The sequence below is a fragment of the Winogradskyella psychrotolerans genome, from assembly GCF_018860565.1.
In the GTDB taxonomy this organism is placed as follows: Bacteria; Bacteroidota; Bacteroidia; order Flavobacteriales; family Flavobacteriaceae; genus Winogradskyella; species Winogradskyella damuponensis.
Window position 1 is genome coordinate 1 of record NZ_JAHKPS010000028.1, and the last position, 57,671, is coordinate 57,671.

Annotated in this window: 48 protein-coding genes (1 of these 48 running past the window's edge); 6 read left to right on the forward strand and 42 right to left on the reverse strand. The window is 33.0% G+C overall.

The window, feature by feature from the left end:
• The coding region (locus tag KO504_RS13845) for a choice-of-anchor L domain-containing protein (RefSeq protein ID WP_252723701.1) at positions 1 to 1,987 on the reverse strand (1,987 nt) is incomplete at its 3' end.
• Between the two features lie 183 nt (positions 1,988 to 2,170).
• Between KO504_RS13845 and KO504_RS13850 the strand changes: the two genes are divergently transcribed.
• The 5 genes from KO504_RS13850 to KO504_RS13870 all read left to right on the forward strand — a co-directional run bounded on the left by KO504_RS13850 (position 2,171) and on the right by KO504_RS13870 (position 6,384).
• Positions 2,171 to 3,073 (forward strand): NifU family protein, encoded by a 903-nt coding sequence (locus tag KO504_RS13850; RefSeq protein ID WP_215927815.1) that lies wholly within the window; start codon positions 2,171 to 2,173, stop codon positions 3,071 to 3,073.
• A 5-nt stretch (positions 3,074 to 3,078) separates the two neighbouring features.
• Positions 3,079 to 3,432, forward strand: coding sequence for a hypothetical protein (locus tag KO504_RS13855; protein WP_215927816.1), 354 nt, complete (start codon positions 3,079 to 3,081; stop codon positions 3,430 to 3,432).
• Positions 3,433 to 4,070: 638 nt separating this feature from the next.
• Complete coding sequence (locus KO504_RS13860; protein WP_215927818.1) at positions 4,071 to 4,772, forward strand: hypothetical protein; 702 nt, start codon at positions 4,071 to 4,073, stop codon at positions 4,770 to 4,772.
• 539 nt (positions 4,773 to 5,311) lie between these two features.
• Positions 5,312 to 5,512, forward strand: coding sequence for a dodecin family protein (locus KO504_RS13865; protein ID WP_215927820.1), 201 nt, complete (start codon positions 5,312 to 5,314; stop codon positions 5,510 to 5,512).
• Between the two features lie 59 nt (positions 5,513 to 5,571).
• A complete protein-coding gene (locus KO504_RS13870; RefSeq protein ID WP_215927821.1) occupies positions 5,572 to 6,384 on the forward strand; it encodes a mechanosensitive ion channel family protein in 813 nt (270 codons plus the stop codon).
• Here KO504_RS13870 and tsaB read toward each other — a convergent pair.
• The 39 genes from tsaB to KO504_RS14060 form a co-directional block, all read right to left on the reverse strand.
• Positions 6,381 to 7,052 (reverse strand): tRNA (adenosine(37)-N6)-threonylcarbamoyltransferase complex dimerization subunit type 1 TsaB, encoded by a 672-nt coding sequence (gene tsaB, locus KO504_RS13875; RefSeq protein WP_215927823.1) that lies wholly within the window; start codon positions 7,050 to 7,052, stop codon positions 6,381 to 6,383. The two genes, KO504_RS13870 and tsaB, sit on opposite strands and share 4 nt — an antisense overlap.
• 18 nt (positions 7,053 to 7,070) lie before the next feature.
• Positions 7,071 to 8,372, reverse strand: coding sequence for an efflux RND transporter periplasmic adaptor subunit (locus KO504_RS13880; protein WP_215927825.1), 1,302 nt, complete (start codon positions 8,370 to 8,372; stop codon positions 7,071 to 7,073).
• A 6-nt stretch (positions 8,373 to 8,378) separates the two neighbouring features.
• Positions 8,379 to 9,719, reverse strand: coding sequence for a TolC family protein (locus KO504_RS13885; protein WP_215927827.1), 1,341 nt, complete (start codon positions 9,717 to 9,719; stop codon positions 8,379 to 8,381).
• Between the two features lie 55 nt (positions 9,720 to 9,774).
• The gene (locus tag KO504_RS13890) at positions 9,775 to 10,932 is read right to left on the reverse strand and encodes an efflux RND transporter periplasmic adaptor subunit (RefSeq protein WP_215927829.1); all 1,158 of its coding nucleotides are present in this window, start codon (positions 10,930 to 10,932) and stop codon (positions 9,775 to 9,777) included.
• Positions 10,933 to 10,951: 19 nt separating this feature from the next.
• The gene (locus KO504_RS13895) at positions 10,952 to 12,211 is read right to left on the reverse strand and encodes an ABC transporter permease (RefSeq protein WP_215927831.1); all 1,260 of its coding nucleotides are present in this window, start codon (positions 12,209 to 12,211) and stop codon (positions 10,952 to 10,954) included.
• A 1-nt stretch (position 12,212) separates the two neighbouring features.
• Positions 12,213 to 13,457, reverse strand: coding sequence for an ABC transporter permease (locus tag KO504_RS13900; protein WP_215927833.1), 1,245 nt, complete (start codon positions 13,455 to 13,457; stop codon positions 12,213 to 12,215).
• The gene (locus KO504_RS13905; protein ID WP_215927834.1) at positions 13,450 to 14,151 is read right to left on the reverse strand and encodes an ABC transporter ATP-binding protein; all 702 of its coding nucleotides are present in this window, start codon (positions 14,149 to 14,151) and stop codon (positions 13,450 to 13,452) included. The genes KO504_RS13900 and KO504_RS13905 overlap by 8 nt, the downstream gene beginning before the upstream one ends.
• Positions 14,152 to 14,265: 114 nt before the next feature.
• Entirely contained in the window at positions 14,266 to 14,508 is a 243-nt protein-coding gene (locus tag KO504_RS13910) for a hypothetical protein (RefSeq protein WP_215927836.1), read from the reverse strand.
• Between the two features lie 2 nt (positions 14,509 to 14,510).
• Entirely contained in the window at positions 14,511 to 15,056 is a 546-nt protein-coding gene (locus KO504_RS13915; RefSeq protein WP_215927837.1) for a DUF420 domain-containing protein, read from the reverse strand.
• A gap of 2 nt (positions 15,057 to 15,058) precedes the next feature.
• Positions 15,059 to 15,826: an SCO family protein gene (locus KO504_RS13920; protein WP_215927838.1), complete on the reverse strand. Its 768-nt coding sequence runs from the start codon at positions 15,824 to 15,826 to the stop codon at positions 15,059 to 15,061.
• The gene (locus tag KO504_RS13925) at positions 15,819 to 16,538 is read right to left on the reverse strand and encodes a hypothetical protein (protein ID WP_215927839.1); all 720 of its coding nucleotides are present in this window, start codon (positions 16,536 to 16,538) and stop codon (positions 15,819 to 15,821) included. Before KO504_RS13925 ends, KO504_RS13920 begins: the two co-directional genes overlap by 8 nt.
• A 169-nt stretch (positions 16,539 to 16,707) precedes the next feature.
• Positions 16,708 to 17,154 carry a cytochrome C oxidase subunit IV family protein gene (locus KO504_RS13930; protein ID WP_215927840.1) on the reverse strand — a complete coding sequence of 149 codons (447 nt, stop codon included), beginning with the start codon at positions 17,152 to 17,154 and terminating at the stop codon, positions 16,708 to 16,710.
• A 20-nt stretch (positions 17,155 to 17,174) separates the two neighbouring features.
• Positions 17,175 to 18,173, reverse strand: a complete 999-nt coding sequence (locus KO504_RS13935; protein WP_215927841.1) for a cytochrome c oxidase subunit 3 — start codon at positions 18,171 to 18,173, stop codon at positions 17,175 to 17,177.
• 36 nt (positions 18,174 to 18,209) lie between these two features.
• Positions 18,210 to 18,809 (reverse strand): cytochrome c oxidase subunit 3, encoded by a 600-nt coding sequence (locus KO504_RS13940; RefSeq protein ID WP_215927842.1) that lies wholly within the window; start codon positions 18,807 to 18,809, stop codon positions 18,210 to 18,212.
• Entirely contained in the window at positions 18,809 to 19,702 is an 894-nt protein-coding gene (gene cyoE, locus KO504_RS13945; protein ID WP_215927843.1) for a heme o synthase, read from the reverse strand. Before cyoE ends, KO504_RS13940 begins: the two co-directional genes overlap by 1 nt.
• 151 nt (positions 19,703 to 19,853) lie before the next feature.
• Positions 19,854 to 21,962, reverse strand: a complete 2,109-nt coding sequence (locus KO504_RS13950) for a gliding motility protein RemB (protein ID WP_215927844.1) — start codon at positions 21,960 to 21,962, stop codon at positions 19,854 to 19,856.
• A 125-nt stretch (positions 21,963 to 22,087) separates the two neighbouring features.
• Positions 22,088 to 22,885 carry an energy transducer TonB gene (locus KO504_RS13955; RefSeq protein WP_215927845.1) on the reverse strand — a complete coding sequence of 266 codons (798 nt, stop codon included), beginning with the start codon at positions 22,883 to 22,885 and terminating at the stop codon, positions 22,088 to 22,090.
• 119 nt (positions 22,886 to 23,004) lie between these two features.
• The gene (locus KO504_RS13960; RefSeq protein ID WP_215927846.1) at positions 23,005 to 23,733 is read right to left on the reverse strand and encodes an energy transducer TonB; all 729 of its coding nucleotides are present in this window, start codon (positions 23,731 to 23,733) and stop codon (positions 23,005 to 23,007) included.
• A 65-nt stretch (positions 23,734 to 23,798) separates the two neighbouring features.
• Positions 23,799 to 24,104, reverse strand: coding sequence for a VanZ family protein (locus tag KO504_RS13965; RefSeq protein WP_215927847.1), 306 nt, complete (start codon positions 24,102 to 24,104; stop codon positions 23,799 to 23,801).
• Positions 24,105 to 24,153: 49 nt separating this feature from the next.
• Positions 24,154 to 24,534 (reverse strand): glycine cleavage system protein GcvH, encoded by a 381-nt coding sequence (gene gcvH / locus KO504_RS13970; protein ID WP_215927849.1) that lies wholly within the window; start codon positions 24,532 to 24,534, stop codon positions 24,154 to 24,156.
• A gap of 58 nt (positions 24,535 to 24,592) precedes the next feature.
• Positions 24,593 to 31,963 (reverse strand): cell surface protein SprA, encoded by a 7,371-nt coding sequence (gene sprA / locus KO504_RS13975; RefSeq protein ID WP_215927851.1) that lies wholly within the window; start codon positions 31,961 to 31,963, stop codon positions 24,593 to 24,595.
• Positions 31,963 to 32,544, reverse strand: coding sequence for a Holliday junction branch migration protein RuvA (gene ruvA, locus KO504_RS13980; RefSeq protein ID WP_215927853.1), 582 nt, complete (start codon positions 32,542 to 32,544; stop codon positions 31,963 to 31,965). The genes sprA and ruvA overlap by 1 nt, the downstream gene beginning before the upstream one ends.
• Before the next feature lie 78 nt (positions 32,545 to 32,622).
• Complete coding sequence (locus tag KO504_RS13985; protein ID WP_215927854.1) at positions 32,623 to 34,905, reverse strand: NADP-dependent malic enzyme; 2,283 nt, start codon at positions 34,903 to 34,905, stop codon at positions 32,623 to 32,625.
• 62 nt (positions 34,906 to 34,967) lie between these two features.
• Positions 34,968 to 35,333 carry an HlyD family secretion protein gene (locus KO504_RS17360; RefSeq protein WP_354667404.1) on the reverse strand — a complete coding sequence of 122 codons (366 nt, stop codon included), beginning with the start codon at positions 35,331 to 35,333 and terminating at the stop codon, positions 34,968 to 34,970.
• Between the two features lie 23 nt (positions 35,334 to 35,356).
• Positions 35,357 to 35,713 (reverse strand): hypothetical protein, encoded by a 357-nt coding sequence (locus KO504_RS17365; protein WP_252723702.1) that lies wholly within the window; start codon positions 35,711 to 35,713, stop codon positions 35,357 to 35,359.
• 82 nt (positions 35,714 to 35,795) lie between these two features.
• Entirely contained in the window at positions 35,796 to 36,665 is an 870-nt protein-coding gene (locus tag KO504_RS13995; RefSeq protein WP_215927856.1) for a hypothetical protein, read from the reverse strand.
• Positions 36,666 to 36,762: 97 nt separating this feature from the next.
• Complete coding sequence (locus tag KO504_RS14000) at positions 36,763 to 37,149, reverse strand: hypothetical protein (protein WP_215927857.1); 387 nt, start codon at positions 37,147 to 37,149, stop codon at positions 36,763 to 36,765.
• A gap of 117 nt (positions 37,150 to 37,266) precedes the next feature.
• Positions 37,267 to 37,446, reverse strand: coding sequence for a hypothetical protein (locus KO504_RS14005; RefSeq protein ID WP_215927859.1), 180 nt, complete (start codon positions 37,444 to 37,446; stop codon positions 37,267 to 37,269).
• Positions 37,447 to 37,884: 438 nt separating this feature from the next.
• Positions 37,885 to 38,811, reverse strand: a complete 927-nt coding sequence (gene queG / locus KO504_RS14010; protein WP_215927861.1) for a tRNA epoxyqueuosine(34) reductase QueG — start codon at positions 38,809 to 38,811, stop codon at positions 37,885 to 37,887.
• A complete protein-coding gene (locus KO504_RS14015) occupies positions 38,811 to 40,145 on the reverse strand; it encodes a cytochrome P450 (protein ID WP_215927863.1) in 1,335 nt (444 codons plus the stop codon). Before KO504_RS14015 ends, queG begins: the two co-directional genes overlap by 1 nt.
• Before the next feature lie 9 nt (positions 40,146 to 40,154).
• Complete coding sequence (gene ruvB / locus KO504_RS14020) at positions 40,155 to 41,177, reverse strand: Holliday junction branch migration DNA helicase RuvB (RefSeq protein ID WP_215927864.1); 1,023 nt, start codon at positions 41,175 to 41,177, stop codon at positions 40,155 to 40,157.
• Between the two features lie 178 nt (positions 41,178 to 41,355).
• Positions 41,356 to 43,149, reverse strand: a complete 1,794-nt coding sequence (locus tag KO504_RS14025) for a cytochrome c oxidase subunit I (protein WP_215927865.1) — start codon at positions 43,147 to 43,149, stop codon at positions 41,356 to 41,358.
• Positions 43,150 to 43,186: 37 nt separating this feature from the next.
• Positions 43,187 to 44,245 (reverse strand): cytochrome c oxidase subunit II, encoded by a 1,059-nt coding sequence (locus KO504_RS14030; protein WP_215927866.1) that lies wholly within the window; start codon positions 44,243 to 44,245, stop codon positions 43,187 to 43,189.
• 24 nt (positions 44,246 to 44,269) lie between these two features.
• Complete coding sequence (locus KO504_RS14035; protein ID WP_215927867.1) at positions 44,270 to 45,628, reverse strand: quinol:cytochrome C oxidoreductase; 1,359 nt, start codon at positions 45,626 to 45,628, stop codon at positions 44,270 to 44,272.
• A 22-nt stretch (positions 45,629 to 45,650) separates the two neighbouring features.
• The gene (locus KO504_RS14040) at positions 45,651 to 46,211 is read right to left on the reverse strand and encodes a c-type cytochrome (protein ID WP_252723703.1); all 561 of its coding nucleotides are present in this window, start codon (positions 46,209 to 46,211) and stop codon (positions 45,651 to 45,653) included.
• Position 46,212: 1 nt separating this feature from the next.
• The gene (locus KO504_RS14045; protein ID WP_215927868.1) at positions 46,213 to 46,752 is read right to left on the reverse strand and encodes a DUF3341 domain-containing protein; all 540 of its coding nucleotides are present in this window, start codon (positions 46,750 to 46,752) and stop codon (positions 46,213 to 46,215) included.
• 8 nt (positions 46,753 to 46,760) lie between these two features.
• Positions 46,761 to 48,500, reverse strand: a complete 1,740-nt coding sequence (gene nrfD, locus KO504_RS14050) for an NrfD/PsrC family molybdoenzyme membrane anchor subunit (RefSeq protein WP_215927869.1) — start codon at positions 48,498 to 48,500, stop codon at positions 46,761 to 46,763.
• Between the two features lie 87 nt (positions 48,501 to 48,587).
• Positions 48,588 to 51,857: a TAT-variant-translocated molybdopterin oxidoreductase gene (locus KO504_RS14055; protein WP_215927870.1), complete on the reverse strand. Its 3,270-nt coding sequence runs from the start codon at positions 51,855 to 51,857 to the stop codon at positions 48,588 to 48,590.
• Positions 51,858 to 51,884: 27 nt separating this feature from the next.
• The gene (locus KO504_RS14060) at positions 51,885 to 53,174 is read right to left on the reverse strand and encodes a c-type cytochrome (protein ID WP_215928288.1); all 1,290 of its coding nucleotides are present in this window, start codon (positions 53,172 to 53,174) and stop codon (positions 51,885 to 51,887) included.
• A gap of 298 nt (positions 53,175 to 53,472) precedes the next feature.
• Between KO504_RS14060 and KO504_RS14065 the strand changes: the two genes are divergently transcribed.
• Positions 53,473 to 53,853: an SPOR domain-containing protein gene (locus tag KO504_RS14065; protein ID WP_215927872.1), complete on the forward strand. Its 381-nt coding sequence runs from the start codon at positions 53,473 to 53,475 to the stop codon at positions 53,851 to 53,853.
• A gap of 111 nt (positions 53,854 to 53,964) precedes the next feature.
• Here KO504_RS14065 and infB read toward each other — a convergent pair whose 3' ends face one another.
• Together infB and nusA are read right to left on the reverse strand one after the other, a co-directional pair.
• Positions 53,965 to 56,748: a translation initiation factor IF-2 gene (gene infB / locus KO504_RS14070; protein ID WP_215927873.1), complete on the reverse strand. Its 2,784-nt coding sequence runs from the start codon at positions 56,746 to 56,748 to the stop codon at positions 53,965 to 53,967.
• An 87-nt stretch (positions 56,749 to 56,835) separates the two neighbouring features.
• Positions 56,836 to 57,671: the 3' portion of a transcription termination factor NusA gene (gene nusA, locus KO504_RS14075; protein WP_215927875.1), read on the reverse strand. 397 nt of this gene lie beyond the right edge of the window; the window shows 836 of its 1,233 coding nt (coding positions 398-1,233); its start codon lies off the right edge, out of view; the stop codon is at positions 56,836 to 56,838.

Here is a 57,671-nt window from a genome sequence, read left to right on the forward strand (position 1 = left end):
TGATGGTAGGTTGGCCGGCAGCAGATAATGAGAATGACACTGTATCAATACATGTTTGGGTACTATCTGCTAAACGTGCCCAAATAATTTGAGGGCTAGAAATATTTGTGTATGGACTTGGTAATGCTCCTACATTATCGATAGCATCTTGTTCTGTAAGATGATAACTTACAGAAAAATTTGTAGAATCCTGTGTTCCTAAAATATCATCATCGTTTTCTAATAAATTAAATTGTTCGATACCTGTAGCACTACATATTGATAAATTTTGAGGTGTACCAGCAACAGGGCTATCTTTAAATTCGACTAGTATTGGATCAGCTGTACCAGTACACACTCCTTCAAAGTCAAAATTAGTATAATAAATTCCTGGCTCAGTAACTGTTAATGTTGAAGAGGTTTCACCTGATATTTCAACATCATCTTTATACCACACATGAGTTGCTAATTCAAGACCTGTATCTAAAACAATTTCTGTACCATCACACTCCGCAGTACCTGCAACAATGGTAATATCATCACCTAAATTTCCACCTAAATTAAAACTACCTGCTTTAATAAAGACTCCTGAATCATAGGTATTATCTCTATCATCTGCAACAACCAATTTTATTGTATAAGTTTCTCCAGGTATAACATCGGCTTGTGCTGTAAAAACGGCAGTTCTACCATCAAAAGAAATTGGTGATCCACCACTAGGGGTATAAGCACCAAAGTACTCTTCATTAATACCACCACATGAAGCACCATTATCGGGATGTATATTTGTTACTAAAATAGGGGTTGTTGTTCCTGGCAAGACCGCCAAATTAGTAGTATTACTCTCAGAATCCGTCAACAAAAACGCAAACGCATCAGAGAAAGTACATTCAAACCCGCCCATATCATACTCTTCTGAAGCCATTAAGAAATCAAAACTGATACTATCTGCAAGAGGCACAAAATCGAATTGAATAAAAGAGGCATTGTTTGACTCAATACCAACAACATCATCTAAATCATCATCTCCAGGCCATGCTCCAGATCCGTCACCCAAAAATGTATTTGGTCCACCAGCTTCACTAGCATCACCACTTGTAAGTAATAATCCATCTTCAAAGGGGAAATCAATTCCATTACTAAAAAAGTAACCAATACCATTTGGTTCTGTTGGGCTAAAATTAATTCCAGTTGATGCTATAATATTTGATACTGACGCACATGGACTGTCAATTAAAACATCTTCTATTAATTCTTCTGGAGTAAAAATATCTTGATCGACAACTACATTAGGGCCTAAAACAAAAACGGTAATTGTAGTTGAATCCGAACAGACTTGCGGATTATTATCAGTAACTGTTAACGTTACAGTATAAGTCCCTGGGGTAGTAAAAACATGAGAAACATCAGCACCTGACCCTGTGTTCGAATCCCCGAAATTCCAACTATACTGAGCATCGGTACCATCAACAGAAAATGTCGCACTACCAGAAAAATCGACAGAATCACCAGGTAATATGCCTATAACTCCTGTGGCATTGGGAGCTGGAGTACTGCTATCTATTGAAGCTACAATATCTTGACATGGGGTGGCACATAAAATCTCGGCCTCCCATCCATTAATATTACCCGATCCATTACTAGAAAAAGCAAACGTTAAACATCCAGACGTATTAGAGTCTGAAGCAGAAACAATTCCGGGTGACACAGCACTAGAATATGTACCAATAACATCTGCAGTTATATCGTCCCCATCATAAATAGTTAACACATCTTGATTAAGTTGTGTTGTAAACTCGGTAAAATTAATTATAATAAATTCATCTTCATTTTGTGGACATATAGTTGTAACTAGATCTTCATCATCATCATAATTACCAAACTCACCACCTGAGTCAAAAAATTTATCAGGAGCACATCGCATAAATGTACCATTTTGCATCAAAATATCTTGGGAAAAGCCAATAGTTGAAAATAGAAAGACGATTAGATATAGGGTATTTTTCATAGCTGGTTTGGTCAATTAATTAACAATAAATCTACACCTTTAAAAGCTTAAGTTATTGTCTTATTATCATTGAATCTCGAAATTTAATAAAATTATATTAATTGACTTCAAAATACAGACATAAAACATCATCTAAAGGATGAACGTTTCATGCTGATATTTCATACTTTTGCAAATAAAAAGATGGCACATACAAAAATATCCATAGTCCCAACCTCTAATGACACTATTTTAAAATTTGAAGCTGATCGATTTTTAACCAATCACAACAGCTTTGAATTCAATAACATAGACGACGCTAAGCACTCACCATTAGCACAACAATTATTCTATCTTCCCTTTGTAAAAAAGGTTTATATCGCTTCAAATTTTATTGCTATTGAACGCTATAATATTGTTGAGTGGAAAGATGTACAAGATGAAGTTGCAGCACAAATTGAAGACTATTTATCTAAAGATGGACTTGTAGTTTCTGAAGAAGCTATAAAACCTAAAGCTGCTGTTACCATTTATGCAGAAAGCACACCAAACCCTGGAGTTTTAAAATTTGTATGTAACAAAGTTTTGGTTCCAAACATATACGAGTTTACATCAATTGAAGAGGCTAAACCATCACCTTTGGCCACAGCATTATTTCAATTTCCATTTGTAAAAAATGTGTTTATGGAAAAAAACTTTATTTCCATTACGAAGTTTGATATTATTGAATGGGAAGACATTACACTTCAACTTAGAGAATTCTTAAAATCTTATGTTGAAGACGGTAAAACAATTCTAAACGATGATGCTCCAAAACAGTTAAAAAAAACAGAAGAAGCCATTGAGCAAAAATTTGAAGCTTTAGACGACACCTCCAAAAACATCGTCAATATTCTTGAAGAATATATAAAACCTGCCGTAGAAAGTGATGGTGGTAATATAGAATTCAAATCTTATGATGCTACGACAAAAAAGGTAGAAGTATTACTACAAGGTGCATGTAGCGGCTGTCCTTCATCTACATTTACTTTAAAAAATGGTATTGAAACGATGTTAAAAGACATGTTAAATGACAATTCTATTACAGTAGATGCTATAAATGGTTAAAATTTTTGATTGCATTTATCTGTTTAGGGTCATCTAATATGGTTGTTTTTCAAAATCAAGGTTTAAATTTAGCCGAAATAGATTTAAACATTAAAAACCGAAGTAAAACCTTTGAAACAGAAGGCTCACCTTATATCACAGAAGAGTTTCTAGCCTTAAGATTAGAAAATTTTAAAAACAAAATATATAGCGGAAGATACAATGCGTATAATGGAGAAATGGAAATAAAACTGGGTGAAGATAAAATCATTGCTTTAGACAATAATACGGATTATACCATAACATTTATTGCAAGTCTTAAAAAATATAAAACGTACACATATAAAGATGAAAACTTGGATCTTCAACGCGGTTTTTAGTTGTCCTAAAAGAAGATTCAAGTCTTACTCTATTAAAAAAAGAACAGATAAAGTGAAGCCAAGATCGTCTTATGAAAAAGAAAAAGCTGCTAAATTCATAAAAGAAAGTGACACCTATTATCTAAATTTTACCTCAAAATAAAAAACAATTTCTAAACTCCTTTCCAGAGTATGAGGTTAAGCTAAAATCTTACATTAAAAAAATAAGTTAAGTCTTAAAAATGAAAATGACTTAATAAGGATTGCCTCCTACTTATCTTCTATTTCTAAAGAATAAAGCTTTTTTTATAAAGATATACTTCTTTACACAAATTCAAATTAACATTCATGTTTTCAATTCTATTTACAACCGTAAATAGCATAAAAGCATTGTGAATGTTAAATCCATTACTGAAATTTTATAAATGGTTAAATTTTATTAGTTTCGCTAACTCGTTATTTTTTCTAAAATTTTAAGCCTATTATTTTTAGTAATAAAAGTTAATTAAAACACAAAAAACAGAGAACATTATAATAAAAGAGTCGATATAACGATAATAATATTATATTGGCCTAAGTGTAAGAAAAACACTATAATCTATATTAAAAATAATATTGAATTTGGTCTAAATAATAAAAATAAAATCTTAAAATAAATCATGATACGTATTAAACATCTACTCCCTATAATTTTAATTAGTCTAATTTCTTCTGAAATAAGTTATGCTCAGTATCAAACTACTAGAGAGAGAACCCCAACAAGTAATTTAGATCAGATGCGATCTGCCGCTCAACAAAATAGCAACAATTCATTTTATGCTATAGGTTCTCCTTTTATAAATGATTCATTTGAAGTTGTAAAACTCGATAAGTTTGGGGATATGCTTTTTTCAGCAAGATATAATGCAAATTTAGGTCAAATGCAGATTAAACGAAAAAATGATACAATTGCTTTGAGTAATTCTGAAGACCTAACAATAACTTTTGCTTTAGACAAGAAAGTTTATAAAACATATAGTTACACCAATAAAGAAGGAGTTTCAAAGCAAGGATTTCTTGTTGTATTAAAAGAGACTGATTCATTAGCTATTTTAAAAGAAGAAATCGTTAAATTCTATAAAAGAAAATCAGCAGTTACTAGTTACGATAAAGAGAAACCTGCTGAATATAAAAGATTGAAGGATGTCTATTATTATAAATTAGACAATAAAGTTTCTCCTTTACCTCAAAAACGAAAAGATTTTTTAAAATTATTCCCTCAACATTCTAGTGAATTAAAAGATTATATCAAGAAAAATAAAATTAGTCTCAAAAAGGATGAAGATTTAATTACTTTATTTGAGTATATCAACACATTATAATCTACATAATTAAAAACAGAATTAAATTCTGCTACAATTAAATAAATTCTAATAAAATAACCTGCTTAGACATCTAAAATATGTTTTTGCAGGTTATTTTTTAGTCGTAATAATACCATTAGAATATTATTTTTTACTGGTTGTTTTCTTCAATTTAAAACAACAGAAGTAAAACAGTTGTAGTAAGTACACATAAAATAGTATTTAGAGCAATTCTACCACTACACATGCTCTAAATGGTTAAAAATTCATTAACTTTAAGATTATTTTATTAAAAGTTGTAAAGAACAAAAGTCTCATATTGTTCTGACATTTGTTTGTTTTACACTCAATTCTACATTTTGAGTATCTAAAAATTCTAGATAATAGAATTTGCTTTATTTATCCTTGATCTACATGTACTATACATTAAAATGGACTAAAACGATGACACTATTAACCGCTAATGCTATTTATAACTAAATTTCATTGATTTTAAAGTGACTATTTAAAAAAAACAGTTTCTAAAAAATATAAACCTTATAAAACAAATATAAATTATGGCAGTATTAAAAGTTATAGAAGTATTATCTAATTCAGATAAAAGTTGGGAAGACGCAACTAAAAAAGCAGTAAAAGAAGCATCAAAAACAGTAAAAAACATTAAATCTGTTTATGTACAAGATCAAAGTGCAATTGTTAAAGACAATAATGTTACAGAATTTAGAGTGAACTTAAAGTTAACTTTTGAAGTAAAATAAACGTATTAATCGGTATAAAGTTAACCGACTTTTTTTTAACATAAATTAATTAAACCAACATGGAAACACAAAAATGGATTGACGCAGGCTACAATTTTATTATTGAGTTTGGCCCTAAAGTTATTGGAGCTATACTTATATGGATTATTGGTAACTGGGTAATTAAAATGCTCTTAAAAGGCGTTTCTAAAGCAATGAACAAAGGCGATTATGACGATAGCTTAAAAAAATTCTTATTAAATCTTACTAATTGGATTTTAAAAATTCTTCTCATTATTGTTGTATTAAGCACAGTGGGTGTTGAAACAACGTCATTTGCTGCTATTATTGCCGCTGCTGGTTTAGCTATTGGTTTAGCCTTACAAGGTTCTTTAGCAAACTTTGCTGGTGGAGTTTTAATTATGATTTTTAAGCCCATTAAAATTGGAGATTTAATAGAAGCTCAAGGAGAAATTGGAGTGGTTAAAGAAATTGAAATCTTTACGACCAAATTGATTGGTCTTTCTAATAAAGAAATCATTATTCCTAATGGATCGCTTTCTAACGGCAACATTGTAAACTACACAACACAAGGTACAAGAAGAGTCGATTTAGTATTTGGTGTAAGTTATGATGCAGACATCAAACAAACAAAAGACGTATTCAGCAAAGTATTAGCGGCACATCCTTTAATATTAAAAGATCCTGCACCAACAATTGCTTTATCTGAATTAGCAGATAGTTCAATTAACTTTGTGGTAAGACCTTGGTGTAAGACTGAAGATTACTGGACAGTTTACTTTGAAGTAACGGAAAATGTAAAAGAAGCATTAGATGCGGCTGGTATTGAAATACCTTATCCACATCAAGTAGAAATACATAAAGAAGCTTAAGCTTTCTTTTTTAAAGCTACAAAATCCTTTAAATAATAAGGTTCAAAATAAGCGACATCTTCGGTGTCGCTTTTTTTGTATTTAATTTCAGCTAAAGATGACATCTCATTAGCAGAAGGCAATTTTCCATCAATAAAAACAGCATTGGGATGCTGAATTAAAGCTTTTGCTTTTGTTACACCACTACCTATAAAATAAACTTTATTCGTCTCAAGAATTGACATATAGCTTTCTTCTGTAAGAATTTCAGCCTTAATTTCTCTCTCTAGTTCTAAATTTGAATTATATATAGCAGCATACACTTCCATACGCCTAGCATCTAACATAGGAACTATAAACCCGTCATCTGTTTTCACTTGACAGGCTAAACTTTCTAATGTTGAAATGGCAATCAAAGGTTTATTAAGCGCAAAACACAAACCTTTTGCCGAGGATACACCTATTCGCAAACCTGTATAAGAACCAGGTCCTTTACTCACAGCCACAGCATCAATTTCTGAAGGTTTAATTTTTGCAGTTTTAAAAACCTCATCAATAAATAGGTGTAATGTTTCTGCATGAGAATAGCCTAAACTATTATCTTCTTTTAAAACTAGAGTCTCTCCATCTTTAGACAGAGAGACCGAACAATTTGTTGTTGCTGTTTCTATATTTAGCACTAATGCCATTATCAAATATCTATTAAACTATTCTTCTGTACTGTCTGAAGACGCTGAGTTTTTATTCTTTTCCTCTATTAAATCACCTGCATTAAGCATTTTAGAAACCATATTATAGGGTCCTGTAATGATTTTGTCATCTTTGTTTAAGCCTGAAATAATTTCGATATTAGTATCATCTTGAATTCCTGTCTTAACAACTCTTAATTTTGCCTTACCATTTTCATTAACAAAGACACACTCAAACTTCTTTTCTTCCTCTTCTGTATTTTCATCTTCAACAACACGCTTACTATAAGGCTTCTTAGTAGAACTGGTATCTGTTTTAATTACAATGGCACTAATAGGCACAGAAATAGCATCTTTACGCATTTTTGTAATTATATCTACTGTTGCTGTCATTCCTGGTCTAAAAGGCGAATAGGACTCTGGTTTTCCTTCTGTTAAATCTCTATAAGACTCTTCAATTATTCTAACTTTTACTTTAAAATTTGTGACTTGGTCTGCCGCTAGAGTTCCTGCTGCTGAGTTAGCGATCTCTGTAACAATACCTTTAAACTTTTTCTTTAAATAAGCATCTACTTCTACAATGGTAGAGTCTCCAATATTAACTTTTACAATATCATTTTCGTTAACATCTACCTCAACTTCCATATTGTTAAGGTTAGCTACACGTAAAATCTCAGTACCAGCCATTTGCTGTGTTCCCACAACACGTTCTCCCAATTCTACACTTAGAAGTGAAATTGTTCCACTCATTGGCGCATAAATTGTTGTTCTATTTAAATTATCCTTAGCTTCATTTACTGTAGCTGCTGCACTTTGCACATTGTAGTATGCCGAGTTTTTTCCAGCAACCGCATTTTCATACGTCGCAATAGATTTATCCCAATCTGCCTTAGAAATAACTCCCTTATCAAAAAGAATTTTACTTCTATCATAATCTGCTTTAGCTTGTTTTAAATTAGCTTCTGCTTGTTCTAAACCTGCTCTAACATTTTGATAAGATGCTTGCGAACGACTCACTGCAGACTGAATTAAATCTGGATTTACTCTAACTAACAAGTCCCCTTTTTTAACTTCTTCTCCTTCTTTAAAAGGTAATTCTAATATTTCTCCAGAAACTTCTGAAGATATTTTTACCTCTATTTCTGGTTGAATTTTTCCAGTAGCAGATACCGTTTCTACAATGTCTTTTAAAGTTACCTCCTTAACAATTACACTTTTGAAATTTCCTTTTTTACCAAACCATCCCATTTTAGATCCTGCTACTAAAAGAACAAGGGCAAGAATGACAATTCCAATGATAATTTTTAATGTTTTACTCATTTTATTCTAATTTAAATCTGTTATTGGTAAACCGAAATAAAATTCTAAAATTTTAAGTCTAAAAATATAATCATATTTTGTACGTACAACATCTGATTGAGAGTTCTCGTAGGTTGCTCTAGATTGATTAAAATCAAAAGCATTTGACAAACCAACATCATAACGTTCTTTTGCGTATTCAAAAGCTAAACGACGCGCTTCTTCGGTTTGTAATGCTGCTTCGTATGACTTTTTAGAGTTTTTCGCATCATTATAGGCTTGATAAACCGTAGATTCTAAATCTATTTCTGTTTGTTCTAATTGGTATTTTAAACGCTCTACATTTACTTTGCTTCGTTTTACATTATTACGCACGGTAAATCTATTAAAAATAGGAACATTTAACTGTAATCCTACAGACGTACCATCAAATATATATAACTGGTCTACAAAAGGAATATCTCCTCCTGTAAGAGGGTCTATTTGTGTACTTGCCCAACGTGTATTGTAACCTAAAAACCCTGAAAGAGTAGGATAATAACTGGTTCTTGCCAATTCTAAATCTTTTTGTGCTAATTCAAAACTGGTTTGAGCAATCTTAATATCATTAACCTCTTCTTTTGCTTTTGCAACAATTTCAGAAGCATCTTTATCTAAAATATCTGCTGGCACCAAACCATAATCATCATCTGCAATGTCAAAACTTTCATAATCTTTTAATTGCAATGTTTGCGCGAGTCCCAACTTAGATAAAAATAGTGCATTCTCAGCTGCTATAATTTGCTGAGCTTGTGTGGCATCTGTAGCTCTTATCTCTAACAAATCACCTTGTGGTAAAACACCTGCATTAACTAATTCTTGTGTGTTTTCAAGATTTTCTTTTGTCAATTTGTTTTGAGATTGTAATACTTTTAGCTGCTCTCTATTAGCTAAAATTTGTAAAAATGAATTCGCTACAATTAATGAAATATCATCTTTCATTTTCTCTAAACGATACTCTGAAGCAATTTTATTAATTTTTGCTCTTTGAAGTGTTTTCCAATTAGATAATCCAGAAAATATATTAATACTTGAATTTAGACCACTAGAAGCTGATTTAAATGTATTGTTTTCAAATTGATTGGTTGCAGGATTAATGTTTGCACCAGTATTTATATTGTAGGAAACATTAGAGTTAAGATTAGGCAAAAAATTGGAAGAAGCCTGTTTCTTGTCAATGTCTGCTAAATCAACATCTAAATCTGATTGCTTAATGGAAATGTTATTTTCTAAAGCATAATTAACACACTCAAGAAGTGTCCATTTCTTATTTTGTGCTTGTGCTATAACTCCTAAAAAGAGGAATATTATTATGATTTGTTTTTTCATGATGCCTATTTGTCTATGTAAATCTTAAAGTGTTACACTAAATGTTAAAAAATTATTATTGTGCATATTTAGGAATTCCTTGTACTTGGTTCCAAATTTTTATTTTGTCGGTTTTTGAAACACCACTTTTAACTTCAACAAAAATACCATCGCTAATCCCTAACTCTATATCTTTTCTTTCAAATTTCTGATCACCAACCTCTACCTCTACGTAAGGTTTTTTGGTTTCGTTATCATATTGCACTAAAGCTTCTTTGATTGCCAAAACTTTTTCTGCTTTTTCTAAAATAATAGAAGCATTGGCACTTAAACCTGCTCTAATAAATGTAGAATCCATTTTTTTAAGTGACCCTTTTATTTCAAATTGAATGGCACCATTTTCTGCCACTCCTTTTGGAGCAATATAATCTAACACTGCATCAAACTTTTTATCCTCAATAGCACCAACAGTAATTTCTAATGGTAAGCCTTCTTTAATTTTGCCAACTTCACTCTCGTCTACTTTGCCTTCAAAAATCATTTGCTTTACATCTGCTAATGATGCAATTGACGTTCCTTCATTAAAATTATTAGCTTCAATAACTTGATTTCCCGCTTTTACAGGAACGTCTAAAACCATACCTGAAACCGTTGCTCTTACTTGTGTTTGTGCAATATTTCCTAAACCAGATGTGGTACCCGTTTTAATAATATCATAGTTTTGAGATGCTGAATTTAAATTAATTTTTGCTTGCTCTACACTTTGCTTTGCTTGCAAATAAGCATTATTGATACCTTCAAAATCATTTGCAGAAATCACTCCTTTTTCGAATAATGCTTTTTGTCTATCGTAATTAGATTGCTGCGTTTGTAAGTTTATTTTTGCTGTTTGAAGTGCTGTTTGATTACTGGCAATACTGTTTTTAGCACTTGTTAAAGACGAAGCATTTGGTATTACCTTTATTTGCGCTATAAGATCACCTTGCTCTACATACTCACCTGCTTCAATAAACACTTCTTCTATAACACCTGATATATTGGGCTTAATTAAAATTTCTTCTTTTGGCACAATACTTCCAGTAGCTACAGTTTTAACAATAATAGTTTCTTCTGTTGGAGATTCTGAAGTATAAGTTATAGGATCTTCTTGATTCTTTTGCCACAAATAAAAGAGAGAGATTCCAAATACAGCTACAATGGCGATTAGTATAATTACGGTTTTAGTTCTTTTCATGATTATGATTGATATAATTTTATTCTTTTCTTAAAGCGTCTACAGGTTTCATTTTTGTGGCACTATTTGCTGGAATTAACCCCGCTAAAACACCTGAAACTATTAGTATGATTAAAGCTGTAAATACGACCTGCATACTTACACTTGGATTTGCAAAATTGTCTACTGGGCCAGCATTATCTAAAATAATATTCATCACCCAAATGACAAACGCTGCAAATGAAATTCCAACCATACCAGACAGTATTGTTAAGATGAGACTTTCTTGCAAAATCTGTGATTTTATACTCCATGGACTTGCCCCTAAAGCACGCCTTACTCCAATTTCTTTAGTACGTTCCTTTACTACAATGAGCATAATATTACTAATACCTATGATACCAGACATTAAGACTAAGGCTCCTACAAAATACCCAACTAAACTTAATATTGAAAACAACCCGTTAATACGCTCAAATTGTTCTGACAAATCAAAATGACCAATAGCTCGTTCGTCTGTTGGATCTACCTTGTGTCTAAATTTCATTAAATCGAAAACTTGTTGTTTTAGCGATGTAATACTTACACCATCAACTGCTGTTATTGCCATCCAACCTACATTTTCGCCTCTATTAAATGCTTGACCAAAAGTTGTAAATGGTATGTATATAGTGCTTGCGTCTTGCTCTCCATCTCCTTGACTATTACTCATTTTAAAAGTGCCAACGACTAAAAAATTAACACCATTGACTTTAATATAAGTTCCTAAAACCTCTTCTTCTTTATCATACAGTCCTTTAACAACACCAGTACCTATAACACATACTTTTCGTTTGGCCTCTATATCTGAATAACTAATAAAACGTCCTTGAAGAATGTCCATAGGCTGTTGTTTAATAAACTCTGGATAATCTCCATAAATTTCAAATGCACCTGTTTTTGTACCTCTAGTGACGTTATTAGCACCATTATATCCTCCTAATTGATTTCTAGGAGACACATATTTTAAATTAGGAATCTCAGATTTTATTGCGGCAACATCTCCTATTTTGTAACTAAAATAACGTCCTTTTGGCAATCCTTTATAAGGTTTAGATGTGCCTTGTGTCCACATAAACATAGAATTGGTTGCAAAATCACCAAAATCTGCAGTTACACCATTTTTAAGCCCATTGGTTAAAGCCAACAACAGCACTAAGATTGTGATGCCCCAGAACACGCCAAACGCCGTTAGAAACGTTCTAAATTTATTAGCGTTTAAAGCTTCAAGTATTTCATCCCAACGGTCTCTACTAAACATATTATTCGTCTCTAAGTGCTACAATGGGTTTAATTTTTGCCGCTCTATAGGCAGGAATAAATCCGGCTAAAGCACCAGCAAATACTAGCAAAAACACTGTGGTTATTGCAATATTAAAATCTACTTGTGGGTATTTAATAAAGTCACTTTCTATTAATGGTCCTACAAGTTCTAGCAATCCGAGTCCAAAAATTAACCCAAACAAACCAGCAAACATTGTTACAAAAACAGCCTCTTGTAATATCATTCCAACAATAGACATTGGCAAAGCCCCTAAAGCTTTTCGGATTCCGATTTCTTTAGTTCGTTCTTTTACGATAATAAGCATAATATTACCAACCCCAACAATACCAGCGATGATTGTACCAATACCTACAAACCAAAATACAGCTTGTATAGTTGCTACTAAAGAATAGATTTTTTCGGCCTGTTCTAAAGTGTTATTTACTCTAACAGCACTTACGTCATCTGGAGCAACTGTATGAATTTCTTTAATTTTTCTTTCTATACCCAAAGCAATAGCATTAGACATGGCTACAGCTTCATCAAAATCATCTGCCATCTTCACAGTAAAGGCCATATTTCTAATGTTATCTCCGGCATTAAAAACTTTTTGAGCCGTACTAACAGGAATGTAAACCTGACCTTCTTCTCGATCTCCACCTGGATCAAAAAAAACACCTACGACTTTAAAGTTCATTCCAAAAATTTGAACATTTTGATTTATTGGATCTTCACCTTTAAAAAGGTCTTGTTTTATTTTGTTCCCAATAACAGCCACTTTTTTGCTTTCATTGATGTCTGATTGATTAATAAATCTCCCCGATCCAATATCTGCATTTTCAATAAATTGATTGTCGGGTAAGGTACCTCGAACTCTGTAGTTGCCTGTTTCGTTATTATAAGATATGGTTCCTCCCCAAATCATATAATCTTTTGTTCGGTAATGTAAATAATCATCATATTCATTTACAACGGCATCAAAACTTGAGTTTTTAAGTTGAATATAGCGTCCAGGGTTTAAGCCCTTGTATCCTTTTGTTGTAACACCTGTCCAAACAGAAACTCTGTTGGTTGCATCTTGTTCAAACTGTGATTTTACACCGTTTGCAATGCCCTGACTAAAACCAAGAAGTATAACTAAAATAAAGATACCCGAAGCAACAGATAAACCTGTTAAAAACGTTCGCAATTTATTTTTGCTTAACGTTTCAAAGATTTCTTGCCAACGTTCTAAATCAAACATGTGCTGATGCTCTAATTTGTTCTACTGGGCTATCATCAATGATTAAACCATCCTTAAGATTAACGATGCGTTTAGTCATATGTGCAATATCGTCTTCATGAGTGACGACTAATATTGTTTTTCCTTCGTCATTAATTCCTTGAATAAGCTCCATAACCTCATAAGACGTTTTGGTATCTAAAGCTCCGGTTGGCTCATCTGCTAACAATACTTTAGGATCACTAGCCAATGCTCTCGCAATAGCAACACGTTGTTTCTGTCCACCAGAAAGTTCGCTTGGTAAATGGTGAGACCATTGTGCTAAACCTACCTTTTCAAGATAATGCATAGCTCTTTCGGTACGTTCTTTTCGCTTAACACCTTTGTAGTATAACGGCATAGATACATTATCTAATGCGCTTTTATAATTGATAAGATTAAATGACTGAAAGATAAAACCTAGAAATTCATTTCTATATTTGGCCGCTATTTTTTCATTAAGATTTTTAATAGGTACATTATCTAGAATATACTCACCTTCATCGGCCTCATCTAGCATCCCAAGAATATTCAACAATGTAGATTTACCTGAGCCTGACGACCCCATTATAGAAACGAGTTCTCCTTCTTTTACATCAAAATTAATACCTTTTAAAACGTGAAGCGAATTGCTTCCCATATGGTAAGATTTATGTAAATCCTTAATTTGAATCATAATTATGGTTAGTTAGCGAGTGTAATTTTAAGAAAATTCATTAGGCTTTTATGCCAATAAACTGTTAATACATATACATGTACTTACAGCTAAGACTCTTAAAAAGGTAATATGTTACAGAGTTTCCTCTGTATTTTTTGCTTTTTGTGGTTTATTAAATTTTCTGTAAATAATAAAACCAATTGTCCCAACCAAAATATAAGGCACAGCCATTAAAAAGACAATTCCATCGTTAATACCTTCTGCTGCAGATTGATCTTCACCACTTTCTAAAACAGCTCTACACATAGCACATTGCGCATTAGTTCTTAGAAAGAAAAATAAAGAAAATATGAGAAATATAATTTTACGTTGCATAATTATATATAATAAGGCGAAATCATTAAATATACTATAACGCCTGTTACAGCGACGTATAACCACAATGGAAATGTGATTTTTGCGATTTTTTTATGTCGCTCTATGTTATTAGTTATTGCTCTAACATAGGTAATTAACACAAAAGGAATCACAACGATTGAAAGTACAATGTGTGTAACTAATATAAAATAATAAATGTATTTAATAACACCTTCTCCTCCAAATTTTGTAGAATCGCTCGTCATATGATAAGCAACGTAAAGCACTAAGAAAATAACGGAACTCCAAATAGCGGTAGTCATTAAGTTTTTATGAAGTACTATATTTTTATTTTTTACAGCAAAAAAAGCTAAGATTAAAATTATTGCAGTTAAACCATTTATAGTAGCGTAAATTGGAGGTAAAATTGTTAACGGCTCTACATCAAAACCAAGTTTACGGAGATTAACACCAAATAAGGCTGCAACCACTAATGGAATAACGATGGATAATACAACAATCCATTTATTATACTTTTTTTCTTTTTCTATATCTACAGAATTCATAACTACTCTTTTAACAGTTTAGCAATATCTTCTTTTAAAATGCTTATTTCTTGCCCAATACCATCTTCATCAACGCCAACTGCTTCAGGAACTAATCCATTATAAAAGATTAAAGGGTTTCCAAAATTATCTTTTCTTGATCTTATAAAGCCTTCTTTATCTATTAAAGCAAAGTTTCCTGAATGTTCAAAGCCACCTTCTACACTCTCATCTTTTGCAGTGTATAAATTAAACCCTTCGTTGGCTAGTTTGTATATAGCAACTTCACTACCTGTTAGAAAGTTCCAGTTTGGATTTGAGATATCGTATTTTACTGCATAAGCCTTTAAAACTTCTGGTGTATCAATATCTGGTGTGATTGTAAAAGAGGCCACACCGAAATCTTTAAAGTCTTTAAATTCATTTTGAACTTCTACTAAATTTCTGTTCATTATAGGGCAAATGGTTGGACATGTGGTAAAAAAGAACTCTACGACATAAACTTTTCCTAAATAATCTTCATTGGTAATGATTTTACCATCTTGATTTATAAAACTAAATGCTGGCACTTTTTTGGGTTGCCCATTGATTTCTAAATAGCTTAAATCACTTTTATTTTGCTTTGTGTTTTTTTCTTCTGTAGTAGCGTTTGAAACATTTTTACTTCGACTTTCGTCTCTGGTAATATCACCTTCGCTAATACGGTCTATTATTTTTGGAACAAAAATAATTCCAAAAACTAAAATAATAAATGCAATACCTATGTATGAATAATTAGTTTTTTTACTCATTGTCTTTGTTTATTTCTTTACTTCTTCTTGTATTAGAATCATCGAATTTACCTTCACGTTTTTGACGGTATTCTGTAAAAAGAACTCTAACATCGTCACTCATCATATTCTTAATTTCGGAAACCTCAATGGTATTATAAGAATAAACACTAAATACTGGTTTCTTATCTTCTATTTCCCTTTCTGTTCTCCCATCAATTCTACCACGCTGATTTAAGTCTTTATCTATGATAAACACATTGTTTGTTGATAAATCTTCAGATAATCTTTCTTTTGATTTCAAGGTATTAAAGAGCATTTTTATTTGGCCTTCAGTGCCAAATGCGTAATGCCAAAACTTTAAATCTTCGTAAGTATTAATTTCTTTTTTTAATGCTTTTACATCCTCTTCTGTACCTTCTAGAACAACAATCACAATTTGAAAGTTCTTAAAGCCTTTAAATTTATCATACACTAATTCTTTTAGGTTTGATGCCGAAATCATTTTATCTAAAGGGCTTTTACCTAAAAAACCTAGAACAGTAATATGATTTTTTAATACAATAGAATCTGCTCTATCTGTGTAGAACCCTTTAGTATCAGAAACCTTTTCGTTTACAACATTTAAAGGTTCGTAATTGTGTTTAGCGGGATAGAGCATCAATAAAAATGCAACTGGTAAAAAGAATAATATACCAAGAACTATATTGCGTTTTACTTTGTCTGCTTTCATTTTTTGAAGAATAAAATCCTAGTTCTTAAGTGCTTTTATCAACTGCAGAATTAACCTTAGTTTAGCATAAACTATTAGATTGCAAAAATAAAAAAGGTGGTTTAGAAAAACCACCTTTTAATTGTATTTAACACTTTGATTTATCTTAGTGTATAAACTTTATTTTGTTTTAAAAATCTCTCTTAATTAAACTATCTGTACCATTGTATACCTCAAAGACATAACCTCCTTCTTGTAACAAGATAAAAATTAAATAACAGATAAGAAAAACACCTGTCCACACAACCATTTTTCTCATACTACCAGTTTCATCTCTCATGTGCATGAAATCCCAAGTAATGTAATATGCTTTTACAATGGTTAATAATATGAAGATAAGGTTTAACGGTTTCATGTAAACGATTGGTGAGAACAGTATATTACCTAATGTAGCAAAGAATCCACCTTCAAAAGGGCTCATCCAAGTATGCATCAAAACATCTGGTTTATAAATCCCTAATACAACTTCTATTAAGGTTACAAAAGTTAAGAATCCTAAAACTCCCCAAATTTTTTGTGTGTTAGATTTAAACTTCCAACGTCCTCTAAATATTTCTAATTTATGCTCGTGTGCCATAATTTAATCTTAATTTCTTTTTATACTAAATAGAAGAATGTGAATACAAATACCCATACTAAATCTACAAAGTGCCAATATAATCCAACTTTTTCAACCATCTCATAACTTCCTCGACGCTCATACGTTCCTAAAACAACGTTGAAGAAAATAATAATGTTGATTATCACTCCTGATAGTACGTGGAAACCGTGAAAACCAGTTATGAAGAAAAAGAAATCAGCAAATAACGTTGTACCATATTCATTGACTTGTAAGTTAGCCCCTTTTACAACAAGCTTACCATTCTCTTTTATTTGTTTCAATGATTCTGCTCTAGACAATACTGTTTTATGACCATTCTCATCAAGTAGTTGATTCCTAACTAAAACATTTTCGTTAGCCATTAAACCAGCATAAATTTCATTTACAGAATAAGGTGGTAATGTAGCTTCATCTACAAACCAAAGTCCGTTTTTACGCTCATGTGTAGCACGATCACTTTCTTGTGCTATGGCAATATCGTCGATTGAAACTCGTTTGAATTTCTGTTCGCCATCAACTGTTACATATTCACCAAACTGTAAGATATTCCCACCTTTTGTTTGTACAGCACCATAATCTCCTTGAATAAAAGTTGCCCATTCCCAAGCTTGAGAACCAACGAATATAGCTCCACCAATAATGGTAAGAAACATATATATGGTTACTTTGGCTTTGTTCATGTGGTGACCAGCATCAACGGCTAACACCATAGTTACTGAAGACATGATAAGTATAAAGGTCATAAATGCCACATAAATCATTGGCAATTCTTGACCATGTAAAAAAGGTACGTGAGTAAACACCTCATCTGCAATAGGCCATTCGTTAATGAACTTAAATCTCGAAAAACCATACGCTGCCAAGAAACCTGAAAATGTTAATGCATCAGATACAATGAAGAACCACATCATCATTTTTCCGTAACTTGCTTTAAGTGGCTCATTGCCTCCTCCCCAAGTTTTTTCTTCTGTACCAGTAGCTACTGTAGAATCCATAGAATTTATTTAAATTTTAAGATTGGACAAAAATAATCAAATTATATATCTAAAAAAATATAAAAACAAAAAGAGCACAAGCCAAAGCATATCTACGAAATGCCAAAAATTGGCTGCGAGTTCAAAACCCAACATATTGTTGGAGTTATACTTTTGTTTAAAATGATTATAAATTACAACAATGAGACATATTAAACCAGCAATGACGTGCGCTATGTGTAATACTGCAATAATATAAATGTAAGACATTGTAATATTACTTGTTGGTCCTGTAAAATTATATCCTGTTGCGATAATCTCACTAAAACCAGCAAATTGACTGTAAACAAATGCAATACCCAGACCTAATGTTACTAATAGCCAAAGTGTTACCATTTGCATATTATTTTGTTTAAGTGCTTTTTTGCCTAAGATAAATGTTAAACTACTTAGCAAAATAAGAATCAAACTGATTAAAAAAGCATTAGGCAACTCATAGTTAACCAACCAGTCTTCATTTAATCGTTGTTTGCTACTTACAATAAATGCACTTACTAATCCAGCAAAGGACATTATTAAAGAGCCAATACCAAACCATAGCATCATCTTTTTAGATCTTGCTCTTTTTTCTTGTTGTGTTCCTTGTGTTAAATCCATTATCTCAAAAATTTATCAGCAACATATATAATTTGCAGTAGTGTAATGTAAAACACGCTTGATAGCATGAGTTGTTTTGCTGTTTTTACAGAACGATCTTTAAACAACTTGAAGGCATATACCAACATTATTAAACCAATTAGAAATACCAAAACAGCTCCAACAACAGACAATTTTAAATCTCCTGTAAATCCAAATACAGGTATTATTGATGCAATAATTGTCCAAACGCTATACATTATAATTTGTACGGCTGTTCCTTTATCTGGTTTTCCTGTTGGCAACATATGAAAACCTCCTTTTTTATAATCTTCGTGTAAAAACCATCCTATAGCCCAAAAATGCGGGAATTGCCAAAAAAATTGAATCGCAAATAAAGTTCCTGGCTCTATTCCAAAACTATTTCTAGCAGCAACCCAACCTAACATAAAAGGAATAGCTCCTGGCAAAGCACCAACAAAAACAGCTAAAGACGTTTTTGTTTTTAAAGGCGTATATACACTTGTATATAAAAATATAGAAATAGCACCATACATTGCCGTTTTTGGGTTAATAATGTACAATGTAACTATACCTAAAATAGTAAAAGCTGTTGCTATTATAAATGCGGTATTTACTGTCATTCGGCCAGCAGGAATAGGCCTATTTTTGGTTCTATCCATAAGCGCATCTAAATCGCGCTCAATAATTTGATTATATGCATTAGAAGCACCAACCATAAAATAACCACCAAAAGCCAATAAAAGAAGTGTTGTAAAATTTATAGTTTCTGCACCCAAAAAATAACCCGCAATAGATGAAAAGACGACACTTAAGGACAAACCCATTTTGGTTATTTCCTTAAAATCTGTTACAACAGAAGCTGTTGCGATCGAAGATTTTGTACTGCTCAAACTCTATTTTTTTTGTTCTTTTAAAAGCGACTGCAAAGATAGTCTGAAAATTGATTCTAACCAACGCAAAAACCTAGTTTTATCTAGCTAATCTTCAAGCCTATGCTTTATTAAGAGGCTTAGCTTGTTCTAGTCTTAAAAAAAATTATTACTAAAAATCATTATACCAATTAAACAAGTCTGTTCTAAAACCTAGACTAAACCATACCGAACCAGAACGTACCGTAGAAGCATTGACTGCATCTGGATTAAAATCTCTATAGATAATATTAGCAAACATCTTAAGATTTGTTTCCGGATTTAACAAATAACCAGCCTGTAACTCTGCCATAAAACTATTGGTTTTATTGCCTTGTCCAATTTCTATTCCTGTATTGGCATTACGATCATTATAATCTCTATAAATATCACCTCCATAAGACACACTATCATCTGTAGTATTATAATCTAGCCCTCGCTGCCCTATTATCATTTTAGCATCGCCAAACCATCGTTTATAGTTATAACGCCCAATTAATACAAATTCTCTAAAGTTTGCTCCCCAAAGATGCGCCATTGGCTGATTAAAATGTCCATAATTTAAAACTTGAGTATTATGAGAATAAGTATAAGGTCTCACTTGGTTATACTCTGCTTGAATTAATAGATCATCTACATTAAAAGCATTAAAATATTTAGCACCTACCTGAAATCCGAATTTATTTTTCCAACTTTTTTCACCAGCTTTTACATCTGCTAAAGAGAATTCATCTAAGACAAACTGCCCATATAAATTTACTTTATTGTTCCATTTATATTTTGAACTTAGTCCTAAAATTGCATTTCCAGCACCTTGACCAGTTTGAAACTCTATGGCTCTAAAAAAGATAATTGGGTTTAAATAATTAACATCAAAACCTCTACCATTGGTATCTGCCCACATTACAGACTCAAACAGTCCAAGATTTAATCGTTCTGATACATTCCAACTCAAATAATGATTTGCCATGTATTTGGTTAGAAAAGCATCATCAACCACAACTTCATCTCTAACATCCTTTAACCACATCCATGTACTCGTATATTTTAATTTCCAAAAAGTAGCATTCAATTTTAAAAATGGATAAGGACTAGCAACATCACTTTGCAACAACGATCTGTAACCATCTCCTATAAAGTTTTTACCATGACCAAATTGAATATTCAGAAAATCAGCAGGAGAATAGGATAAATAAGCTTCTGCTATAGGGTAATCATACGAATTATCTTTAAACCGCTTGGCTATTCCACGTCCAGGAATAATAGCAGGATCTGGCCCATAAGCTTTCAAACTTTCAGCATATCTATTGTAATAATCTGCAAAACGACCTTGACTTTCATAAACTGAAGCCGTAAGATTAAAACGTTTACCTAAACCTGCTTGTATATAAATTCCTCGTGTATTATTATATGTAGAACTAAAATCGGCCTCACTATCTTTTCCCACTTGTAAATCTAAAATAGGATCAACTGTAAACCAATAATCCTCTCCTTGGACCTCTACTAAATGTTCATTAAACAGTTTTCTTCCTAACCACGAATCGGTATCTTTTGCTAAACTTTCCTTTTCAGCTTTAATATCGTAGTACCTAGCAACATCACTATACACAAATGGTTTTGCTGCGGTATGACTGTTGGTACCAATAGCATTCATTTCTGCATCAAAACGCGCATAATAAGAGTGCGTAAAAGGCACATTTAACTCACTGCTGTATTCTAATTTTTCATAAGGTTTTAATCCTTCTACAAGCACATCAAACTCATCAGACAATGTTGCATTAAGGCTATCTTTTTTTGTGAGTTGGTTTATTTCTTCTGGAGAATCAATTTTTCTAACTGGCTTTGTTAATGGTATTGCTATAGATATGCTATACTGTACAAATGTTGGATTGCCATTATAGGTTGCAGGTTTTATCTTTGGAAGAGAATCGAATACACGTTGACTTTCAGCTTTTAACTCTTCATAAATAGCATCAGAATAAATAACTTTAAATTCACCTTCACGGCTAACTTCAAACAAAATTTGTACCTCTCCTTTATAAGATTCATCTAAAACAATTTGTGGTGTTTTAAAATTCTCATAGATAAACGTATTTAGCGTAAAATTGAAGCATGATTTCAATTGATTTACATCTTCGGAATTACATTCACTAAAAACAGGAGGTTTTTCGTAAGTTACTATGGATTGAGCATAACCAAAAGTGGTCGTTAAAAGAACAGCAAATAGCACAATGCGCTTCATAAAGGACTAATTTTTAATGTGCGAAAGATACTTAATTTTTTTAGTAACCTAGAAACCAAATGCCGTATAAAAAAACCGTTATTCTAAGAATAACGGCTATAACATATTATTAACAACTTGTTTTACTAATTTCTAGCATCAAAAACTATAGGCAATGTATAGATAACACCTACAGGAACTTGGCGTTGTAAACCAGGTTGCATTTTTGGAATTTTATTGATTACACGTTTTGCTTCACTTTCTAAAGCGTGATGTGGCCCTCTTATTTTAACATCAGTAACGTTGCCATTTTTATCTATGGTAAATTGTGTTGTAATTTTTTGTCTTCCAGAAATACCATAATCAGATCCAATATCTGTATTGAATTTGCTACCGACTAACTTTGATATTTTATCCGACATACATTTTTTTCGCTCACTATTTGTTTTCTTTCTTTCGCACCCTGGATACACTGGTACTTTTTCAATTAAAGCAAATGGAACAAAAACCTCATCTACAGGGTCATCATCACTAGTATGAATATCTTCAATATTTACTATTGGTTGATCTGTTACCTTTGGTTCTTCTGGTGTTTTAATAATAGTTTCTACAACTGGAGTGTCATCTTCTACTTCCTTGTAAACATCAGTTAAATCTTCAGTTGGTGCAGGCTCAGGAGCTTTGGGCTCTACAACCTCTACAACAAAAGGCTCTACATAATCTATAGAAATAGGCTCTGCTTTGGCCGTATCTTCTACAAGATTAAATTTCTTTTCTTGAAACTGCATTTCAAAAAGTGCATAGGTTCCTAGCAAACAAAGTATCAGTCCTATTTGGAAATAAAGGGTTGAATTTTTTTGTAAATTTGCCTCATGCTTTTGTGACTTCTTTGCTTCAGTAGTGCTCTGACCAGCAGTACCGAAGTCTTTTTTAGAGTTTTTCATAATATCTATGATTTAAATGTTAATATTATGTAAAAGTCACAATAAGCATACCAAAACGAAAATCCCGTCCAATTAATTTTGAACGGGATTTTTATATTTGATAGTATTTTATCTAGTACTTAGTCTTGTACTTGGAATACAATTGGTATAGAGAATGGCATTACCACTGGCTTACCTCTTTGTTTCCCTGGTTGCATTTTAGGCAACAAACTAATAACACGCTTTGCTTCTTTCTCTAATCCTGGATGCGGACCACGAGCACCGATACTAGTTATATTACCTGATTTATCTACTTTAAACTGCACAAAGATTCTTTTTTTACCTGGAGGTAAACCTAAATCACCTGCTAAATCTGTATTAAACTTTTTACCGATAAATTTATTAACCTTTTCATTCATACAGGCTTTTTTAGCAGCATTCCCTTTTTTCTTTTCACAGCCAGGAAAAACAGCCACATTTTCAATAACTGAGAATGGTACCTCTAAATCTTCTTCAACCTCTACAACTTCTACCTCTTCAACTTCAACAATTTCTGTTTCCATTTCTGTTTCTGTAGATTCTATAACTGTTTCCTCTACTTCTACTTCATCTTCAACAACTTCAATAATTTCTGGCGCTGCTGGAGGTGGAGGAGGAGGTGGTGGTGGTGTAACTATTTGTTCTGTAATTGGTACTTCTTCTTCTAATTCATCATCTAAATTAAGTGAATCTGCAACAACACCAGATGGATCATACGTTTTATAATTGATTGCCATATAGGTAATACCTAGCATTAAGGCAAGACCAACAGCAAAGTATAATGAGCTATTACGACTTACATCTGATTTCGGATTCTTTTTAGGTTCCATAGTGTTTTGTTTATTATAACGTTGCTAATTTAACTAAATAATAGTAAAAAAAACAAGGCTTTGTGTTATTTTAACTTATATATATTTAATTGACTTGCAATTAATGTACCAAAAATAGCTCCTATACTATTGGCAACCATATCATAAGTCTCATAAGTTCTGTTTGGATTTAAGAGATATTGCAACAATTCTAATATAAACCCTAAAAAAGCTGCAGCTAAGACAATTATAAAAGGAATGTATTTTGCTTTAAAGGGTTTAAAATAAAATACCCATAAAAAAGCCAAACCTAAGTAGGCTAAAATATGATAAATTTTATCATCAAATGAAAACCCCAAACTAGGTACTCCATTTAAACTGATTAAACTCATAATAATTAATGTCAACGTATAAGCAATTGACACTAACAAAAGCATTTTTTTAACCACTTATAAGTGCTTTATAATCTTCTGCAGATAATAAGTTCTCTATTTGTGAAGCATCTGAGAATTTTAATTTAATCATCCAACCGTCTCCATAAGGATCTGTATTTACGTTTTCTGGTTGATCTTCTAAACCTTCGTTAAATTCTACAATTTCACCAGATAACGGTAAAAATAAATCTGAAACTGTTTTTACAGCTTCAACGGTACCAAAAACCTCTTCGGCATCTAAAGTTTCGTCTAAGGTATCTACTTCTACATAAACAATATCACCTAATTCGCTTTGTGCAAAGTCTGTAATACCGATAATAGCTGTATCGCCTTCGATTTTAATCCATTCGTGATCTTTAGTGTACTTTAATTCTGATGGTATATTCATTTTAATGTGTATAATATTATTGAAACAAATGTAATTTTTTAATTGCTTTCATTCAACATTAATTACCAAAATTATATCTTAAGGTAAATCCAGACCTTATAGATGTTTGTGGGAATGACGTTGAAATTGCAAAATCTGAGAACGAATAATCAAAATAGAAAATAGCCGTTAAGTTTTTGCTAAAGGCGTAATCTGCGGTATATTTTAACCCCCAAATGGTTTGTCCTGCAGTAATTTGATTATTCTCTAAATCTAAGTATCTAATAATAGTTTTATTATCTCTTACTGAGATATCTGCTCGCATGTTTAAATCGCTCTTAATAATTTGTTTTGGTCCTGCAAGTGCCGAACGAATTCTTAAATCCTTAAAACGATATCCCAAACCAAGTGTATATTCTTTACCTTGAATTTCGGTCATTAAGTTATTATCAAAACTTAGAGATAATGTTCTATCTGTTTTTACTTCTGCTAAGACTTTAATTGAATTTTTCATTTCAAAATCTAAACGAATTAAAGGACTAAACTGTTCTTCTAAGTTAATATTACTGAATAATATTTCATTTTTAAAATTCCCAGATTGATCAACAGCTTCAGTGTTTTCAACTTCATCTGCTCTAAAATTATAATTAGGTGAAACATAGTCTAAATTAGTTCTAAACTGGTTTATAGTATAATTAGATCTATAGCCATGCTGAACAGAGAAACGTCTAAACGTTTTCTTAAACCATGGAATTTTCATTAAGCCTGTATATTTTAATGTCCAGTTTGGAATTGGAATATCTCTAAACGCATCAGTACTCACCTTTTCTGGATTAGTTCCTTGATAAGCGGATAAAAATGCTGGTAATAAGACACGCTGACTATTTTTGCCAAATCCTAAAGGATAACCTTCTGCATCTAAATTTGCACTATCATTAATATTTATTCCTGCTTGTTTTGCTAGTCTGTTTGCTATAATTAGCCTATTAGCTCTAAAATCGTCAAAGGCAGCAGATTGGTTTTCGTCACTTTTACTGAACGCTGTTTTTATTATAGCTGTAGAAATGTTAAAGTTTCCAAAGGTGTTTGGTGTTAATGGTCTGTAATCTCTAATTCCATCTCCTAATTCACCGTTCTCCACATCCACAATATTTCCAGATGCATCTAAATAATCTTCAACTCTAAAGTTTTCAGTATAATTTTCAGCGTAAGTTCTATTTCCGGTTAAATCTATTTTTAAATCGCGCATAGGTTCAATATTAACCGCATAGTCTAAGCTTTTATTTTGCACCTCTGTATATTGCTGATTAAAATCTGGGAAGTTTGTTAACCAACCATTTCTAGCGGCCAAACTTCTAATATCGCTTTGACTTCCAAAAGTATATCCTACAGTAGGCTTAAGTGTACCAATAAAACCAGGTGTTGGCATATAACCAGGAAGAAAAGTACCATTATTTTCTGAATAGTTAAACTGAATACGTTTTACCATGGTAACGACATCAATCATAGTATTATATGCCTTTTTCCCCACACTTAACTTGTTAGGATCTTTACCATCTTCATTGTCTGAAGCAGCGTTACTTGGTGATACAGAACGCCTGTTTGCTGCTGTACTCCGACCTCTTCCTGCACTTTTTGATTTCCCTTTTCTTACCAAACCTAACGTTTTGTATAGGGTTTCCATATTTAAGGTAGAGTTAATGTTGTGTGTGTTAGAATTCTGAATTGAATTTCCTAGGTTGTATGTATTAAAAACCCCTGGATTATCTATATCTTCTACTTGTAAACCTTCATTAAGATCTGATCCTTTTTGCCATTGAAATGCTCCATTATAAGCATAGGTGGCTTTTAAAAAGCTTAAAGCTGGAATTTTATACAACGGCAATTCATAATTAACTTGAAGCTGTTGTGTTTGAAAGTTTGGATCTCCAAAATCGAAGAAACCATCCCAAACATTAAGATCTGGATCTTGAAGTCCATTAATACGGTCATCTACAAAGTAATTACGTACAATATTAGTATTAGCAGCTGTGAAATTTAAACTTAGCGCATCTGTTAAATTATAATTAATAGCGTATTGAAAATCGAACGTATAATTTCTTCTAAATAATTCTTCAATACCTATATTATTGCCTCCTAATTCTACTTCTCTAAACTTTTGCTTGCTAAACTGTCTATTAATATCTGTATTAACTGAAAAATTAGATGGTAATAAATTAAGATTAAAATCTTTTAATATCTTCCAATGTTTACCAGTAAATAGGGAATCGTTTTTCTTAAATGGTTCTACTTTTAAAGGCTCAAAAGAATAGTTATAATTAGCTCCAGCTCTCACAGTTTGATCTAAAGCGTTTTCGATTTCAAAATCGCGATGTTGCACCTTATTATAAGAGTAATTAAACGTTAGATTTTCTACATCATAAAACCGTTTTTTAGCATCTCCTGTTTTTTGTTTTCTTACACCAATAAAGTTGATACTTTGTCGTTTTGTATAATCTTCAGATTGCTCTCTTATACGGTCTTCTTCTGAACTAGAACCTGCTGCATCTAAGCGCGATTCTAAAGTTAAATCATTATAAAATTGATCAAACTTTGGTGTGACCAATTCTTCGCTTTGTGCGTAATTAAACGGAATTTGCACTCCCCATTTCTTAGGTAATAATTGACCTAGTTGTATGTTTGTCACAACATCGTATTGTTGAACGTCTTCTAAACTACGTTCACTTGGACCTTGCTCAACACCACCAAAACCAATAGTACTTCGTCTTCCTGTAGCACTAATACTTGCAAAATCTGCAATTTGAGTATCCATACTAGCTACAGCTGCCCAACCTCCTTCATTATCCATGTCAGACATACGTAATTCGTTAAACCAAACTTCGCCACAAGCATTATCCATTGAATCGCCAAGGTTGCCATTTTTAACACCAATCATTAATACTCTAATGTCTCCAAAATTTGGATTTCCTTTAATAGCAATACGTTGTTGACTTGTATTTATCTCTACATCATCATAAGGAATCTCTTCTGGATTGTTAAATCCGTTTTCATCTAACACTCCATCAACAACATTATAAAACACAGGGTCTGGGTCACTTAAAGTCCCTTGAGAAATACCAAGCGCTTTAATTTTTTGTAAAAACTCTAGAGGAATGTTTATTTCATTCTGGCTTGGCCAGATTTCTTCAGCAGTTGGATTTGCACTTAAATTAGCAGATTTTAATAAAGGAACTTCTATTTGATAATAATTTTGAGTAAAATCATTACCCATTCTTATAAAACCAACTAACTCTCCAGAATCTAGCTGAGATCCTTCTTGTGCTCTGGCATGTAAAAACATACGTAGTTTTTTATACTGACGCATATCTACATTAATATTTTTAAATACACCACGAGAATCTGCAGGCTCTAAGTCACAAGCTTGTATTACTAAAGACTGTTCATTTTGTCTAATAATACTGTTATTATTATTAAGTTCTTCTTGTGTTACACCAGGAGGAGTTTTATAACTTGGATTATCTTGTACACTAACAACTCCTACACTAAACTCAGTTGGTTCATTTTCATGATCTGCAACAGAGTCATCATCTAAAGGTAATTGATAACGTCTCCAATCACTACGTACTAAATCTAAAGAAGCAAAACGCATAACTGTTTTTTCTGTAAAATCTGACACATATAAACGTGCAAAACGAACAGAACGTATATCTGAAATACCACCAACACGCTTAGTTTCTTCGTTAATAGGAATTCTAAATTGATACCATTTTACATCACTTCTTACGTCTCCATTAGGTAGTGTAACTGAAAAATCTTGTTTTATATCATTAATATAAGGGTTACTTATATTTAAACTTGAAGGTGTAATATCCAATTCATACTCAAAATAACTATCAATAGTATTCATGGTATTATCTCTATTGATATCTTCTACATCTGGTTGGGTTGTAGACCCTCTATTAGTATCTGTAAAGACATCTGGTGTATTTCCTTCTAAACCATTGTATTTTTTGTAACGTTCAAAAATATCTCCATCAGTATTTAAATAGTATGTATAATTATCATTTGAAGGGTCATCACCAAACTGCCCTCCAAATTCAGCTATTTCTTCTGCATCATTAAATCCATCATAACCAACATCCTGATTTGCACGTTCTGTTCCTGTAGTTCCAAACGTATAAATTAGTGATTGATTTTGTGGTACAACACCTCCAAAGGACGTTCGTGTTAACGTAGAAACATCTCCATCTTCTGGTAAACCATTTTCATATTGTTTTTTACCATCTTTTAAAACATCTTCCGAAATATTACCAAGATTTATAAATAATTTACCTCCAGAATTAGTTGGGTTATCTAAAAAGGGATCTTGCACCCAAAATTCGATATATTCGACATTAGCCTGTTCAAAATCGGTTGATGTAATAGGTCTCATTATACCAGCCCAACTATCGGCAGGATTATCTATCACATTATCTGCTGCAGCTGGGTCGAAGTTATAAGGACCACGTTCTCTAGGATAATATGCTAAATCTAAAGTATTGATTACTGATGTTTGTCCTTGTACAATATCTTGATTAAAGATTTCGTCAATAAAAACACGACGTGTATATAAATCTGAAATATCATCATCTGTAATGCCACCTGGACGTTGATTACTATAAAAAATAGGATCAATGGTGTACCAATTTAAAAGTGCTCTTCCGAAACCATTTTCAATTCTCTTATCATTAATTGGATCATTTTCATCTACTCCATTAACCGTAAGTGGCCTACTAGATAAAGACCAAGATAAAGGGCTTAACAAATCTATAGCTCCTTGTGTACCCTCAAAATCATCTATATAAGCGGTGGCTTCTCCATTAAAATCTGCACCATTTGAAGCTCCTGGTAATAAGTAAGCAAATTCACCTCTTAAAGACAAATTAGAAGGGACATCTGTATCTATATTTGGCAATTTATTTACCATACGTGTTAGAAATGGAACTTCTGTTGAGTAATTTCCATTAAAACCAAAAATGGTATTATTAATAGGCTCTGAATTAAAATTGGCCTTTTGTGTTATTGGTCGTTCATTAAGATTTAATAAAGTCGCACCTAAAACAAAGTTTTCGTTGAATTGGTGCTCTACATTAATTCCTGTAAAACGTTTTGTTTGTTGTCCAAAAACGGCATTATTTTCAACCGAAACATTAATTGGTGTGTTTGATGCTTTTAAAGCTTCATCTAAAATCTCTACACGTCCTAATTGATAATTCACTGTGTAATCAACACCTTCAACAAGTTGACGTCCACCTGCAGTTACTCTAACCGAACCTCTTGGCACATTAAAAGCACCAATAGGAATACCACTATCTCCACCACTGCTTTTAAAACGTCCTTTTATTTGAAATTTATTCTTTTCAGCTTCATCTAAGGCTTGCGTCTTAGTAGTCTTATAAAGTAAATCGTAAACGTATTTTTCTTGATTTGGATTGGTATAGGTTGTTGCGTCATAATTTCCTGGGTTAGAAGGATCATCTAATACATCAAATAAATAACGACCAAAAGGTTCTGTTTTTGTAAAAATAATTTTTCCGTTCTGAGATAATACAGTAATTCCTTCTACATAATCAAAGAAACCATCTCCGCGTTCTTGTGGATCATTGTTAAAGTTTAATCGGTCTAAATGAAACAATCGAATTAATGGTGTTTCTTCAATTACAGTATCATCATCAGGAATATTAGACGTATTATTATCAAAGAGAGGAAACGTGGTCCCTTCTATTGGTTTTATATAATTTAATGCTGAAGATTCTGTATAAAAAATATTAAGTTTAAAATCTTCTTGACTGAGTTGAAATGCTCCAGTATCATAAATGTTTTTCATCATTAAATCCCAAATTGGCTCATTTACAGATGTAACTGCACTTTTCAACATTTTTAAGATTAAACTTTGATTATTTACAACTTGATTTCCTGAGGTATTTTCATCTACTACTGTAGCCTCTACACCATCATTTGCAAATTCACCTACCTGATATACTTGTCCTCCAATTGTATATTGAAATGCTACTGCTAGAACTTCATCATTTTGTAAACGTTGATTTAAAGAGATATACCCTAATTCGGTATTTAAAAAATACTCTTGTCCTTCTTGTAATTTTCTTGCAGATTCTAATTTACCGTAATCAAAACCTTCATTTACATTAACTGTATTTACACCACTTTCTACATTCGTAATATTTCTAACAGCTTCCGTTAAAAAAGAACCTGCGCCTCCTATATTTGTTGGATCAAACGCATTATTTTTATTGTTAGGTCTTGCTCCTGGATTGGTTACAAAATTCGCTGGATATGAGTCAAGTCCTATGTTTTCAATAGTAGATTCACCTAAATCTTGAAATGCAACAATATTTCTAACATTGTCGGTTTGGTTATTTCTATTGGTTACCCATACTTCTGCTCTTGTTATTTGAAGTCCTTGATTATCTATAAAAGGGTATTGTCTTAAGGCTTTATCGTAGTTTTCCCTAAAGTATTGTGCTAAGAAAAAGTGTCTGTTTTCGTCGTAATCTCTTGCAAAAAACTCAAACTCTTCAACCGTACCACCTCCTTCTGCTACTACAGATTTTGACTGTGATTGTTGCTCAGAAAACACTGCTGTAACTCTAGTTTTACCAAATTGCAATTCGGTTTTAACACCAAATAAACTTTGCGCTCCCGTAATTAAAGAACTATTTAATGGCATATTAACGTTACCAACTTCAATTTTTCTAATGATATCGTCTTCTGTTGGAGTGTATTCTAATTTTACAACTTGTTGAAAATCGAAAGTTGCTTCAGTATCATAGTTTGCTGTTACTTGAAGCCTCGTTCCTACTTTACCTAATAAACTTAAACTAATTCTCTGATCAAAATCGAATGTAAAGTTAGTTCTGTTTCTTGGCGAAAAGGATGGATTATCTTGTTTAGAAAACAGCACACCTAAATCAACTTCAACCGAACCTTGAGGTACTACATTTATTGTATTACCACCAAATATAGTTTCAAACAATCCTGAATTCACATAAAACTCTGGTAATAAATTCTTTTGATTTTCTTCTGAACCTTCTTTTTGTCCAGCTTTAGCATCAGCCATTTTCTTGTAATAGGCTTTTAATTTTTCTTGTAAAACCAGCTTTTGAAATTCATCTGGAGTTAGAATTAATGGATAATTGATGTTAAACGCGCCTATTTTTTCAGTGTAGATATAACGATCTAAAATGGGATCGTAAGTATATTTTGCAACAATACTATTTGGGTTAGGCATGTTAAGCTTACCTAAAGCGTATGTTGTTTTAGTTGAATCTTGTGCTGTTTCTGTTTCCGTTTCTTGTGCTAAAACTGAATTACCTATTAGCAACATAAAAGCTAATACGCAATAAAATTGGATGGAAAGTGGTTGCTTATGGATAGTAGTATTCAATTGCATTATAAGTTTTTAAGAGCTTCTTTAATAATTTGCTCTACAAGGGCTTCTGGTTGGGCTTGTAAAATTCTATCAACAACTTTTTCGGATTGTTTTTTATTAAATCCTAAAACGTCTAAAGCAGATAACGCTTCATCTTTGTGCGTATTGTTTGGCTTTAAAGAAAGTTCGTCTATACCATACACTTTTAACACTTTATCCTTTAAGTCTATGATAACACGCTGCGCCGTTTTTGCACCAATTCCTTTTACACTTTGAATTAATGCCACGTCTCCTCCTGCAATACCGTCTTTTACTTGGTCTGGAGTTAGTGATGACAACATTGTACGTGCTATATTAGCTCCAATTCCACTAACAGAAATTAATAGTTTGAAAATTTCACGTTCTATTTTAGACGAAAAACCATAAAGACTGTGTGAATCTTCGCGAACTTGAAGATACGTATAAAGTCTTAAATGTTCTTTATCTGGAATCTGAGAAAATGTATGAAGCGATATATTAATAAAATATCCTACTCCATTGCAATCTATAACAACATCTGTCGGATTCTTTTCAACAAGTTTGCCTTCTATCTGTGTAATCATTTATAACGAAAAGTTAAAAAACCAAATGTAATAAAATTATTTTCATTTAGAGGACAAGATTAGTTACTAAGAAAATGTCTATTTCTGCTGTCTTCGCTCTCGTTCTTGAGCATCTACAACTGCAATAGCGGTCATATTTACAATTTCGTCAACACTTGCTCCTAATTGTAAAATATGCACTGGTTTTCGCATTCCCATCATAATAGGACCAATAGACTCTGATTTATTAAGTTCTTTTAATAGTTTATAAGTAATATTTGCAGCATCCAAATTTGGAAAAATAAGTGTATTCACTTTGCGACCTGCTAATTTTGAAAACGGAAAAATATCTTGAAGCATTTTAGCATTTAAAGCAAAATCGGTTTGTAATTCTCCGTCTACCACCATTTCTGGGTAAGCTTTATGTAAATAAGCTACGGCTTCTTTTACTTTTTCTGCTCGTGGATTTTCTGAAGATCCAAAATTAGAATATGAAATCATAGCCGTTACAGGTTCTATACCAAACATTTTTGTAACTCTAGCGGTCATACGTGCAATCTTAGCCAAATCTTGAGCTGTTGGATCTATATTAATTGATGTATCACTTAAAAACATTGGACCACGTTGCGTCATCATTAGGTTTGTAGTGGCAACCCTTGTTACTCCATCTGCCATACCAATTAACTCTAGCATAGGCTTTACTACCGATGGATAATTACGTGAATACCCCGTAACTAATGCGTCTGCATCTCCTACATTAACCATCATGGCTGCAAAATAATTACGTTCTCGCATTTTCTTTTCGGCAGAATAGATAGTTACACCTTGACGTTTGCGTTTTTTCCAATAAGCTTTTGCATAGTGATTTTTGCGCTCTAACTCTTCATCTGACTTTGGATCGATTATAGGTACATCGGCATCAAATTCAATTTCCTCCATCAATGTGATGATAGTCTCTTTACGTCCTAATAAAATTGGATGAGCAACCCCTTCTTCATAAGCTATTTGAGCTGCTTTTAAAACATCAAGCTGGTCGGCTTCTGCAAAAACTACACGTTTTGGATTTGTTTTGGCTCTTCCTAATAGCAGACGTACCAATTTATTATCTGAACCTAGACGTTCTAATAATGAATTTTTATAGCGATCCCAATCTTCAATTGGTTCTTTAGCAACTCCACTCTCCATTGCTGCTTTAGCAACAGCTGGTGGAACTACTGCTATTAGTCTTGGATCAAAAGGTTTTGGAATGATGTACTCTTTACCAAAAGTTAATTTTGTTTCTGCATAAGCTATATTCACCTGTTCAGGAACAGATTCTTTGGCTAAATCTGATAAAGCTTTAACAGCTGCCATTTTCATTGCTTCGTTAATCTTTGTTGCTCTCACATCTAGAGCTCCTCTAAAAATAAAAGGGAATCCTAGAACATTATTAACTTGGTTAGGATGATCACTACGACCTGTTGCCATAATAATATCATCTCTAGTATCAATTGCGAGTTGGTATTTTATTTCTGGATTAGGATTAGCCATAGCAAACACAATTGGGTTTGCTGCCATAGATTTTAACATCTCTGGCGTTACAATATCTGGCTGAGATAGACCGACAAACACATCTGCATTTTGCATAGCTTCATCTAAAGTATCTATTCTACGGTGAGTTGCAAACTCAGCTTTTTCTGGTGTTAAATTAGTTCTATCGTCTCTAATAACACCTTTGCTATCTAGCATTACAATATTTTCGCGCTTAGCACCAAAGGCTTGGTACAATCTTGTACAAGAAATAGCAGCTGCTCCTGCTCCACTAACTACAATTTTGACTTCTTCAATATTTTTATTTGCAATCTCTATGGCATTAATTAAAGCTGCTGCTGAAATAATAGCTGTTCCATGCTGATCATCATGCATTACAGGAATGTCTAATTCTTCCTTTAGTCGACGTTCAATTTCAAAGGCTTCAGGTGCTTTTATGTCTTCAAGATTAATACCACCAAAAGTTGGTGCTATATTTTTTACCGTAGCAATAAATTCTTCTATATTTTCAGTATCCACTTCAATATCAAACACATCGATATCCGCAAATATTTTGAAGAGTAAACCTTTACCTTCCATGACTGGTTTAGAAGCTTCTGGCCCTATATTTCCTAATCCTAAAACTGCTGTTCCGTTAGAGATCACAGCCACTAAGTTTCCTTTAGCTGTGTACTTGTAAACGTTTTCAACATTTTTTTCAATTTCTAAACAAGGCTCAGCCACACCAGGAGAATAGGCCAAGGACAAATCGCGTTGCGAGGCATATTTTTTAGTGGGAACTACTTTTATTTTACCAGGAGTTGGTTTTGCATGATATACTAGGGCTTCTATACGTTTACTTTGTTTGCTCATAATCTAAATGAAATAAGACACAAAGATAGGTAATGAAAGCGAAAATTATTCGATTGAAAAGTTTATCGTTTTAAAATTTCCCTAAACTGATAAAAGAAACGCTCTATTAACCTTAAATCTTCGGTTATAATTTCTGCTGCACCTCGCATTTCTTGTTTAAATTCTATTTCTTTGTTGTAAGACGATATCATCTTTTCTGGCAATGAAACATCAACAAAATACAAGCCTTCTTTATCTGGAATAAGCGATATGTTTTTAACAGTTCCGTTTAAAACACCAAATTCAGTATCTGGATAGTTTTCTAATTTAATATTTACGTTTTGCCCTATTTTAATTTTACCAGAATTATGTGCAGGTGTTTTTAGTTTAGCTATATAAGATGTATTCTCACTTGGAATTATGGTAAACACCAAATCACCTTGATTCACTGTTTGATTGGTGTCCCAAAAATTTAAAAAGAGACCTTACCATTAATGTTTGAGCTTAACACATATTGAAACTCCCAATCTTTAATCGCTTTTTTAAGTTGATTAAAAGATTGAATCACATTTTTCAGCAAAGTCATTTCTTCTTTTACACGATTTATTTCTGTGCCTTTTGAAGTCATGTTAACATTACTTATACCTTCTTTTATTTGCGATATTGAGGCTTCAAAATTTTTAAAATTACGTTCGGCTTGTGCATATTGCAATTGCTTATTTTCATAATCTTGTGCAGAAATCACACCTTTTTCGTATAATGTGGTTTGTCGGTTTAAATCTTTTAGATTGAATTCTAATTCTGTTTTATGTACAACCTTCTGCACCATTCAAAAGTCTTAATTGATTTTTGTTTAGCAATGTAGAATCATTGCTCTTTCTAAATTCACTTAACGTTTTCATATATTTAAATTAATACTCTTCTTTAATAAACAAACCAGCTTTATATCTATTCTCATCCACAATATTCTTTCCAATTTTAGAGCTGTATTCAATATTGGATGATTTTTTTTTAAAGAATAAATAAGTATCATAAACTGTTTTATAAACCATCACTGGACACGTACCCATTTTTATGAATTCTAGCAACTTTGGCAAAATATACTCCTCTTTAAATTTATTATCACAATGGGTTAAAACCGTAGTTAACTCAATAAAAACATTTTGATCAACAGAAGTGTTTCCAATTAGAGAATGGCTTGGATAACCATATTTCTCAAAAATCGTCATTATAGCTCTAGAGTTTATTACATCTGCAGATTTCATTTTTTCAACCCTATCAGATCCACTATAGCTTCGTCTATACTTTTGATCTCTTTTAGTCATTTCCTGAATCATTTTTCTTAAACCTATATTTAAACTAGATATATATCGCTGCCTTAATAATTTGTAAACATCTTCATCAATACCAGACTTCAAATACACTTTTTTTAATACTTCATGCTCATTTATCCATTCTATTGGATAACCTAATTTTTCTATTAAAACTTTCATTATCTTAAATTCACTATAACAAGAGTTAGAATTTTCAGCAGCAATTATATAATTAACAAAATCAAAAGGCACTATCTGGTCGATAGGTTGAAATTTATTATACAAATTTTTATAGATTTCATATGCCTCAAGATAATTTTCTTTTTCGATTAATCTGTTTGCAATATGTGCTTCCTGATAATAAGGCAAATAATCTACTACTTTATCTTTATTCCTGCTTTGAGCCTGTAAGAAAAATATACTAGTAGTTAAAAGTAGAAGTAATAATAAATAGGTCTTTTTTTTCATATAAAAATATTGTAGTGAAATGAAAGAATAAAATTAGCTTATTAAAAATAAGAAATAACAAGCAAAAGCATACTTTTAGGTGGTCGAAAACGGAAATCTAAATAAATCCTTTAACCTTAGCAGCCAAAACTAAGTCTCTATCACTATTGCCCTCAATACCAAATTTTCGTTTTAAAAGACGTTTTCTTTTATCTATTGCAGATTTAGATAAATGAACTAGACCTAATAAATCTTTCATTTTTGAGCCGTTGGCAAGTTCCTTTAAAATTAGAATATCATATTTATCTAAACGGATATTATTTACTGTTTTTTGGTTTAAGGCTTTAACAATAGTTTGGCTATAGTGTATTTTACCAGCTAGCACATTGTTTATTACAGTAACAAAACCCATAAAGCCCATATCTTGTTTATTTATAAAGCCTGAAGGATTAAAAGAATTTATAATATGCCTTATCCTAAAACTATCTGTAAAGCACGTGCACACTTATATTTTGGTGTTTGGTAATAACTCTCTGATTATTATTCCTAAATCTTCACCAGAGTTTAGTTTTAAAGTTGGATCTGGCGGTAAACTAATATCTAATATTACTAAATCTAAGTTTTATGTTTTTGCAAACTCTTCTATTTTAAGATAAGCACTTTCACAATCTGTAGCACCATTAGTTTTAAAACTTATAGCATCTGACTGATTAGCGATAAGGTTTAGTGAATTTTCAAAAGCTTCAATAATAGAAATGTGGTCGTCTATAGTTAAGACGTTAATGGATGTTTTGTTCATCATAATATTGCACAATAGCTTTACCTAATATATAGGCAATTTTAAAAAAATGTGTAATCGACAATGAATTAATTAATCCCTAAATTAATAATGTGGAATAAAATTAGTTCTTTTTTCCTACAAATAATAATAATAATAATAATAATAATAATAATAAAGGTGTAAAGGATTGGTTCTATTCTTAATACGCTTCTAGTTTATTATTAAAAACTTATTGATTTGAGATAAAAAAACAGTTTATTTTGAAGCTTAAAATTTCAAATTTTGTTTTGGTAAATACTTACTATTACGTCATGTAATATTTAAGGAAGAAGAAAGATAACGTTCTTTTTATTGTTAAAGACCTCTATTTTCTATATCCTAGAACAGAGATACCATTCATTATAGTGTCTAGCTTCGACTTCGCGATGCCACCAAAAAACGTTGCAGGATAAAGTTAAATTAATCCTTCAAAAACTCAATATTCCGTTCCAAACCAGCAAATTTAGTTCGTTTTACAGCCGATTTCTGAAACACTTTTTTAAACGTATCTTCTGTAATTTCTTCCCAATCCTTTTTGGTCATATCTAATAATTCTGGATGTGGATTAAATAAAGGTTCGTTATGTGGTTTACTAAAACGATTCCAAGGGCAAACGTCTTGGCAGATATCGCAACCAAACATCCAGTCATCAAATTGGCCTTTAAATTCTGTTGGAATGTTTTCTTTGAGTTCAATAGTAAAATACGAGATACACTTACTACCATCAACTACATAAGGTTCTGTAATGGCTTCTGTAGGGCAAGCATCAATACATTTGGTACAGGTGCCACAGTGGTCTGTTGTGGCGTAATCGTATTCTAATTCTAAATCGATGATTAATTCGGCTATAAAATAAAACGAGCCGACTTGTTGGGTTAATAAATTAGAGTGCTTTCCTATCCACCCCAAACCCGATTTTGCTGCCCAAGCTTTATCTAGCACTGGTGCAGAATCTACAAAAGCGCGTCCACCAACCTCGCCTATTTCATCTTGAATAAAATACAATAATGATTTTAGCTTATGTTTTATGACATGATGGTAGTCGTTACCATAAGCATATTTAGACAATTTATATGAATCATCTGTTTGAGTTTCTGATGGGTAATAATTCAACAATAAAGACACCACACTTTTTGAACCTTCAACAAGCAAGGTTGGATCTAAACGTTTATCGAAATGGTTTTCCATGTAACGCATTTCACCATTCATGTTCTTATTTAGCCAAGTTTCTAATCGTGGTGCTTCTGCTTCTAGAAATTCAGCCTTACTAATACCACAAGACAAAAAACCAAGGCGTTTTGCTTCAGCTTTAATAATTGTACTGTATTTAGAAGCATTGTTTATCACTAGTGTCGCTTTTCAAACGTTAAAAGTGCATTCTTTGGCTTTAAAGTAATCAAAGGAGTAATGTCTATGGCGTTAAACTCAGGATGCATTTTATAGTTTGAAACTAACTCTGAAACGGCAATGATCATTTCGAACATAGCAAAATTATTTCCAATACATTTTCGTGGGCCAGCTCCAAAAGGAAAATATTGTGATGAGAATTTACGACCACCTTCATTAAAACGTTCTGGTAAAAATTCATTAGGTTGGTTCCATAGTTTAGGGTGACGATGTATTTCGTATATCGAAAATAATAAGTTAGATCCGGCTTCAAAATCCATCCCATTAAAAGTATCTGGTGCTTTATTAACGCGGTCTATAAAATATGCTGGAGGATACAATCGCATAGCTTCTTCTAAAACTTGTTGGCAAACTTTAGATTGTGTTACCAAATCCATTAAATCATCGCTTTCGTTTTTTAATGCTAAACGTTCTTCATAAATTTTATCTTGCCATTCTGGATGCAATGCTAATAATTGCATCGTAAATGTAAGCGCATTTGATGTAGTTTCGTGGCCTGCTGTAAATAAAATCAGAATTTCATCAATGAGTTGTTCTTCTTCCATAGCAGTACCGTCATCATATCTCGCCTCTAAAAGCATGTCTAACAAATCGTCTACTTTTATGTTTGAAGTCCTTCGTTCGTTAACAATGCGTTTTAATATTTGACGTGCTTCGTTGGTGAGTTCGATATGTTTTTCTATTTCACCACTCAAATTAAACCACCAACCTAAATACGGTTGACGTAATTCTTTAACCAACATTTTTTGAGCCTGCTCTGTAATATATTGAAGGCGATTAATATCTTCTTGATTTGCAGCACTGCTAAACAAGGATTTCACCACCGTTTGAAATGCCAAATCGTTTAAAATAGGAAAGATATCTATCACTTCATTCGATGTGATTTTTTCGTATTCTAAGAGAATTGCACTTTTAATACTTTCTAAAAGATTTGCTAATTGCTTTTTATGAAAAGCGGGTTGAATGAGCTTACGTTGTTTTTTCCAATGTTCTCCTTCTGAGGTAAGCAAGCCTTTACCAACATACTTTACTAAATCTTCCGTTTGTATCTTAGACTTGGTATAATTCTTCTGATTCTTTTGAAGAACATATTCGGCAAATGCAGCATCACGAATAAAAACAACACTGTTTTTAAATCCAATTTTTAACTTGAAAACATCTCCTTGCTCCTCAAAATTTTTATGATGAAAAGGCAGTGGATTTTTTAAGATTTCTAATGAATGTTTAATAAATCGACTTAAAGGAACCTTGGGAATGTTTCGTTTTATACTCATACGCTTAAATTAGAATAAACCTCCTTGAGTTGGTCCTTTTATTTTACCTAAATGTTTATACGCTTGTTCTGTTACTTCCCGTCCGCGAGGAGTTCGCATGATAAAGCCTTGTTGAATTAAAAATGGCTCATACACCTCCTCTATGGTTTCTGTACTTTCACTAACGGCAGTTGCAATGGTACTAATGCCAACAGGTCCGCCTTTAAACTTATCGATGATAGTGTTTAGAATTTTGTTGTCCATTTCATCCAATCCATAAGCATCTACATTAAGTGCTTTTAAGGCAAATTTAGCGATACCAATATCAATTTTACCATTCCCTTTTATTTGCGCAAAATCTCTAACACGACGTAAAAGTGCATTAGCTATACGGGGTGTACCTCTACTTCTACCTGCAATCTCTATAGCCGCTTCCATAGAAATTGGCATATTTAAAATCGCTGCACTTCGCTGCACAATGGTAGTTAGTAATTCAGTTTTATAATACTGTAAACGACTTTGTATTCCAAATCGAGCCCGCATTGGCGCTGTAAGCAAACCTGAACGTGTCGTGGCTCCAATTAATGTAAATGGATTTAAGTTAAGTTGAACTGTTCTGGCATTTGGACCAGATTCAATCATGATATCAATTTTATAATCTTCCATTGCAGAATACAAGTATTCTTCTACAATTGGACTTAAACGATGGATTTCATCAATAAAAAGCACATCACGGTCATCAAGGTTAGTCAGCAAACCTGCTAAGTCTCCTGGCTTATCTAAAACAGGTCCTGAGGTCACTTTAATACCAACGTCTAACTCATTAGCTAAAATATGTGCTAAGGTCGTTTTTCCTAGTCCTGGAGGTCCATGAAACAAGGTGTGATCTAAAGCTTCTTCTCTAAGGTTTGCAGCTTGTACAAAAACTAATAGGTTTTCTAAGACTTGATCTTGACCTGTAAAATCTTCAAAGGTTAAAGGTCTTAATTTCTTTTCGACATCTAGTTCTTCCGGTGTGAAGTTATCGCTATTTGGATTTAGATTTTCGTTCATAGTACTTCCCGTGAAAACGGGAATCTTATTAAGTTACACTGAGCTTAGAAATATAGGTTCTTCATTTCACTCTGAATGAGAACAAAGTCAAAACAAATATAAAGAAAAAGACCTTTGGATAGCTATCCAGAGGTCTTTTCTAATCTATTATGAGTTTCCTGCCTTCGCAGAAATTTGTTTAATGCTGTAATTCCTCTTCACCTTCCATTAAAGGTACATTCTGAGGTACAAAATCTACATCATGTCCTGGTTTACTGTAGTCATAAGACCAACGGTAAACGTGAGGAATAGCTCCTGGCCAGTTACCATGTATATGTTTTACAGGAGTAGTCCATTCTAAAGTTGTAGATCTCCAAGGGTTTTGTTCTGCTTTTTTACCAAAGAACATACTTGCAAAGAAATTATACAAATAAATAATTTGTGCTAAACCTCCAATAATAGCAAATATAGTTATGATAACATTTGCATTTGCTAAATCATCAAATAACGGGAAGTTAGAGTTTGTGTAATAACGTCTTGGTAATCCTGCCATTCCAATAAAGTGCATTGGGAAGAAAACTCCGTAGGCACAAATTGCAGTGATCCAGAAATGTAAATATCCTAAGTTTTTATTTAGCATACGACCAAACATTTTTGGGTACCAATGATAAATACCTGCAAACATTCCGTAAAGTGCAGAAATACCCATTACTAAGTGGAAGTGTGCAATTACAAAATAAGTATCATGAACGTTAATATCTAATGCACTATCACCTAAAATGATTCCTGTTAATCCACCTGTAATAAAGGTAGAAACAAAACCAATAGAAAATAACATGGCTGGATTCATTTGGAGATTACCTTTCCATATGGTTGTTATCCAGTTAAAGGCTTTTACAGCAGATGGGATAGCAATCAATAATGTTGTAAATGTAAATACAGATCCTAAGAAAGGATTCATACCTGAAATAAACATATGGTGACCCCAAACAATTGTAGATAAGAAAGCAATTGCTAAGATTGAAGCAATCATCGCTCTATATCCAAAAATTGGCTTACGAGAGTTTGATGCCATAATTTCAGACACTAATCCCATAGCAGGTAAGATAACGATATATACTTCTGGGTGACCTAAGAACCAAAATAAATGTTCGAATAATACTGGTGATCCACCTTGGTAATGTAATACTTCACCTTGAATAAATATATCTGATAAGAAGAATGATGTTCCAAAACTTCTATCCATAATTAATAATAACGCTGCAGACAATAATACTGGGAAAGAAACCACACCAATAACCGCTGTTACAAAGAATGCCCAAATAGTCAATGGCAATCTTGTCATAGACATCCCTTTAGTACGTAAATTAATTACTGTTACTATATAATTTAAAGATCCTAATAAAGATGATGCAATAAATATAGCCATTGAGACTAGCCATAAAGTCATTCCTAAACCAGAACCTCCTGATGCCATAGGCAAAGCAGATAGTGGTGGATAGATTGTCCATCCTGCTGCTGCTGGTCCGGCTTCTACAAATAATGAGCTAATCATTATAACACAAGAAATAAAGAATAACCAATAAGACACCATATTAAGGAATCCTGAAGCCATATCTCTAGCACCAATTTGTAACGGAATTAAGAGGTTACTAAATGTACCACTTAACCCTGCAGTTAATACAAAGAATACCATAATAGTACCATGAATCGTCACTAAGGCCAAATAAATATCTGCATCCATAACTCCGTCTGGAGCCCATTTACCTAGTAATGCTTCAAACAATACGTTTGGCTGTTCTGGCCATGCAATTTGCATACGAAACATTATAGACATTAAAACACCTATAACTCCCATTATAGTACCTGTAATTAAATATTGTTTAGCAATCATTTTATGATCAATGCTAAAAATATATTTAGTTACAAATGTTTCTTTGTGATGATGTACGTCGTGATCGTCGTGACCGTGTGTATCTATAGTTGCTGACATAATCTCTATCTATTATCTTTTTCTTTAAAAAATTCTATTAATTTAATGAATTTGGAAAGGTTGTTTGTTCTTTCATCCAAGCATCAAACTCTTCTTGTGTTTCTACAATAATCTTCATCTGCATATTGTAATGTGATGTACCACAAATTTTGTTACATAATAATAAGTAATCAAACTCGTAAACCAACTCTTGTCCTGATTCTTCAATTTCGGCTTTACGTTCTAATCTAAGAGCGTTAATATCTTTAACTTTCTCAACCATATCTGGATTTTGACGCATATCTGCAGTGGTAATTGTTGGTGTAAAACCAAATTGAGTTACCATACCTGGCACACAGTTCATTTGCGCTCTAAAATGCGGCATATAAGCTGAGTGTAATACATCTTGAGATCTCATTTTAAATACAACCGGCTTTCCTACTGGTAAATGAAGCTCTGTTACAATAACATCATCTTGAGCATTAGGATCGTCTTCATCGACACCTAAAATATTAGCACGATCTAAGTCTATTAATCTAACATTAGCTTTACCAAGGACATTATCTGCACCACTATAACGTGCTTTCCAGTTAAACTGCTGTGCATATAATTCAATAACCATTGGGTCTTCATCCTCATCGATATTCATAATATCATTCCAAGTGAATAAACCGTAGATTATTAAACCTGCTAAAACAATTACAGGAATTACTGTCCAAATAAATTCTAAAGTGTTATTATCTGCATAAAATAATGCTTTTCTTCCTTTTTCACCTTTGTATTTATAAGCAAAATAATGTAGTAAAAATTGCGTAATAGTCTGTACTATAAAAATAACTACCATAGAGATAATCATAAGATTATCGACTTCTACACCATGTTCTGATGCAGCATTAGACATTAATGGTAAATCTCCTAAATACCAAAAACTAAGAATAGTTATAACATAGATAAAAATTAAAAAACCTATCATTAAATAACCATTGATTTTGTTATCATGGTCGTCCGCAATTTGGGAATTTGTTGTGCCTACTTGGGCCAAGTCAAAAATCTTTACCATTTGCCACAAGGCAACAGCTACAAAGAGTACAATTATAATCGTTAATAAAGCAGTCATTATCGTTTCTGTTCTTATTTAAAATTAATAATGGAAATTTTTACTTTCCTTAATAAATGGATTTCCTTTAGCTAGTAATGGATATTTACCTAATGCTGTAAAGACAACAAGCATAAATAAACCACCAAATAATAAAATTGCTCCTATTTCAGGAATTCCAATAAACCATCTATCACCAACTGTTGCAGGCATAATCATATTGAAAATATCTACGTAATGACCACAAAGAATTACAACTCCTGCCATTATTACAAACCAATTTACGCGTTTGAAGTCACTATTCATTAATAATAATAGTGGGAATACAAAGTTCATAGCTACCATACCAAAGAAAGGTAAGTTATAATCTTCAATACGTGTTACAAAATAAGTAACTTCTTCTGGAATATTTGAATACCAAATTAACATGAATTGAGAGAACCATAGGTAAGTCCAGAATACACTAAATCCAAACATAAATTTAGCTAAATCATGGATGTGACTATCGTTTACATGTTCTAATAAACCTTTAGATTTTAGGTAAATTGCTATCATGGCAATTGTAGTTACACCACAAACAAGCATACCTGCTAATAAATACCATCCAAACAAGGTACTAAACCAGTGTGGATCTACACTCATTATCCAATCCCAAGACATTATTGATTCTGTGTAAATAAAGAATACTAAAAATGCTGCTGAAATTCTGAAGTTCTTTTTAAAGTTTCTGTTATCATTTATATCAGCATTATCTTGAGCAACTGAGAACTTTCTAGAAAAATATTGGTAAGCAGACCAACCTGCTAAAAATACAGCACCTCTTATAAAAAATCCTGTTTTATTTAACCAACCTGATTTCCCTGCGACAAGCGCATCATAATTATCGTGACCTACTGTAGTCATACCATCAGTTAACCAGATAAACAAATGACTATCTGCAACAAATGCGATTATTAATAAGATAACACCACCTGGTAAAACATAAGATGTAATACCTTCCATGACTCTAAATAGTACAGGCGACCAACCTGCTTGAGAGGCATATTGTACAGCATAAAATGCTAATACACCTAATGCAATCATAAAGAAAAAGAATGCTGCTACATAAAGTGCGGCATAAGGTCTGTTATGAATTTGGTGTAAGACATGTTCTTCATGACTCATTTTGTGTCCTTCCTCAGCATGAGCTTCTTCACCATGTAATTCTGCTTCTCCGTGAGCATCACCATGTGCATCTGCTTCGTGAGCATCACCGTGGTGAGCTTCACTTGCCAACAATTCTTTTACATCTTCTACCGTTTCATAGCTTTTAGAAGATATGAAACCAGAAGTGACGCCAATTGCTCCTAAAATTATAAGAACAATAGCAAATATTCTTAATCGATTTGAAATTTTATATTCCATTTATATAATCTTTATCTAAATCTTACTTTTCTAAATCTGCTTTCAGTTTCTCAACGTAAGCTACTACTTGCCAGCGCTCAGTCTCGTTCAATTGGTTAGCATAAGAACCCATTGTGTTTTTACCGTAATAAATAACGTGGTAAATACTTCCTGTAGTAATTGCTCTTCCTACATCATCGTAAGAAGGAACCCCTAAAATCTTTTCGCGTTGAACCAATTTACCTTTACCATCTCCTTTATTACCATGACAAATTCCACAGTAAATGTCATATAGTATCTTACCTTCTGTATAATCTACTTGTAAAGAATCTAAAGGACTTTTTAAATTCGCTTTTGCATATGCAAAACCTTCATTTGTATTTTCAATTTCAAAAGGCATAAAATCACCTCTTGGTATTGATCCTTCTGCAGGTAACTGGGCTTCTACACCATTTTTAAATGCGTCAGATTCTTGATATGTTTCATAACCAACTGACTCATACATGTTTGGCATATATTGGTAATTGGGTCTAGAGTTATTTTGGCAAGACACAAAGCTTACCAATAATACTAATGCTACGATATATTTTGTGGCTATCTTCATATTAATGTGCATCTTCATCTTTATCAACAATATTTATCTCAACAGCTCCTGTTTCTTGTAACAATGCAGTTAATGAATCTTCATTATTATGCACAGCAATTTCCATTAAGAAATGGTCATCTGTAGTTCTTGGGTCAGGGTTTTCTGCTTTTTTAAACGGCCACATTCTACTTCTTAGGTAAAAAGTTATAACCATTAAGTGAGCTGCAAAAAACACTGTAAGCTCAAACATAATTGGTACAAATGATGGCATATTCTCAATATAACTAAAGCTTGGCTTACCTCCAATATCTTGAGGCCAATCTTCAATCATTATAAAATTCATCATTACAATAGCTACAGTTAAACCAACACAACCATATAAAAAAGCTGTTATTGCTAAGCGTGTAGGCGCTAATCCCATTGCCTTATCTAGTCCATGAACTGGAAAAGGTGTATATATCTCTTCAATGTGATGTTTTTCTGATCTAACCGTTTTGACGGCTGACATTAGTACATCATCATCTGTATAAATAGCATGAATTACTCTCGAAGCTTCCATAGACTATATTAGTTGTTTAATAAATTTTTAGCTTGTCCTGACCAATCATCACGTTCTGCTCTTCCTGGGAAAGAACCTGTAATTGCATCTAACAAGTCATATTCTTTTTTCGTCATCTTACTTACCTGAAGGAATGTGTAAATACCTATACTATTTAACACCTCTTCCATCTTTGGACCAATACCATTTATTTTCTTTAAATCGTCTGAAGTACCTGTTGTGGCATCAAACGCTCCAATAGTACCTAAAAGGTCATTTACTTTAGTAGAATTATCTTCCGATGAAACCACTGGTTTTGTTGGTGTAATAGTATTGGCAGCTAAATTTGATGTTCTAGCATCTGCTCCTGTTCCAACTAAACTATCACCGCGTTCTCTAATGTTTTTATAACGCTCTCCAGATGATTTTAAAATTGTTTTTACTTCTGCTTGTGCTATTACAGGGAATGTACGAGAATACAGTAAAAATAATACAAAGAAGAAACCAATTGTTCCAATAAAAATTCCAATATCTACAAACGTTGGTGAAAACATAGACCATGATGATGGTAAATAATCTCTATGTAATGATGTTACGATAATTACGAAACGCTCAAACCACATACCAATGTTTACAACAATAGAGATAAAGAAAGAGAACATGATACTTGTTCTTAATTTCTTAAACCACATAAACTGAGGTGAGAATACATTACAAGACATCATTGCCCAATATGCCCACCAATAAGGTCCTGTTGCTCTATTTAAGAATGCATATTGTTCGTACTCTACTCCAGAATACCATGCAATAAATAACTCAGTAATATAAGCCACACCAACTATAGAACCTGTAATCATTATTACAATGTTCATTAATTCTATGTGTTGTACTGTTATATAATCTTCAAGGTTACACACTTTTCTCATAATAATAAGAAGCGTGTTTACCATAGCAAATCCAGAGAATACTGCACCTGCAACAAAATAAGGTGGGAAAATCGTTGTATGCCAACCAGGAATAACAGATGTTGCGAAGTCAAAAGATACAATAGTGTGTACAGAAAGTACTAAAGGAGTTGCTAAACCTGCAAGTACTAAAGATACTTCTTCAAAACGTTGCCAATCTTTTGCTCTTCCAGACCAACCAAAACTTACTAAAGCGTAAATTTTCTTTTGGAAAGGCTTAACTGCTCTATCTCGTAACATAGCGAAATCTGGTAATAAACCTGTCCACCAAAATACAAGTGATACTGATAAGTATGTAGAAATCGCGAATACATCCCAAAGTAAAGGTGAGTTAAAGTTTACCCATAACGAACCAAATTGATTTGGTATAGGTAATACCCAATATGCCAACCATGGACGACCCATGTGAATAATTGGAAATAAACCCGCTTGAACTACAGAGAAAATAGTCATGGCTTCCGCAGAACGGTTAATTGCCATTCTCCATTTTTGACGGAAGAGTAAAAGTACTGCAGAAATTAATGTTCCTGCGTGACCAATACCAACCCACCAAACGAAGTTAGTAATATCCCAAGCCCAATTTACAGTCTTATTAAGACCCCAAACTCCAATACCGGTAGATACGGTATAAATAATACAACCTATTCCCCAAAGGAATGCGACCAACGCAATGCTGAAAACTATCCACCATGATCTGTTGGCTTTACCTTCAACTGGTCTTGCGACATCAACAGTAACATCGTGATACGATTTTTCTCCTGTTACTAATGGTCTTCTAATAGGTGCTTCGTAATGAGACGCCATTCTTTATTGTTTAAATGTTGATTTGTTTAAATGCTAAAAGCTGTTGTTTATTTCAACTTCTAACTATTTAACTTTTTATTTAGTTATTTATGCTTTTGATGTATTTCTCACCTTTGTCTGATAGATTACGTTTGGTTTTGTACCTACATATTCTAGCAAATGATACATACGATCATCTTCTTTTAATGCTGAGATTTTACTCTCCTTATCATTAATATCACCAAACACCATCGCTCCGTTTCCACATGCTGCAGAACAAGCTGTTTGGAATTCTCCATCTTTAACTTCTCGTCCGTCACGCTTAGCATCAAGAATTGTTTTTTGTGTCTTTTGAATACACATAGAACATTTTTCCATTACACCACGAGAACGCACTACTACATCTGGATTTAATACCATACGTCCTAAATCATCATTCATGTAGTAATCAAACTCATCATTCTTATTGTATAAGAACCAGTTAAAACGACGTACTTTATAAGGACAGTTGTTTGCACAATATCTTGTTCCTACACAACGGTTATAAGCCATGTGATTTTGACCTTGACGACCATGTGCTGTTGCAGCAACAGGACAAACAGTTTCACAAGGAGCATGATTACAATGCTGACACATTACTGGTTGAAATGCTACTTGAGGATTTTCTGCAGGATTTTCCATCTCTCCAAAGCCTCCTAAAGATCCATTATCTCCAAATAAACCAGAGAAACCATCTTTTTTAGCATCATCCGATTCAAATGTATCTTGATGAGAATAATATCTATCAATACGCAACCAATGCATATCTCTACTACGTCTCATTTCTGACTTACCAACAACAGGAACGTTATTTTCTGCATGACATGCAATTACACATGCTCCACAACCTGTACAAGCGTTTAAGTCTATTGATAAGTTAAAGTGATGACCTATAGAACGATCAAACTCATCCCATAAATCTACATCTGGAGATGTTACAGGTGTTTCTATATGATTAAGAGATACAACAGGAACTGCATTCCAGTGTTTCTTATCTTTTGTATTAAAGACTTCTAAAGTAGTTTCTTTAATAATATCTCCACGTCCCATTAAAGTATTATGCAACTGTACACAAGCAAATTCGTGCTCACCAGAAGCTTTTTCAATAGTAACGTTTTGAACTGAATTGAAATTTTGGTATAACGGATAAGCGTTAACACCAGTTTTCATTTCTTCTTTTAAACCTTTTGATGTTCTTCCAAAACCGAAAGATAAACCAACAGATCCTTTTGCTTGTCCTGGCTGAATGATTACTGGCACTGTAATTGCTTCTGCTCCATTAACTGAAACTTTTGCATAGCTACCATTTAACCCACCATTAGCTACATTCCAATTTTTCAACTCTAACCTATCAGCATCTGCCTGAGAAACTGTTAAGTAATTATCCCAAGTTGTTCTTGTAATAGGATCTGGAAATTCTTGTAACCATGGGTTGTTGGCTTGTTGACCATCACCCATTCCTGTCTTGGTATAAAGCAATAATTCCATTGCGCTGCCTTTAGCCGAACTTGCTAAAGCTCTTGCAGCTTCACCACCAGATAAAGCTGAAACCGAACCTCCCGCAACTGAACCACCATTATTAACAGTAGTTGCTGTTGTGTTTGTTACATATTCGTCCTTATCTTCATCTTTTATACCAACTCCTACAGCAACATCATGAATAACGCCACCTAGGAAGGTTCTATCTTTTTTATCTTTTAATGCTGTTGTGGTTTCAATACTTGTTGAAGAACTATTTCCACCATTCTTTGCAGAACTAGACACGAAAACACCATCTTGAACCGCCTTATTAAATGACGCACCACCTAATATATTTATTGTCCAATATGATTTTAAGAAATCTCTATATGAACCAGACTTATCAGTCCACCCCATTAATACCTCTTGAAATTGCTTAGTGTCAAATAACGGACGAATTGTTGGTTGCATCATTGAGTAATGACCAGCTTTCATCTCGATATCTCCCCATGATTCTAAATAATGAGGTGCTGCTGCGATATATTGACAATTAGTTGACGTCTCATCTTGTTTCATTGAGAACGCAATTGACAATTCTGTTTTTGCAAGACCTTCTGAAAAATCAGAAGCATTTGGCAATGTATATATTGGATTAACACCATTCATGATGATAGCTCCAACCTTTCCTGCTTTCATATCAGAAACCAATTGCATAACTGCTTTATCGCTTCCTTGTCTTGTTTTTATTGTTGTTTTAGGGTCAAATGCTTTACTCTTTAAGTAAGTATTTAACTCTAACACTACAGTTTGTGCATTTACATCTTGTATACCTGTAACCACAACGGCATTGCTACCTGCTTTGCTAATCTCTTTAGCTGCTGCTTTAACGGCTGCGTCTAATCCTTCAGGAAGCTTAGCACCACCAGCAGAATTCCCAGTGACTTCACTGTATAATTTAGCTAAAGCTATTTTTTGCTGACTTGGTGTTAATGGCACACGCTTATCTGCATTTGCACCAGATAATGACATATTAGATTCAAACTGAATATGTCTAGACATCTTACCATCTTCAGGAATACGTTTTTTAGCATAAGCAGACTCAAAGCCTCCACCTTGCCAATCTCCTAAGAAATCAGCTCCAATAGAAACAATAGTCTTAGCCTTAGAGAAATCGTAATTAGCCATTCCTCTTACTCCGTACTTCGCTTGGTAAGCATCTAAAGTAGCAGATTCTGAAACAGCATCATAAACAACGTGATTTACATTGCCATATTTAGCTTTAAAATCTGCAATCAATTTATTTGTTGATGGACTTGGCAATGTTTGCGTTAAAAACACAATTGCCTTACCATTAAGCCCATTTAATTTTGAAGTTGTTTCAGACATAAACGTCTCCCAAGAGATTTTAGAATCACCTTTCATTGGCGATTTCACTCTAAGGTTATCGTATAATCCTAAAACGGAAGCATTAACTCTCGCATTTGCAATACCACTAGCCCCAGCTTCAGTGTTATTCTCAATTTTAATAGGTCTTCCTTCTCTTGTTTTTACTAAAACACTTGTAAAATCAAAACCATCTGCAATCGTTGTTGCATAATAGTTAGCCACACCAGGAATAATCTCAGTTGGCTGAACTATGTAAGGAATTGACTTAATTACTGGCCCTTCACAAGCCGCCAAAGAAGCTGCTGCGGTACTAAAACCAACGTATTTTAAGAAATCACGACGCGATGTAGACGAAGATTCTAACGATTCTTTGTCTCCTAAAAATTCATCTGTAGGAATTGGTTCCACAAATTCATTTTGTTGTAGCGCCTCAACAATAGAACTATTTTCGTTTAGTTCTTCAACACTTTTCCAGTATTTCTTGTTTGATGACATATAATTTTGAATTACTTCTTATTTAATTTAATAATGACACTTTCCACATTCTAATCCACCCATTTGCGCCACAGTTAACTGCTCAACTCCATACTTTTTAGATAATTCTTCGTGTATCTTAGTATAATATTCGTTGTCTTTAACTTTTACATTTGTTTCTCTGTGACAGTTAATACACCAGCCCATAGTTAATGGTGCATTTTGGTACATTATTTCCATTTCCTCAACAGGACCATGACAAGTCTGACATTCAATACCACCAACCTCTACGTGTTGTGAGTGATTGAAATAAGCAAAATCAGGTAAGTTATGAATACGTATCCACTTAACAGGTTTAGAATCTCCAGTATAACCAGTCCCATCCCAACCTACAGCATCGTATAATTTTTGAATTTCCGCATTGTAATCTACCCCATACTCTGTGCCTTCTGCTAAAGTTTCTGGTGCTACTTCTGAAATTGATTTATGACAATTCATACAAACATTTAAAGAAGGAATACCTGAAGTCTTACTTACCCTAGCTGATGAGTGACAGTACTTACAATCGATACCATTATCACCTGCATGAATTCTATGCGAATAATGAATAGGCTGAACAGGTTCGTAACCCTGATCTACACCTACTTGCATAAAGTAACCATACACAAAGTAACCACTTGCTAACAAGAAGATAATTGCTGTAACCAATACTAAAAATTGATTTTGAACAAACGCCTTCCATAATGGTGTTCTTTTTTCTTGCGCTGTAAAGACTTCAATATCTTTAGCTTTAGCAAAACGATTTAACGTACGGTTTACTAACACTAGCGCCATTGCTAATAATCCAAACAATAAGGCTAAAGCACCTAAAATGATATCATTTGAAACACCACCTTGCTGACTAGCACCTTCATTAGTGTTGCTTTCTACAACTACAGGTTCTTTTTTCTCCTCAGCAGTATAAGCCAAAATATCTGAAATATCCTGATCACTTAACTGTGGAAACGGCGTCATAGGAGTTCCGTTATACTCATTAAAAATCTTATTCGCATACGCGTCTCCAGATTTAATAAGCGAAGAGCTATTTCTAATCCAAGCACTAAGCCACTCTCTATCTAAGCCTTGCTCATCTGCCAATCTTGCCTCTACATTACGTAATGCAGGACCTGTCATTGGCTTATCTAGCTTATGACACGCTGCACAATTAGAATTATAGAGCGATTTTCCATTAACTGGATCACCTTCTTGAGCTGTAAGTGAGGTCGAAAATGCAAGCAATAGTGCAAAACAAAGACTAACTATCCTTGAGGTTAAACTACGGTAAATCACTTGTTTCATATAATAAGTTGAATTATCTTCTAAACTTTGGTACGATTTTTTCATTAAAAACTTGAAAAAAGATGTTTATAAAAACTCTGGCAAAAGTAACATTTAAAGTCGATTTTGGAAATCTTAGAGAAGTGTTAATATATAATTTATACCAATTCTAAATAATGTATTTCGAAAATTTAATGATTGAATATTCGTTCCTTAATTACCGACAGCTTGAAGTATAATTGATTACAGCTAAAATGTAGATAAAAAAATCACACATGTTCTTCTGAAAATTATACCTTTGCCAATAAATAATTACTCTATGAAATTAAGAAATAAATCTTTTTGTCTTGTCTTTTTAGGTCTAGCATTATCTATTTCCCTTCATTCGCAAGAAGGAACAGTTAACGTTAGCCAAGACAGTGATATTGATAAATTATTGGAATACAAAAAAGACATCAAAACTTCTAAGGTCTATAAAATACAAGTATTTCAAAGCGTGGATCCTGATAAGGCTGATCGAGAAAAAGCTAACTTTTTAAACACTTACAGTGAATGGCCTGTAGAAATTGTATGGAACACTCCAAATTATAAAGTTTGGGTAGGCAACTTTGCTACAAAGTTAGAAGCTGAACGCGCTGGTGTAAAAATTAAAAAGAAGTATATGAATGCTATTATTTTTCAACCTAAAACAGACGACTAAATAGCTTCTAACACAACTGTAATGAGTCCCCTTAAATAACTCATATTTTCTAATTTTATCTCATAAAAAAACCGACAATTACTTGTCGGTTTTTTTATTTGTTATAAGTTATTACTTTAACTTTTTCTTTACTTCTACTTCTTGGAATGCTTCAATAACATCACCAATTACAATGTCGTTATAACCTTTAATTTGCATACCACAATCATAACCTTTAGCTACCTCTCTAACATCGTCTTTAAAGCGTTTTAAAGCTTCTAGTGTGCCTGTATGAACAACGACTCCGTCTCTAATAATTCTTATGTTAGAATTTCTAAAGATTTTGCCATTCATAACCATACAACCTGCAATATTTCCAATCTTAGAAACTTTAAATATTTCTCTAATTTCTGCAGTACCTGTAACCTCTTCTTTTAACTCTGGGGATAACATACCTTCCATAGCATCTTTAAGATCGTTAATTGCAGCATAAATAATAGAATACGTTCTGATATCAATTTCTTCCTTATCAGCAATCATTCTTGCATTTCCAACAGGACGTACATTAAATCCGACAATAATTGCATCTGAAGCCGTTGCTAATAACACATCACTTTCTGTAATAGCGCCAACACCTTTATGTATAATGTTTACTTGAATTTCTTCAGTAGATAATTTCTGGAATGAATCTGTTAATGCTTCTACAGAACCATCTACATCACCTTTAAGAATTATATTAAGTTCTTGGAAATCACCAAGAGCAATACGTCTTCCAATCTCATCAAGTGTAATATGACGTTGTGTTCTAACAGATTGCTCACGTTGTAACTGAGTACGTTTAGTTGCAATTTGTTTTGCTTCACGCTCATCTGCAAAGACATTAAACTTATCACCTGCTTGAGGCGCACCATCTAAACCAAGTATAGATACTGGAGTTGCAGGACCTGCTTCCTTAACATCGTGGCCTCGCTCATCTTGCATAGCTTTTACTTTACCGCTATTCTTTCCGGCTAAAACATAATCACCAACTTTTAAAGTACCTGCTTGTACTAAAATTGTTGACACATATCCTCTACCTTTATCTAAGTAAGCTTCCACTACTGTTCCGCTTGCCGCTTTATTAGGGTTTGCTTTTAATTCTAGTAATTCAGCTTCTAGCAATACTTTTTCTAATAATTCTTTAACACCAGTTCCCATTTTAGCAGAAATGTCATGTGATTGAATTTTTCCGCCCCAATCTTCTACTAAGAGATTCATTTGTGCTAATCCTTCTTTTACTTTTTCAGGATTGGCATCTGGTTTATCTATTTTATTAATTGCAAATACGATTGGTACTCCTGCCGCTTGTGCATGAGAAATCGCTTCTTTTGTTTGAGGCATTATAGCATCATCTGCAGCAACTACAATAATAGCAATATCTGTAACTTGAGCACCACGAGCACGCATCGCTGTAAAAGCTTCGTGACCTGGTGTATCTAAAAATGCTATTTTTTGTCCATTTTCTAGTTCTACACCATATGCACCAATGTGCTGTGTAATTCCACCGGATTCACCAGCAATTACATTTTCTTTACGTATATGGTCTAATAATGATGTTTTACCATGATCTACGTGACCCATTACTGTAACAATTGGTGCACGAGGTAATAAATCTTTAGGATCGTCAACAACATCTTCTATTGATTCTTCAATATCAGCTTTAATAAACTCTACATCGTAACCAAATTCTTCTGCAACTATAGTTAAAGTTTCTGCATCTAACCTTTGGTTCATGGTTACCATCATACCAAGAGACATACATGCTGAAATAACTTGTGTTACTCCAACTTCCATCATTGTAGCAATTTCACTAACGGTTACAAACTCAGTAACTTTTATTGTTTTGCTTTCTGCTGCAGCGATTTCTTGATCAATTTCACTTTGTTCTCTGTGTTGATCTCTCTTATCTCTTCTGTATTTAGCGCCTTTTCCTTTATTAGATTTACCTTGTAATTTCTCAAGTGTTTCTCTAATTTGTTTTTTTACATCTTCTTCTGTAGGCTCTTCCTTAACAATTTTTGGTCTGGCATTTCCTCCACGTCCTTTTGGCCCTCCTCTTCTATTATCAAACTTAGGTTTTCCACCTGAGTCATTTCCGCCTTTACTAATCCTACGTCTTTTACGCTTATTAGCATCGCCAGAAGCTCCTGGTTTATTGTCTTCTTTTTTCTTTTTAGGTTTGTTGAATTGAGAAAGGTCTATTTTTTTACCTGTGGTAACTGGACCAGTAAGTTTCTTATACTGTGTCTTAATAGTTTCTTCAACGGGTTCAGAAGGTACTTTAGGCTCTTCTTTTTTAGTTTCTTTTTTAGTAGAAACCTCTTTAGTTTCGGCCTTCTCTACTTTTTCAGTTTTCTCAACCTTTTCTACTTTCTTAACCTCTTCTTTCTTTTGAGGTTCTTCAGGCTTTTCTACTTTTTTGACCTCAACCTTAGGTTTTTCCTCTTTTTTGACTGGTTTTTCAACCTTAGGAGTTTCCTTAACTTCAAGTGCTTTAGGAGCCTCTTCTTTTTTAGATTTCGGCTTTTTATCTAAGTCAATTTTACCAACTTGTTTTGGGCCACTTAACTCAGCTTTAGCCTTAACTACAGATTCTCTTTCTGCCTTTTGCTTTTGCTTTTCTTCAATTTCGCGTTCTCGCTGTTCACGAAGCTCTTCTTTTTCTTTAAGTTTTGCTTCACTAACCTCTTGAGCTTTTTCACGTTTAGATGCATCTGTCTGAAATTCATCAGAAAGCGTGTTATAAACTTCTTGCGAAATTTTAGTATTAGGGCTTTTCTCAATCTCGATACCTTTGGATTCTAAAAAATCCACTGCACGATCTATTGAGATATTTAATTCCCTTAATACTTTATTTAATCTTGTTGTTTGAGCCATAAACTGCCTGTAAAATACTTAAATATATGTTATACCAATATAACTTCAAAATGAAATAATAAAAATCATTTTAAAATTAATCTGATATTATTCTTCAAATTCCTCTCTTAGAATCCTAATGACGTCTAAGATTGTTTCTTCTTCTAAATCTGTACGCTTCACTAAATCAACAACATCTTGCTCTAAAATACTTTTTGCAGTATCTAAGCCAGCTTTGCTAAATTCAGAAATTACCCAACCTTCAATTTCATCAGAGAATTCTTTTAATTCTACATCTTCTTCTGCACCTTCTCTAAATACGTCAATCTCATAACCCGTTAGTTGACCAGCCAAACGAATGTTGTGACCACCTCTACCAATAGCTTTTGAAACCTCTTCTGGTTTTAATAACACCTCAGCACGCATATTTTCTTCGTCTAATTTTAAAGACGTTACTCTTGCTGGGCTCAATGCTCTTGTTACAAAAAGCTGAACATTGTTTGTATAATTAATTACATCGATATTCTCGTTTCCTAACTCACGTACAATACCGTGAATTCTAGAACCTTTCATACCAACACAAGCTCCAACTGGATCGATTCTATCATCGTAAGAATCTACTGCAACTTTTGCTTTTTCTCCTGGAATACGTACTACTTTTTTAACTGTAATTAAACCATCAAAAACTTCTGGTATTTCCTGTTCAAATAATTTCTCAAGAAATACTGGTGATGTTCTAGACATCACAATTGCTGGCTTGCTTCCTTTTAATTCAACACTTTCAATAATTCCTCTTACATTTTCTCCTTTTCTGAAGAAATCTGAAGGAATTTGTTTGTCTTTTGGAAGTATAATCTCATTACCATCATCGTCTAACAAAATAATTGCTCTGTGACGAATGTGATGTACTTCTGCTGTATAAATCTCACCTTCAAGCTCTTTAA

Bases quoted from the DNA above. Each gene is read 5' to 3' on its own strand.
- KO504_RS13950 (WP_215927844.1), bottom strand. From the start codon at position 21,962: ATGAAGCGCATTGTGCTATTTGCTGTTCTTTTAACGACCACTTTTGGT.
- KO504_RS13955 (WP_215927845.1), bottom strand. From the start codon at position 22,885: ATGAAAAACTCTAAAAAAGACTTCGGTACTGCTGGTCAGAGCACTACT.
- KO504_RS13910 (WP_215927836.1), bottom strand. From the start codon at position 14,508: ATGCAACGTAAAATTATATTTCTCATATTTTCTTTATTTTTCTTTCTA.
- KO504_RS13995 (WP_215927856.1), bottom strand. From the start codon at position 36,665: ATGAAAAAAAAGACCTATTTATTATTACTTCTACTTTTAACTACTAGT.
- infB (WP_215927873.1), bottom strand. From the start codon at position 56,748: ATGGCTCAAACAACAAGATTAAATAAAGTATTAAGGGAATTAAATATC.
- KO504_RS13850 (WP_215927815.1), top strand. From the start codon at position 2,171: ATGGCACATACAAAAATATCCATAGTCCCAACCTCTAATGACACTATT.
- KO504_RS14045 (WP_215927868.1), bottom strand. From the start codon at position 46,752: ATGGAAGCTTCGAGAGTAATTCATGCTATTTATACAGATGATGATGTA.
- KO504_RS14015 (WP_215927863.1), bottom strand. From the start codon at position 40,145: ATGAGTATAAAACGAAACATTCCCAAGGTTCCTTTAAGTCGATTTATT.
- KO504_RS14055 (WP_215927870.1), bottom strand. From the start codon at position 51,857: ATGTCATCAAACAAGAAATACTGGAAAAGTGTTGAAGAACTAAACGAA.
- sprA (WP_215927851.1), bottom strand. From the start codon at position 31,963: ATGCAATTGAATACTACTATCCATAAGCAACCACTTTCCATCCAATTT.
- tsaB (WP_215927823.1), bottom strand. From the start codon at position 7,052: ATGGCATTAGTGCTAAATATAGAAACAGCAACAACAAATTGTTCGGTC.
- KO504_RS13940 (WP_215927842.1), bottom strand. From the start codon at position 18,809: ATGGATTTAACACAAGGAACACAACAAGAAAAAAGAGCAAGATCTAAA.
- KO504_RS13885 (WP_215927827.1), bottom strand. From the start codon at position 9,719: ATGAAAAAACAAATCATAATAATATTCCTCTTTTTAGGAGTTATAGCA.
- KO504_RS13880 (WP_215927825.1), bottom strand. From the start codon at position 8,372: ATGAGTAAAACATTAAAAATTATCATTGGAATTGTCATTCTTGCCCTT.
- KO504_RS17365 (WP_252723702.1), bottom strand. From the start codon at position 35,713: ATGGTGCAGAAGGTTGTACATAAAACAGAATTAGAATTCAATCTAAAA.
- KO504_RS13920 (WP_215927838.1), bottom strand. From the start codon at position 15,826: ATGAGTAAAAAAACTAATTATTCATACATAGGTATTGCATTTATTATT.
- gcvH (WP_215927849.1), bottom strand. From the start codon at position 24,534: ATGAATATACCATCAGAATTAAAGTACACTAAAGATCACGAATGGATT.
- KO504_RS14030 (WP_215927866.1), bottom strand. From the start codon at position 44,245: ATGACTGCTTTATTAACGATTATAATTGTACTCTTTGTAGCTGTTGCC.
- KO504_RS13865 (WP_215927820.1), top strand. From the start codon at position 5,312: ATGGCAGTATTAAAAGTTATAGAAGTATTATCTAATTCAGATAAAAGT.
- KO504_RS14035 (WP_215927867.1), bottom strand. From the start codon at position 45,628: ATGGAATATAAAATTTCAAATCGATTAAGAATATTTGCTATTGTTCTT.
- KO504_RS13960 (WP_215927846.1), bottom strand. From the start codon at position 23,733: ATGGAACCTAAAAAGAATCCGAAATCAGATGTAAGTCGTAATAGCTCA.
- KO504_RS14060 (WP_215928288.1), bottom strand. From the start codon at position 53,174: ATGAAACAAGTGATTTACCGTAGTTTAACCTCAAGGATAGTTAGTCTT.
- KO504_RS13925 (WP_215927839.1), bottom strand. From the start codon at position 16,538: ATGAAAGCAGACAAAGTAAAACGCAATATAGTTCTTGGTATATTATTC.
- KO504_RS13890 (WP_215927829.1), bottom strand. From the start codon at position 10,932: ATGAAAAGAACTAAAACCGTAATTATACTAATCGCCATTGTAGCTGTA.
- KO504_RS13930 (WP_215927840.1), bottom strand. From the start codon at position 17,154: ATGGCACACGAGCATAAATTAGAAATATTTAGAGGACGTTGGAAGTTT.
- ruvA (WP_215927853.1), bottom strand. From the start codon at position 32,544: ATGATTACACAGATAGAAGGCAAACTTGTTGAAAAGAATCCGACAGAT.
- KO504_RS13860 (WP_215927818.1), top strand. From the start codon at position 4,071: ATGATACGTATTAAACATCTACTCCCTATAATTTTAATTAGTCTAATT.
- KO504_RS13905 (WP_215927834.1), bottom strand. From the start codon at position 14,151: ATGATTCAAATTAAGGATTTACATAAATCTTACCATATGGGAAGCAAT.
- KO504_RS13915 (WP_215927837.1), bottom strand. From the start codon at position 15,056: ATGAATTCTGTAGATATAGAAAAAGAAAAAAAGTATAATAAATGGATT.
- nrfD (WP_215927869.1), bottom strand. From the start codon at position 48,500: ATGGCGTCTCATTACGAAGCACCTATTAGAAGACCATTAGTAACAGGA.
- KO504_RS13965 (WP_215927847.1), bottom strand. From the start codon at position 24,104: ATGAGTTTAATCAGTTTAAATGGAGTACCTAGTTTGGGGTTTTCATTT.
- KO504_RS13985 (WP_215927854.1), bottom strand. From the start codon at position 34,905: ATGAGCAAACAAAGTAAACGTATAGAAGCCCTAGTATATCATGCAAAA.
- ruvB (WP_215927864.1), bottom strand. From the start codon at position 41,177: ATGAACGAAAATCTAAATCCAAATAGCGATAACTTCACACCGGAAGAA.
- KO504_RS14005 (WP_215927859.1), bottom strand. From the start codon at position 37,446: ATGATGAACAAAACATCCATTAACGTCTTAACTATAGACGACCACATT.
- KO504_RS14040 (WP_252723703.1), bottom strand. From the start codon at position 46,211: ATGAAGATAGCCACAAAATATATCGTAGCATTAGTATTATTGGTAAGC.
- KO504_RS13935 (WP_215927841.1), bottom strand. From the start codon at position 18,173: ATGGATTCTACAGTAGCTACTGGTACAGAAGAAAAAACTTGGGGAGGA.
- KO504_RS13870 (WP_215927821.1), top strand. From the start codon at position 5,572: ATGGAAACACAAAAATGGATTGACGCAGGCTACAATTTTATTATTGAG.
- KO504_RS13895 (WP_215927831.1), bottom strand. From the start codon at position 12,211: ATGTTTAGTAGAGACCGTTGGGATGAAATACTTGAAGCTTTAAACGCT.
- KO504_RS14025 (WP_215927865.1), bottom strand. From the start codon at position 43,149: ATGTCAGCAACTATAGATACACACGGTCACGACGATCACGACGTACAT.
- KO504_RS13900 (WP_215927833.1), bottom strand. From the start codon at position 13,457: ATGTTTGATTTAGAACGTTGGCAAGAAATCTTTGAAACGTTAAGCAAA.
- KO504_RS14065 (WP_215927872.1), top strand. From the start codon at position 53,473: ATGAAATTAAGAAATAAATCTTTTTGTCTTGTCTTTTTAGGTCTAGCA.